This window comes from Delftia tsuruhatensis NBRC 16741 (assembly GCF_001571325.1).
In the GTDB taxonomy this organism is placed as follows: domain Bacteria; phylum Pseudomonadota; class Gammaproteobacteria; order Burkholderiales; family Burkholderiaceae_C; genus Comamonas; species Comamonas tsuruhatensis.
Window position 1 is genome coordinate 1 of record NZ_BCTO01000032.1, and the last position, 54,135, is coordinate 54,135.

Here is a 54,135-nt window from a genome sequence, read left to right on the forward strand (position 1 = left end):
ATATGTCGTTACTGCGACAAGACTTAGATTATGTCATAACTTCTAGGACTGATTTTCGAAGCTGCGCCAAATTGTCTTGCCGCCGCTCGATTTATCCATCTGCACCATCACGTCCTCGTGCGCGGCCAGCTCCTGATCATTGGCGCTCACCACGCGCAGCCTGAAGCTGCGCAGATCGACCTGCGCGACCACCAGGCCGCCCTCGGACTGGGCCGGCTCCTCCACCATCAGCAGGGCCTCCTGGCCTCGCGTGAGGTTGATGTAGACATCGGCCAGCAGTTCCGCATCCAGCAAGGCGCCGTGCAGCGTGCGCCCGGAGTTGTCCACTTCCAGACGGTCGCACAGCGAGTCCAGCGAGTTGCGCTTGCCTGGGAACATTTCCTTGGCCATGACCAGGGTGTCGATGACGCCGCTCACGCACTGCCTGATCGGCGGGCGGTTGGCAAGCTCCAGCTCCTTGTTCAGGAATCCCAGATCGAAAGGCGCGTTGTGAATGATGAGTTCAGCGCCTTGCAGATACTCCCAGATCTCATCGACCTTTTGCTCGAAGCGAGGCTTGTCCCTGAGGAACTCGGTGGTGATGCCGTGCACGCGCAGCGCGTCCGGATGGCTGTCGCGCCCCGCATTGAAGTACAGATGCAGGTTGTTGCCGGTCAGCTTGCGGTTGACCATCTCCACGCACCCCAGCTCGATGAGCCGGTCGCCGTTGTCGGCGGACAGGCCCGTGGTTTCCGTGTCGAGAATGATTTGACGCGACATGTGCTGGGTCCTCAGTGGTTTTCCTTGGCGTGGTTGAGCGAGTACTTGGGAATCTCGATGGTCACGTCCTCGCGCGCCAGGATGGCCTGGCAGGACAGGCGGGACTGCGGCTGCAGGCCCCATGCGCGGTCCAGCAGGTCTTCTTCCTCTTCCTCGGCCTCGTTCAACGAGTTGTAGCCTGCCTTGACCACCACGTGGCAGGTGGTGCATGCACAGCTCATGTCGCAGGCGTGCTCGATCTTGATGTTGTTGTCCAGCAGTGCCTCGCAGATGGAGGTGCCGGCAGGCGCCTCGATTTCGGCACCCTGGGGACAGTATTCGGCGTGGGGAAGTATTTTGATAACGGGCATGGCGGATCTGCGTTCGGATCAGAAATCAGGAAAGGGATTGCACGCTCTTGCCGGCCAGGGCCTGCTGGATGCTGCGGTTCATGCGCTCGGCGGCAAAGGACTCCGTGCCCTTGGCCAGCGCCTGTGTTGCGGCCTCGATGACGGCAGCATCCTCGGAGCCCACGCTGGCGCGCAGGGCGTCGACCAGCGCGTCGATGGCTGCGCGCTGGTCTGCAGCCAGCACATCGCCATCGGCCTGCAGCGCGCTCTCCGTGGCCATGAGCATGCGGTCGGCATCGACACGCGCCTCCACCAGAGCGCGCGCCTGAATGTCCTGCTGGGCCGTGGCAAAGCCGTCCTGCAGCATGCGGGCGACCTCGTCGTCCGAGAGGCCGTACGAGGGCTTGACATGGATATGCGCCTCGACGCCGCTGATCTGCTCCTTGGCACCCACCGACAGCAGGCCGTCGGCATCCACGGTGAAGGTCACGCGGATGCGGGCCGCGCCGGCTGCCATGGGCGGGATGCCGCGCAGTTCGAAACGCGCCAGGCTGCGGCAGTCCGCCACAAGATCGCGCTCACCCTGCACCACATGAATGGCCAGGGCCGTCTGCCCGTCCTTGTAGGTGGTGAAGTCCTGGGCGCGGGCCGTGGGAATGGTCTCGTTGCGCGTGATGATGCGCTCCACCAGACCGCCCATGGTCTCCACACCCAGCGACAGGGGAATCACATCCAGCAGCAGCATGTCGCCGCTGGAACTGTTGCCCGCGAGTTGATTGGCCTGAATGGCAGCGCCCAACGCCACGACTTCATCGGGATTGAGGTTGACGAGAGGATCGCGGCCAAAGAACTGGGCCACTGCCTCGCGCACCTGGGGCATGCGGGTGGAACCACCGACCAGGACCACGCCCTGCACCTCGTCGCGCGTCAGGCCAGCGTCCTTGAGTGCGCGGCGCACCGCCGCCAGCGAGCGCGCCGTCAGATGGGCCGTGCTCGCATCGAAGTCGCCACGCTTGACATCGAAATGCACAGTGCCGGTGGACAGCTCTGCCGTGAACGTGGCGGCCTGAGCATCCGTCAATGCCTGCTTGCAAAGGCGCGCCGCCATGCGCCAGCGGGCCTTGTCCTCGGCGGTCTGCGGAACCACGCCGGTCTGCTGGGCCACCCACTCAGCCAGTGCCGCATCGTAGTCATCGCCACCCAAGGCCGAGTCCCCCCCCGTGGAGACGACCTCGAACACACCCTGGGACAGGCGCAGGACCGAAATATCGAAAGTGCCGCCACCCAGATCGTAGACGGCGTAAACGCCTTCGGAGCCGTTGTCCAGGCCATAGGCAATGGCGGCAGCCGTGGGCTCGTTGATCAGGCGCAGCAGGTTGATGCCGGCGAGCTTGGCCGCATCCTTGGTGGCCTGGCGCTGCGCGTCGTCAAAGTAGGCTGGCACGGTGATGACCGCGCCATGGATGTCGTCGTTGAAGGTGTCCTCGGCGCGAAAGCGCAGCGTGGCCAGGATCTCGGCGCTGACTTCAACGGGGGTCTTCGTGCCATCGATGGTCTCGATCCCGATCACGCCACGACCGGCTTCTTGCTCAGCAAAGCGGTAAGGCAGCTTCTCCGGCGCGTCGATGTCCGCCAGCGTGCGGCCCATGAAGCGCTTGGCCGAGGCGATGGTGTTGCCCGCATCGGTGGACAGCGCCGCCTGCGCGGCGTAGCCGATCTCGCGGCGCCCCTGGGGCAGATAGCGCACGACGGAAGGCAGCAGTACCTGGCCCTGATCATCCGGCAGGCATTCGGCCACGCCATTGCGGACTGCGGCGACCAGCGAATGGGTGGTGCCCAGGTCGATACCCACGGCAATGCGTCGCTGGTGGGGATCGGGGGACTGACCGGGTTCGGAAATCTGCAAAAGCGCCATGGAAATACTCGGGGAAATTGCAGGTCCGGGCCGGCCGGCCTGCCTTGTGAATAAGGGACTCTCGTGGGAGGTTCGGGTCGCGGACTATTGTCCCAGTTGATCGCGGCGACGCTCTATGTCCTGCGCAAATCGCGCAACAAACATGAGGGCTCTGACCTGCTGCACGGCCGCCTGGGCATCGTGCAGTTCATCGAGCTGGCGGCCGCATTCGGCCAGCATGCTCTTTCTGGCCTGCGACACTTCGCCGTCCAGCGCGTCCAAGGCGGCCTCGTCCTGCGCATCGTCCAGCGCCTCGCGCCATTCCATCTGCTGCATCAAAAAGGCGGTGGGCATGGAGGTGTTGTCCTCGGCACGCACGGGTGCACCCAGCAATTCGCAAAGATAGGCTGCTCGCCTGAGCGGCTCTTTCAGCCGTTGATAGGCCTCGTTGATGCGTACCGACCATTGCATGGCCACACGCTGCGCAGCTGCGCCCTGCGAGGCAAAGCGGTCAGGATGGGCCTCGCGCTGCAACTCCTTCCAGCGCGCGTCAATGGTGCTGCGCTCCTGCGCAAATTGGCGCGGCAGCGCAAACAGCTCGAAATCGTCCGATTGCAGGTTCATGTCGATAAAAAGCCGCCAGCACCGAAGCGATGGCGGCCTCTTGAGGGAGTAGAAAAGTCAGGGCCTGCCGGGCACGCCGCCAGGCCACCAGAGCCTGGCCCCCCGGCAAATGCCGGTCAGATGCGAAAGCTCTCGCCGCAGCCGCAGCGATCGCGCTCGTTGGGGTTGTGGAACTTGAAGCCTTCGTTCAAGCCTTCACGCACGAAGTCCAGTTCCGTGCCATCGATATAGGCCAGGCTCTTGGGGTCGACCAGCACCTTGATGCCGTGGTCCTCGAAGATCACATCCTCGGGCAACTGTTCGTCCACATACTCCAGCTTGTAGGCCAGGCCGGAGCAGCCCGTGGTCTTGACCCCAAGGCGCACGCCGATGCCCTTGCCGCGGCGCGACAGGTAGCGGCTCACATGGCGGGCCGCGGACTCGGTCAGCGAGATCGCCATATCAGGCGGCCACCACCGCAGTGCGCTTGGCACGGTAGTCGTCCACTGCGGCCTTGATGGCGTCTTCGGCCAGGATGGAGCAGTGCACCTTGACGGGAGGCAGGGCCAGTTCTTCGGCGATCTGGCTGTTCTTCAGCGCAGCCGCTTCATCCAGCGTCTTTCCCTTGACCCACTCGGTCACCAGCGAAGACGAGGCGATTGCCGAACCACAGCCATAGGTCTTGAAACGGGCATCTTCAATGACGCCGGTTTCAGGGTTGACCTTGATCTGCAGCTTCATCACGTCGCCACAGGCAGGCGCGCCGACCATGCCGGTGCCCACCGATTCGTCGCTCTTGTCGAACGAACCCACGTTGCGGGGGTTTTCGTAGTGGTCTACCACTTTGTCGGAATAAGCCATGATGTCTACCTCTTCAATACTTGATTCGCGTGCCGGTCGACGCTCAGTGCGCCGCCCACTGGATGGTGCTGAGGTCGATGCCGTCCTTGTACATCTCCCACAGCGGGCTGAGTTCGCGCAGCTTGACCACATTGGTGCGGATGGTGCTGATCGCGTAGTCGATTTCTTCCTCGGTCGTGAAACGGCCGATGGTCATGCGCAGGCTGCTGTGCGCCAGCTCGTCACTGCGGCCGAGGGCACGCAGCACATAGCTGGGCTCCAGGCTGGCCGAAGTGCAAGCGGAGCCCGACGACACTGCCAGCCCCTTGATACCCATGATGAGCGACTCGCCTTCGACGAAGTTGAAGCTCATGTTCAGGTTCTGAGGCACACGGTGCTCCATGCTGCCGTTGATGAAGACCTGTTCCAGATCCTTCAAACCGTTGAGCAGGCGCTGCTGCAGCGCATAGGCCTTGGCATTGCTCTCGACCATCTCTTCCTTGGCGATGCGGAAGGCCTCGCCCATACCGACGATCTGGTGCGTGGGCAGCGTACCCGAACGCATGCCACGCTCATGACCACCGCCGTGGATCTGCGCCTCCAGGCGCACACGCGGCTTGCGGCGCACGTACAGGGCACCCACGCCCTTGGGACCGTAGGTCTTGTGCGCGGTCATGCTCATCAGGTCGATCGGCAACTTGGACATGTCGATCTCCACGCGGCCTGTAGCCTGCGCAGCATCCACATGGAACAGGATGCCCTTCTCGCGGCACAGCGCGCCGATGGTGGGAATGTCCTGGATGACGCCGATTTCGTTGTTTACGAAGAGCACGCTGACCAAAATGGTGTCGGGGCGCAGCGCGGCCTTGAAGGCCTCAATGTCGAGCAGACCATCAGGCTGCACGTCCATGTAGGTCACCTCAAAGCCCTGGCGCTCGAGTTCACGCATGGTGTCGAGCACGGCCTTGTGCTCGGTCTTGAGCGTGATCAGATGCTTGCCCTTGCCTTGATAGAAGTGCGCCGCACCCTTGATGGCAAGATTGATGGACTCGGTCGCGCCACTGGTCCACACAATTTCACGGGGATCCGCGCCAATCAGATCCGCCACCTGGCCGCGGGCCTTCTCGATGGCCTCTTCGGCCTCCCAACCCCATGCATGGCTGCGCGATGCAGCGTTGCCGAAGTGCTCACGCAACCATGGGATCATGGCGTCCACCACGCGAGGGTCCACGGGAGTGGTCGCGCCATAGTCGAGATAGATGGGGAAATGCGGGGTCATGTCCATGACTGGCTCTTATCAAAGTTCCGGCTGGCAAAAATCGGGAAGGCGATGAACTCCGGTGAATCCATCCGGGCGGGCAGCACCGCGCCACACAGCCATGCGCAGCGGCGCCCTGCCCTCAGGGTGTCAAAAGTCGATCAGGACTTGGCGAAGGCGTTGCCCAGCGCGAATACCGAATTCGGTGCATTCACGCGGATGGGCTTGACCACGGGAGCCGTGGAAATTGCACGACGCACTACGGGCTTGTCCTCGATCTGGATGCCCTTGGCCAATTGTTCGTCGACGAGCTTTTGCAGCGTCACGGAATCGAGGAACTCGACCATGCGCTGATTCAATGCCGCCCACAGTTCATGCGTCATGCAGCGGCCAGCTTCGCCCAGACAATTTTCCTTGCCGCCGCATTGAGTGGCGTCAATGGGCTCGTCAACGGAAACGATGATGTCGGCCACGGTGATGTCGCCAGCCTTGCGGGCCAGCGTGTAGCCGCCGCCGGGTCCACGGGTGGACTCGACGAGTTCATGGCGGCGCAGCTTGCCGAACAGCTGTTCGAGATACGACAGGGAAATCTGCTGTCGCTGGCTGATGGCAGCCAGCGTAACAGGGCCATTGTTCTGGCGCAGGGCCAGATCGATCATGGCAGTGACCGCAAAACGGCCTTTGGTGGTGAGACGCATTACGAGCTCCTTCAGTCAGGCTTGTACGTTACAGAAACACCCGCTCCAGCGATTTGACCGGAGTTGGGCACAGTCTCCGCCCTTACTCCGTCCTGTTCAAAAGGTTCAGAGCCCTTCTTTTCATCGAAGTTTTTGTTGTTGTTGAGTGTTGACCCTGAGTGTACCACATTCCCCATCAATTTTGTCGGGTAACAAGAGCCAACAGGCTTCAGACAAGGCACCGCCTCAGGAAACCTGCGCGGAAGAGCCTCCGAACAGTTGCTCCTTGAGCAGTGCCAGCTGATCGCGCACCCGCGCCGCCTGTTCGAACTCCAGGCTGCGCGCATGTTCGAGCATCTGCTTCTCCAGACGCTTGATTTCCTTGGCCACATCTTTTTCGGACATGTCCTCGACACGCGCTCTTTCGAGCTGATTGGCCTCCAGACGTTCCGCTTCCTTGCCGCTTTTTTCGCTGTAGACACCATCAATCAGGTCTTTCACCCGCTTGACAATCTGCTTGGGTTCAATGCCGTTTTCCTCGTTGAACGCCATTTGCCTGGCGCGGCGGCGCTCGGTCTCGCCGATGGCCTTCTTCATCGACTCCGTGATCCTGTCCGCGTAGAGGATGGCCTTGCCGTGCAGGTTGCGTGCTGCGCGGCCGATGGTCTGGATGAGACTTCGCTCGGCGCGAAGAAAGCCTTCCTTGTCGGCATCGAGGATGGCGACCAGCGAGACTTCAGGGATGTCCAAGCCCTCTCGCAGCAGGTTGATGCCCACGAGAACGTCGAAGACGCCCAGACGCAGGTCACGAATGATCTCCACGCGCTCCACCGTCTCCACGTCGGAGTGCAGATAGCGCACCTTGACCCCGTTTTCGCTCAGGTAGTCGGTGAGCTGCTCGGCCATGCGCTTGGTGAGCGTGGTGATGAGAACACGCTCCCCGCGCTCGACGCGCAGGCGGATTTCCTGCAGCACGTCATCCACCTGGTTGGTGGCCGGGCGCACTTCGATTTCGGGGTCGATCAGCCCCGTCGGGCGCACAACCTGGTCCACGATCTGACCTGAGTGGGTTTTTTCGTAGTCTGCCGGCGTGGCCGAGACAAAGATGACCTGGCGCATGCGCCGCTCGAATTCCTCGAATTTCAGCGGCCGGTTGTCCAGCGCCGACGGCAGCCGAAAGCCGTACTCCACGAGCGTGGTCTTGCGCGAGCGATCGCCGCTGTACATGGCGTTGAGCTGACCGATCATCTGGTGGCTCTCGTCCAGGAACATGAGCGCGTCGTTGGGCAGGTAGTCGGTCAATGTGCTGGGGGGCTCGCCCGGGGCTGCGCCGGAGAGGTGGCGCGTGTAGTTCTCGATGCCCTTGCAGTGGCCGACCTCGGTGAGCATTTCAAGGTCGAAGCGCGTGCGCTGCTCCAGGCGCTGGGCCTCGACCAGCTTGCCGTCACCCACCAGTTGCTTGAGCCGCTCGGCCAGTTCCAGCTTGATGGTTTCCACGGCGGCCAGCACCTTGTCGCGCGGCGTGACGTAGTGGCTGCTGGGGTAGACAGTGAAGCGCGGAATGCTCTGGCGCACGCGGCCCGTGAGCGGGTCGAACAGTTGCAGGCTTTCAACCTCGTCGTCGAAGAGTTCGATGCGGATGGCCAGCTCGGAATGCTCGGCGGGGAAGACATCGATGGTGTCGCCGCGCACGCGGAACTTGCCGCGGCTGAAGTCCTGGTCGTTGCGCTGGTACTGCATGCGGATCAACTGCGCGATGACGTCGCGCTGGTTGATGCGGTCGCCGGTACGCAGCGTCATGATCATGCGGTGGTAGCTTTCGGGTTCGCCGATGCCGTAGATGGCCGAGACCGTGGCCACGATGACCACGTCGCGCCGCTCCATGAGACTTTTGGTGCACGAAAGCCGCATCTGCTCGATGTGCTCGTTGATGGCGCTGTCCTTTTCGATGAAAAGGTCGCGCTGGGGCACGTAGGCCTCGGGCTGGTAGTAGTCGTAGTAGCTGACGAAGTACTCGACGGAGTTCTTGGGAAAGAACTCGCGGAACTCGCTGTACAGCTGTGCGGCCAGTGTCTTGTTGGGTGCGAAGACGATGGCCGGACGACCCAGGCGGGCGATCACGTTGGCCATGGTGAAGGTCTTGCCCGAGCCCGTCACGCCCAGCAGGGTCTGAAAGGATTCACCGTCCTGGATGCCCTCGACCAGCTTCTCAATGGCGGCGGGCTGGTCGCCAGCCGGTGGATAGGGCTGGAACAGCTCGAAGGGGGAGTCCGCGAAATGCACGAACTGGCCCGAGGCCGCAGGTGCTGGAGAGGAATCAGAGACTTCGTGCATGACGTGGGTTCGCAAAAGTGGGTATCGGCCGGCGAGATCGCTAGAATTCATGGGTTAACCCGAAAGCCTACCGCAGCTTGGGGCTAGCCGCGTTTTTTCCACCTCCCAAGACATCCCAAGGACGCTTCATGTCTCTGTTTACCGCCGTCGAAATGGCCCCCCGCGACCCCATCCTGGGTCTGAACGAGCAGTTCGCTGCCGACACCAACCCCAGCAAGGTGAATCTGGGCGTGGGCGTGTACTTCGACGACAACGGCAAGTTGCCCCTGCTCGAGTGCGTGCAGGCCGCCGAGAAGGCGATGATGGACAAGCCCACGGCCCGCGGCTACCTGCCCATCGACGGCATCGCTGCCTATGATGCCGCAGTCAAGGGCCTGGTGTTCGGCGCCGAGTCCGACGTCGTCAAGTCCGGCCGCGTGTCCACGGTGCAGGCCATCGGCGGCACCGGCGGCCTGAAGATCGGCGCCGACTTCCTCAAGAAGATCAGCCCCGCTGCCAAGGTGCTGATCTCCGACCCGAGCTGGGAAAACCACAAGGCCATCTTCACGAACGCCGGTTTCGAGGTGGGCACCTATGCCTACTACGACGCCGTCAACCGCAAGGTGAACTTCGAAGGCATGCTGGCCGACCTGAACGCAGCGGCCCCTGGCACCATCGTGGTGCTGCACGCCTGCTGCCATAACCCGACCGGCTACGACATCACGGCCGAGCAGTGGGACCAGGTGATTGCCGCCGTCAAGGCCAAGGGCCTGGTGGCCTTCCTTGACATGGCCTACCAGGGCTTTGGCCACGGCATCGCCGAAGACGGCGCCGTGATCGGCAAGTTCGTGGCCGCCGGCCTGAACATCTTCGTCTCGACCTCGTTCTCCAAGAGCTTCAGCCTGTACGGCGAGCGCGTGGGCGCACTGTCGGTGGTCGCCAACGACAAGGAAGAGGCGGCCCGCGTGCTGAGCCAGCTCAAGATCGTGATCCGCACCAACTATTCCAACCCACCCACCCATGGTGGCGCCGTGGTGGCGGCCGTGCTGAACAACCCCGAGCTGCGCGCCCTGTGGGAAAAGGAACTGGGCGAGATGCGCGTGCGCATCAAGGCCATGCGCCAGAAGCTGGTCGATGGCCTGAAGGCTGCCGGCGTCCAGCAGGACATGAGCTTCATCACCACGCAGATCGGCATGTTCAGCTACTCCGGCCTGAGCAAGGACCAGATGGTGCGCCTGCGCACCGAGTTCGGCGTCTACGGCACGGACACGGGCCGCATGTGCGTGGCCGCGCTCAACAGCAAGAATATCGACTACGTCTGCCAGTCGATCGCCAAGGTGGTCTGACCGCCACTCCAGCCACCTGGCCCTGCGCCGGGTGAGAAGGCATGCCGCCAGCGCTCCCTGCCCTGGCGGCATTTTCTTTGTGCGGGCGATTTTTGCATCCTGGCAGTCCGGTATGCGCCAGGGCTGCGCGGGTACCGGTGCGATCATGCGGGCAGCCGAAACATCGAATGAAGAACGAGACGCTCCATTCCCATGCCAGATCACGCCTGCCTCACTCCCTTCACCTCCTCGCCTGCAGACGGGCTGCCCCTGTCCGGCGTACGCATTCTGAGCCTGGCACTGAACCTGCCGGGTCCCGCCGCCCTGATGCGCTGCGCGGCCATGGGCGCGCAGTGCAGCAAGCTGGAGCCGCCCTCTGCGCAGCCAGGGCCTGCCGGCGCGGACCCGATGGCGCTCTACAGCCCGCAGGCCTATTCCGACATGCACCAGGGCATCGCAGTCTGGCAGGCACAGCTCAAGACCGAGGACGGACAGGCCGCGCTGCACAAGGCGCTGGACAGCGCCGACATCCTGCTGACCTCGTTCCGCCCCGCCGCGCTGGCCAAGCTGGGGCTGGACTGGGCGTCGCTGCAGCAGCGCCATCCGCAGCTGTCGCTGGTGCGCATCGTCGGCAGCGCGGGAGCCCTGGCCGATGTGCCGGGCCATGACCTGACCTATCAGGCCGAGGCGGGGCTGGTACAGGGCGGCGCCATGCCACCCAGCCTGTTTGCCGACATGGCCGGTGCGCTGATGGCCAGCGAGGCCGTGCTCAAGGCCTGGCTGCTGCGCCAGCGCAGCGGCCACGGCAACCTGCAGGAAACAGGACTGGCACAGGCCGCGCAATGGCTGGCCCTGCCCTGGCACTGGGGCCTGACCCGGCCCGACGGAGATGTGGGCGGAGCACACGCAGGCTATCGCGTCTATGCCTGCGCCGACGGTTCGGTGGCCGTGGCGGCACTGGAGCCGCATTTCGCGGCACGCCTGTGCGCAGCAGCATCGGTGCCGGGCGATGGCAGCATCGCCTGCATGCGCAACCCGGCCACGCATGCGGCCCTGGAAGCCTTCCTGGCTGCCCTGTCCTGCGCCGAACTGGCAGACCTGGCCGAGCGCCACGACCTGCCCCTGCATCCGCTCGCCGCTCAGCCAGCGGCCTCGCGCCGCTTGTAGGCGAATGCCGAAAGGCAGCATCTGCGCACGGCCTACAAGCCGCCTGGGTCGCGGCTGCCCGCCGAGTATGAACATGCTGCTGCCGACGACCCTCTTTACCGCGATAGCCTGCTCCTCTTAAATCAGAGTTGCGCATACAACCAGACAACCCGAACACATCTGGAAACACCCATAATCGGCTCATCTGGAGGCAGCCCCATGGTTCGAGAACATCCATCGACCGCCCCGCTATCCGGGATGCGTCAGCCACCTAGCCACTCAGCGCCTGGCCTGCAGCGCATCGGCGCCAGCGCCTAAGGCCGCCGCTGGGTCCCCCTTCCGTCCACCGCCTATGCAAAGCCAGCCCCCAGCCCATGTGCCGGTACTGCAGCTGGTGCAGCGCATCTGGCCCCTGGTGCTGGTGGTCGTGGTGCTGGTGGTCATGGCCAGCGGCAGCCTCTACCTTGTGTCTGCGGTGCGCGCCTTCGTGGCCGGAGAAAGCCTGTGGTCCAAGGCACAGAAGGATGCCATCTACGCCCTGAGCCGCTATGTGGACAGCGGCTCGGCGCGCGACCTGGCGCGCTTCGAGCAGGCCATGATCGTTCCTGCAGGCGACTGGCAGGCCCGCATGGCGCTGGACGATGTGCCAGCCAGGGTCAAGGACGCGCGCGCCGGCATTCTGCTGGGAGGCAACCACCCGGACGATGCCGACGCGCTGATCTGGCTGATGCAGACTTTTCGCCATGTCGAACTGCTGGAGGAGCCCTATCGTTACTGGAAGCAGGGCGACCAGTACCTGCAGCAGCTCGACCGGCTGGCGCAGGAGATAGAGCAGCGCCACACCGTGGGAAGCGTGAGCGCCGAGGACGTCATCACCTGGAAGCGCGAGATCGAGCAGATCAACGCCGGCGTCACACCCGCCACCCAGCAGTTCAGCGCCTCGCTGGGCCGCAGCTCCCGGCAGATGGTGATGTGGCTGCAGTGCATTCACCTGATGCTGGGCGTGGCGCTGATCCTGGTGGCGCTCTGGCATACGCGGCGCATGCTGCAGCAGCGCCAGCAGGTGCAAAACGACCTGCTGACCGAAAAGGAAAGGGCCCAGACCACGCTGGCATCGCTGGGCGATGCCGTGATCACCACGGACGCCCAGGGCGTGGTGGACTATGCCAACCCTGCCGCGCTGGGCCTGCTGGGCAGCAGCGAGCAGCAGCTCAAGGGACGGCACCTGGCCAAGGGCCTGCATTTCAACAGCATCGACACCACCCAGACGGCGGAAAGCCTGCTGACCCATCTGCTGTCGGGTCGGCAATTGCGCGAAGAGCACACGCGGTGGCTGCGGCGCCATGACCGCAGCATCGTGCCGGTCAAGCTCATGGGCTCGGCCATCAGCGGCGGCGGGGAGCGCCCGGCAGGTGCGGTGATCGTGCTCAGGGATGTCTCGCGTGAGCAGCAGTATCTGGACCAGCTTTCCTGGCATGCCAGCCATGACGGCCTGACCGGGCTGGAGAACCGCGTGGAATTCGAGCGCCGCCTGCAGCGCCTGCTCAACCAGGGCCAGCACAGGCTGCGGCCCGCAGCCCTGCTGTACATGGATCTGGACCAGTTCAAGCTCATCAACGAGACCTGCGGCCATCCGGCGGGCGATGAAATGCTGTGCGAGGTCAGCCGTCTGCTGCTGCACAACCTGCGCGAGACAGACACCCTGGCACGCCTGGGCGGCGACGAATTCGGCGTTCTTCTGGAGAACTGTCCGCCCGAGCCCGCGCTGCGCATTGCCGAAAAGCTGCGCCAGGCTGCCGAAGCCCTGCACGTGCACTGGGGCAAGCAGGTGCTGCGCACAGGACTGAGCATTGGACTGGTCCACATCGGCGGCGAGGTCCAGTCGGCCCAGGACCTGCTGCGCATGGCCGACATGGCCTGCTACCGCGCCAAGGAGCGCGGCCGCAACCGCATCTATGTCTACCGCAGCGACGACGGCGAATACACCCGCCACGTCAGCGAGATGGAATGGGTCACGCGCATACGCACGGCGCTGGAGCAGGAGCGCTTTTGCCTGTATGCACAAAGCATTGCACCGCTGCAGCCCGATGGCCAGCGCGGCCTGCATTTCGAGGTGCTGCTGCGGTTGCGCGACGAGCAGGGCCAGATCATCTCGCCAGCCGCGTTCATACCCGCGGCAGAGCGCTACGGCATCATGCCCACCGTCGACCGCTGGGTGATCGCCAGAACGCTGGCCACGCTGGCCGAGCATCCGGCCGCGCTGCGCCATATCGACACCTGCGCCATCAATCTGTCAGGCCCCAGCCTCGACGACGACGGGCTGCTGGACTTTGTGCAGGCGCAGCTGAGCACGCACGGCATCGCGCCGCAGCTGCTGTGCTTCGAGATCACCGAGACCAGCGCCATCGCCAGTCTGTCCAGCGCCACCCGGCTGATCCAGGCCCTGCGCACGCTGGGCTGCCGTTTTGCGCTGGACGACTTCGGCGTGGGCATGTCCTCGCTGACCTATCTGAAGCAGTTGCCCGTGGACTATCTGAAGATCGACGGCGGCTTCGTGCGCGACATGCTCCAGGACCCCAGCAACCACGCCATGGTGGAGATGATCAACCGCATAGGCCATATCCTGGGCAAGCGCACGGTGGCCGAGTATGTGGAAAGCCGGGAGATCGCCCAGGCCCTGCAGGCCGTGGGCGTGGACTACGCGCAGGGCTTTGCCCTGGCGCGGCCCGTGCCGCTGGACACGCAGTACTTCGAAAGCGGTGCCCAGGCCGCCCGCCGCGAATGGCAAGGCACGCTGGCGCCGGCAGTCGGCTGAGGCGCGTCAGCGCGGCTTGCGCCCGCCCGGCGCGGCCTTGCGGCCGGCCCCGGCAGCGCCTGCGGAGCCGCCCACGCCAGGGCGCGGTGGCAGGCCCGTGTGCTGGGTCAGCATGCGGCCGGGCTTGGGCTGACTGGAGCGCAAGCGCACGTCGCCTCCGGGGTCGCGGGCCTGTGCCTGCGCCTTGCCCGGCCCCGCACTCTTGCCACCGGCCTTGTTGAGGGCATAGGCCTTGCCCTGCTGGGAGACCACGGCACGCGCGGCCACGCCCGTTCCCTGGGTGCTGTTCTTGCGGCGCGCGCTCTGGTAGCCGCCATCGACCAGGGGCTGGAAGGTGGGGATCAGGTGCTGCTTGCCGTTGCCGATGAGGTCGGCACGGCCCATGGCCTTCAAGGCCTCGCGCAGCAGCGGCCAGTTGTTGGGGTCGTGGTAGCGCAGGAAGGCCTTGTGCAGTCGGCGGCGCTTTTCACCGCGCACGATGTCCACCGACTCCTCGCTTACGTCGCGCATCTGGCGACGCACCTTGGTGAGGGTGTTGCGACCCGAGTGGTACATGGCCGTGGCCGTGGCCATGGGGCTGGGGTAGAAGGTCTGCACCTGGTCGGCGCGAAATCCGTTCTTCTTCAGCCAGATGGCGAGGTTCATCATGTCCTCGTCGCTGGTGCCCGGGTGGGCGGCGATGAAGTAGGGAATCAGGTACTGCTTCTTGCCCGCTTCCTCGCTGAACTGCTCGAACATCTGCTTGAAGCGGTCATAGCTGCCTATGCCCGGCTTCATCATCTTGGTCAGCGGCCCGGATTCGGTGTGCTCGGGCGCGATCTTCAGGTAGCCGCCCACATGGTGCTGCACCAGTTCCTTGACGTACTCGGGCGACTTCACGGCCAAGTCGTAGCGCAGGCCCGAGCCGATCAGGATCTTCTTGATGCCCGGCAGATTGCGCGCGCGGCGGTAGATCTTGACCAGCGGGGCATGGTCGGTGTGCAGGTTCTGGCAGATGCCGGGGAACACGCAGCTGGGCTTGCGGCAGGCGGCCTCGATCTCGGGGCTCTTGCAGCCCAGGCGGTACATGTTGGCCGTGGGGCCGCCCAGGTCGGAGATGGTGCCGGTGAAGCCCTTGACCTTGTCGCGGATGTCCTCGACCTCCTGGATGATGGACTCCTCGGAGCGGCTCTGGATGATGCGGCCTTCATGCTCGGTGATGGAGCAGAAGGTGCAGCCGCCGAAGCAGCCGCGCATGATGTTGACCGAGGTGCGGATCATCTCCCAGGCCGGGATCTTGGTCTCGCCCTCATGGCTGCCGTTGGCGTCGGCATAGCTGGGATGGGGGCTTCGCGCATACGGCAGGCCAAAGACCCAGTCCATCTCGGCCGTGGTCAGCGGGATGGGGGGCGGGTTCAGCCACACATCGCGCGCGGTCACTCCTTCGCCGTGGGCCTGGACCAGGGCGCGGGCGTTGCCGGGATTGGTCTCCAGGTGCAGCACGCGGTTGGCGTGGGCGTAGAGGATGGGATCGGCCTTGACCTGCTCATAGCTGGGCAGGCGCAGCACGGTCTTGTCGCGCGGCGGCTGCTTGCCCTTGCCGCGCAGCGACGGGTTGGGCACGAACTGGATGGTCTGAACAGCGGCGACCGAGGCGCCGTCCGGCTTCGCGTCGGCATCACCCTCTTCCTTGGAGCAGGCCTGGCCCTGGGCCTCGGCCTGCTCGCTGGTGGTCATGTAGGGGTTGATGTGGGGCTCGACCACGCCGGGCTCGTCCACCACGGAGGAATCCAGCTCGAACCAGCCCGCCTCCGACTCACGGCGGAAGAAGGCCGTGCCGCGCACGTCGGTAATGCTTTCCACGGGCTCGCGCGCAGCCAGGCGGTGGGCCACCTCGACCAGGGCGCGTTCGGCGTTGCCGTACAGCAGGATGTCGCACTTGCTGTCCACGACGATGGAGCGGCGCACCTTGTCGCTCCAGTAGTCGTAATGGGCGATGCGGCGCAGGCTGCCCTCGATGCCGCCCAGCACGATGGGCACGTCCTTGTAGGCCTCGCGGCAGCGCTGGCTGTAGACGATGGCCGCCCGGTCCGGGCGCTTGCCGCCCACGTCGCCCGGCGTATAGGCATCGTCGGAGCGGATCTTGCGATCGGCCGTGTAGCGGTTGATCATGGAATCCATGTTGCCCGCCGTCACGCCCCAGAACAGGTTGGGCCGGCCCAGGGCCTTGAAGGCCTCGGCGCTTTGCCAGTCAGGCTGGGCAATGATGCCCACGCGAAAGCCCTGTGCCTCCAGCACCCGGCCGATCACCGACATGCCGAAGCTGGGGTGATCCACATAGGCGTCGCCCGTCACCAGGATCACGTCGCAGCTGTCCCAGCCAAGCTGTTCCATCTCGGCCCGGCTCATCGGCAGGAACGGGGCCGTGCCAAAGCGCTTGGCCCAGTAAGGACGATAGCTGGTCAGCGGTTTGGCGGCGCGATGGAAGAAGGAAACGTCAACGGGGGCGTTCATGATGGGCGGTTCGGCTTCTGGGAGCCTGTGCGGAAGGAACCGGCCAGTGTACGTTTCGGCACTCAACCCTGCTGGTCAAGGGTCTTGCTCCAGCCCCCTGATACGGCCTTCCTGCTGCTGCCAGCCCGACCTCTTTGCGGCCTCCTGCGCCAGCCAGGCCTTGGGCGTGTGCCCGGACCAGCGGCGAAATGCCCGCGCAAACACCTTCGGCGAGTCGTAGCCCGCGTTCTCGGCGATGCGGGCCGATGACAGCCCGCCGGCTTCCATCTGCTGGGCCGCCAGCGCCATGCGGTGCGCCGTCAGATAGCCGATGGGCGTGGCACCCACCAGCTCCTTGAAACGCATGCTGAAGCGGGTGCGCGACATGCCGGCCTCGATGGCCAGCGTCTCCACGCTCCAGGCCCGCTGCGGTTCGCGGTGCATGCACACCAGGGCACGCGCAACACAGGCATCGCCCAGGCCCCGCAGCCAGCCTTCGCCAATGGCAGTCTCGCGCGCCAGGTGCTCGCGCAGGATGTTGACCAGCAGCAGCTCGCCCATGCGCGCGGCCGACAGGCGCCAGCCCGGGCGCCGCGCCAGCGTCTCCAGCGTGAGCGACTCCATGGTGGTGGCCAGGCAGCCGGCCAGCGGCAGGTCGCTTGCCCGGATGTGGATCAGCGGCGGCAGGATGCGGAACACCGAATGACGGCAGTAGGCGGAAAACCACAACAGGGCCGAAAACATGTCCGTGGCCTCGCCGCCGCCGCCATGGCTGAAGACCAGGGGATTTTCGTCCCGCGGTCCTTCGGCGTGGCGGGCGATCATGCGCGAGAACAGCTCGCTGGCAACGTCCATGTCGGACGCCACCACATGCGCGGCGCCCATGGGCAGCATGACCAGATCGCCGGGCTCGACCCGCAGCGCCGGCATGCCCTCCACCTGGATCCAGTAAGGCGCGCCGCGCGCCATGCGGATCATGGCGCCGGTGACGCCCGTGGACTTCAGGCTCCACGGCGCCGTCAGCGCAAAGCGCGCCGTGACGGCGCGCTCCGAGCGGCAAATATCGAGAACTTCACTGAGTACATCCATGGCTCGCGGGACCCTTGTTTTCGGGCCGATGTTAGCCAGTGCCGGCCATGCCACGGCCCGTCGGCGCCCCGACAGCGATAGCGGTTTTCCCTGGAGCGCGACTACGCACTAGAGATCCTGCTGCGCCGCCTGCACCAGCTCCGAGAACACGGACGCGCTGCCCAGCCGTTCGGCCGCCAGCAGCGCCAGCTTGACCAGGAACAGCTCGGACCGCTGCGGGCCCGCCGTGTCGATGGCTGTGGCCAGCTGGTCGTAGACAGTTTCCAGGCCGGCGATATCAAGGGTGTGGGGTGATGTCTGTTCTTGGCTCATGCCGGAACTCCTTGCGTGCAGGTGGCGTTGTCGATGGCCGATTGCAGGCGCCGGGCATCCAGCGCCAGCCAGCGCGCGCAGACATGCTGATCGGGCCGCAGCAGATAGGCGGCACCAGGCGGGTGCCCTGCCGGCACGCCATGGCGTGCACGGCAGCGGCCATCTGCATCGGCCAGGGTCAGATCGGCACCCTGGACCGGCTGCGCGGCCGCCTGGCTGGAGATGGCCACGATGCGCAGGCCCACGCCACGGCCGCGCGCCATCCTGGCAACTTCGCACCACTGGGCAGGCACGGGCGTGCCATCGGTGAAATACAGCAGGTCGAATCCACCGCCCAGGTGGTCCAGCAGATAGTCATCGGGCCCCAGGCGCAGGTTCAGCGGCGGTGCGCCATGGCCAGGGCCGGCTTCAAACAGGTGGTTGTCGTCATCCGCGCTGTTGAGCGGCGAGTGCGCGTATTCGTGCGGCCGGGAGGTGCGCCAGTGGTACAGCGGCCGCACGAATTCCTGGGTGAGCGACAGCGACAGCACGGCATCGCGCAGCAGCCGGAAGCCGCGCGAGGGCGGCGCCATGAAGCGCGTGCTCTTGCCGGCCTCTTCGACAATCTCGCGCGCCGCGCCCACGCGCTCGCCGCTGTAGCTGTCCAGCAGCCTCACCGGCGCCACGCCGCGCGCCACCAGGGCCAGCCGCCAAGCCAGGGCCTGGGCATCCTGAAAACCCGTGTTGGCACCGCGCACGCCGAAGATGGGCAGCATGTGGGCCGCATCGCCCGCGAAGATCACGCGGCCGTGCACATAGTCCGGCAAGGTCAGCGCGCGGGCGGAGTAGACCGAACTCCAGTCCATTTCCCAGGGCGTGCCGCCGAAGCCGATCATCTCCAGCTGCGCGTCGATGCGCGCCTTGAGCGATTCGGGCTGCAGCGCCTGCTGCGCGTCCTCGCCCGCAGGCAGTTGGTAGTCCACGCGCCAGATGCCATGCGGCTCGCGGTGCATGAGGATGGTGTTGCCGGGGTTCCAGACCGGGTCGAAGAAGGCCAGGCGCTCCGTGGGCAGTGGCAGGTCGATGCGGATGTCGGCGATCACGAAGCGGCCCTCGTACGACGCCCCCTCCATCACCAGGCCCATGGCCGTGCGTATGCCGGAGCGGGCGCCATCGGCGGCGACCAGCCAGTCGGCCTCCATCGCATACGGGCCTTGCGGCGTGTCCACTTGCAGCCGCGCCTTTGCGGCGGCGCCGCTGCCGACCTGCTCCACCCGGTCCACGCGGTTGCCCCAGCGCAGCTCGATCAGCGGATGGGCCAGCACCGCATCGACCAGGTATTCCTCCAGGTACTGCTGCTGCAGATTGGTCATGGGATGGAAGCGATCGTCCTCGCTGTGCGGCGCCTCCATGCGGAACACGCGCTGCCCCCGGTAGAACGAGTTGCCACAGCGCCAGGGCAAGGCGTTCGCCATGACCCGCTCGGCCACGCCCACCTGCTGCAGGATCTCCATGGAGCGGCGCGTGAAGACGATGGCGCGGCTGCCTTCGGACACCTGCAGTTCGGACTCCAGCAGCACGCAGCGCTGGCCGTGGCGCGCCAGCTCCAGCGCCGTGGTCAGCCCCACAGGGCCCGTGCCGACGATGACGACAGGATGGCGCTGCACCCCTGGATGCTGCGAAGGCAGCCAGGGCTGGTGCACCCGGTACCGGTAGTAGATGGAATGCCGCGGCTGGGCATGGGGCTGATGCATGGATGTCTCCGTCTTGCGTCTTGCGTCTTTGTGAGGCCGCAGTGTAGGCAGCCCCCGCTCCGGCAATGTCCCCGGATGGGGACAGACAGGACCCTCCAGCCCCCAGGCTCAGGACAGCGCCTCGGGCTCCATCAGCAAGGCAAACAGCTCGCGCTGCCCCTGCACGCCCAGCTTGCCGCAGACGCGCTTGAGATAGGTCCGGGCACTGGCCACCGTGATGCCCAGGCGCTGCGCCAGCCGCTCGGTGTCCAGCCCCTCGACCACGCAGCGCACCACGTCCATATCGCGTTGCGTGAGATGCGCAAAGCGCCGCGCCAGGCGCGCCAGCACCAGGCCCGCCAGATCGTCCTGCAGGGCCTGGCCCGCGTAATGCAGGCGCATGGCCTGCATGACCAGCGGAGCAAAGGCCTCGATGCGTGCAATGGACTGCGGGTCAAAGCCGCCGTGCTCCTCACCCCGGTACAGATTCACCGCCAGCCAGCGTGCGCCGGTCTGCAGGGTCAGCAGCGAAAGCCGCTCCACCAGGCGGGGCAGGTCATAGCAGACACGGCGGTACTCGGGATGGCTCACGTCCGAAGGCTTCTGGCGATGGAGCCAGACGCGCGCTGGCGCCTGGGGATTGCGCTGCTGCCGCGCCAGCTCGGCCTGCATCACGCGCTGCGCGCCGTCCAGTGGATAGAAGCGCTCGCTGTAATCCTGGGAAATCAAAGGCAGTGCGCCTGTGCGTGCCCGGTCCCCGAACCCCACGATGCGCGGCCGAGATCGCCCCTGGAACGAAAAGATCGTGCACTGCGCCAACGGCACATGCCGGCCCAGCAGGTGCAGCAGCTGCCCGGCCACCTCGTCGCTGCTGGCGCTGGAGCGGCCCACCTGCTCCAGCAGCGCCGTCACATCGCCCAGCGGCACAGGCAGGCTGGCATCGCTGGCGCAGGCAGGTGCCAGCAGCCAATGGCTGCGAATGGTGTCATTGCTCATGGGTACGGGAACAGGCTGTGGCAGGAATGCAAAAAGGCCGGTGCATTGCGCAGCCGGCCTGGGTGAAGATGTTGGAATGATAAATCCAGCGCAGCGAGGCCATTGCCTGCTGCGTTCCTGTCGGCGGTCGTTGGAGCCGCTCAGCCTGGCCGGATGGCCCTTGGCTGCACGGCTGCAGCCATCACCATTCGCCTACGTTGCGAATGCGCTGGTCCAGGTCCAGAGGAAGGCCGCCGCCGGCGGCTTCATGGTCCTGGCCTGCCTGCTCCAACGCCATGGGCGGAGGACTGAAATGATCGCGGCCAAAGGTGTGTTCGGTGAGAACGGGATCGCGGGAAGGTGGGGTGTTCATGGTTGCGCCTCCTTGACAGAAAGCTTACTGCGAATCTTTCACGATTTCTGTAGGACAAACCTGGATGCAACCCGCTGAAGCTGAAATGACACAAGGTACGCATGCTCACAAATGTGTAGCGCTTCGTAATAAAGGCGTAATGAATCCATGCGCCAAACACCGAGCCAGGGGCAATCGGGTAAGCTTGCCGCCCTCCATGCCACAGACACTCCGCGCACCCGCGCACAGCGAACTCATCATCAAGAAAAGCCGTTTCATCGGCTGCGTGCAGCCCATGGCCGACCGCGCCAGCGCCCAGGCCGTGGTCGATGCGCTGCGCCGCGAGCACCCGGGCGCCGCCCATGTCTGCTGGGCGCTGCTGGCAGGCGGCCAGTCGGCAGCCGTCGATGACGGCGAGCCCAGCGGCACGGCAGGCCGCCCCATGCTGGACGTGCTGCGCCACCAGGACCTGGAAGGCGTGCTGGCCACCGTGGTGCGCTACTTCGGCGGCGTCAAGCTGGGCGCCGGCGGCCTGGTCCGTGCCTACACCGATGCCGTGGCCCAGGCCTTGCTGACCGCCGAGAAGGTGACGCTGCAGCGCATGCAATTGCTGCGCTGCAGTGTCCCTTATGCGCTCGAAGGCCTGGTGCGGCGCGAGATCGAGGCGGCAGGCGCCGAATTGCTCCAGGTCGAGCATGGATCGCTGGTGCAGTTCGATCTGCGCCTGCCGCAGTCGCAGGCTGAAGGCTTTGTGAGCCGCCTCAACGAGAGCGGTCAAGGACGCGTGGGCTGGCTGGAAGTCCACCCCAGCGAATGAGATGCGCCGGGCTCAAGCAGTTCAACCAGCCACCAGAAACCGCTGCGCCAGCAGCACCCAATAGGCGGCTCCCACGGCGATGTTGTCGTCGTTGAAGTCATAGCCCGGGTTGTGCACCATGCAGGCGCCTTGCTCGCTTCCCTCGCCATTGCCAATCAGCAGATAGCTGCCTGGCACGCGCTGCAGCATGAAGGCAAAGTCTTCGCTGCCCGGCAAGGGTGGCGCCTGCAGCGTGACATGTTCCGGGCCCAGCAGCTCCAGCGCGATCTGGCGCGCGAAGTCCGTCTCCTTGGGCGTGTTGACCAGCACGGCATAGCCGGGTCGCCAGTCGAGTTGCGCCTGCACGCCGAAGCTCTCGGCCTGCGCACTCACCAGGTCGCGAATGCGCTCCTCCAGCAGCCTGCGCACATCGGCATCCAGCGCACGCACGCTCAACTCCAGCACCGCGCTGTGGGCGATCACGTTGTTGGCCTTGCCCGCATGGATGGCGCCCACGGTCACCACCGCCATCTGCAGCGGATCGATGTTGCGCGAGACGATGGTCTGCAAGGCCATGACGATGCTGGCGGCCGCAACGATGGGGTCGGCCGCGCGGTGCGGCATGGCACCATGCCCGCCCACCCCGGTGAGCGTGAGCGTGGCGTAGTCGGAGGACGCCATGGCTGCGCCCTCGCGCAAGGCCAGCCTTCCCTGGGGCAGGCCCGGCATGTTGTGCATGGCAAAGATGGCGTCGCAGGGATGTCGCTCGAAGAGGCCGTCCTCCATCATGCGCAGGGCGCCGCCGCCGCCCTCCTCCGCAGGCTGGAAGATCAGCGTGAGCGTTCCGTCGAAGCCGCCGTGCTCGGCCAGATGCCGGGCCGCTGCCAGCAGCATGGCGGTATGGCCGTCATGGCCGCAGGCATGCATGACGCCGGCATGCGTGCTGGCATGGGCGAATTCATTGGCCTCGGCGATGGGCAGCGCGTCCATGTCGGCGCGCAGACCCAGACGCCGGCTGCCGCTGCCGCGCACCAGCCGCCCCACCACGCCCGTGCCGCCCAGGCCGCGTTCCACCTCGTAGCCCCATTGCTCCAGTTGCTGCGCGACAAGGGCGCTGGTGCGGTGTTCCTCGAAGCCGAGCTCGGGGTGCCTGTGGATGTCGCGGCGCAGCTCGACGAAGGCTGCGGCCGAGCCGCGCAAAGTGTCCAGAAGGGTGTTCATGTGCGGCGTCTCACTGGGGTTGCAGGCGGATGGAGCGGGCAATGCTGCGGTAGCGGGCCGTCTCGGCCTCATAGAACTGCGCCGCTTCGGCCAGCGACATGGGCGCCGCGGCCAGTTGGGTCTGCAGGGCCAGTTGCTCGCGCACGCCCGGGTCCTTGAGCATGGCGCCTATCGCCTGGTGCAGCCTTTGCACCACCTCCTGCGGCGTGTCCTTGCGCACCAGGAAGCTGGTCCAAGTCTTGTAGGCGAAGTTTTTCAGCTCCCGGCCCTCACGCACCGTGGGCACATTCTTGAGCAGCTCCGATCGCTGCTCCCCCAGCTGGCCCAGGATCTTGAGCCGGCCCTGCTCGGCCAGCGCGCCCATGGCAGCGCTGTAGACGAGCACAGCGAAATCGACCTGCCCGCTGCCTATGTCCTGCAGCAGCGGCGCATTGCCCTTGTAGGGCGCATGCATGAGTTGTATGCCGGCGTCCTGCTGCACCTTCTCCAGGATCAGGTGGTAGAGCGAGCCAATGCCGACACTGCCGTACGACAGCGGCCGGCTGGCGCTTTTGCGGGCCAGCGCGATCAGCTCATCCACGTTGCCGGCCTCCAGGTCCTTGCGAGCGACGAAGACCATCACGGCCTCGGCCACGGGATGGACCAGGCGGAAATCCTCGGCCTTGAGCCGCACGGCGGCATTGGCCAGCGGCGACAGGATCACCTCGTTGGGCGAGCCCTGGAAGACGTAGTGCCCGTCAGGCGGAGCGGCCAGCACTTTCTGCGCGGCCATGGCGCCGCTCACGCCGCCCAGGTTCTCCACGATGACCTGCTGGCCCAGTGCCTTGGACAGCGGCACGCTGAAGATGCGGGCAATGGCATCCGAAGGGCCGCCGGCCGGATAGGGAACCATCAGGCTCACGGGCCTGGAGGACGGGCTCTGCGCACAGGCCAGGCCCGCGCTCAGCAGCAGGCCGGCGCCCGTCAGCCAAACGCGCTGGAACAAAAATCTCATCATGTCTCCTTGGTGGATGGCTCCGGCTCGGTCGGCCGGATACGCGGCATCCTAGGAGCCGGGTCATCGAACGTCCAATGCATTGTTGGCTGCATTAGCATGAGTTTCATGCAGACTTCAGGGCGCGAAAAATCATGACGCTGGTGCAGCTCAGGCATCTCATATCGGTGGCGCAGACCGGCTCCTTCAGCCGCTCGGCCGAGGCCATGCATCTGACACAGCCGGCCCTCAGCCGCAGCGTGCGCGCGCTGGAGCAGGAGCTGGGCATACCCTTGTTCGACCGCATCGGCCGCCACAGCGAACTCACAGCCTTCGGCCGCGAGATGCTGGGACGGGCACGCGCCCTGGTGGCTGAAGCCGACGAGCTGCGTGACAGGGGGCGCCAATTGCGCGAGGGTGCGGCCGGCACCGTGCGTGTGGGCCTGGGATCGGGCCCCGGCGCAATATTGATGACGCCGTTCCTGCAGCACATGACCGTGCACCATCCCGGCGTGCGAACCGAGGTGGCGCGCGGCAGCACCGATCTGCTGGTGCACTCGCTACGCGAGCGCCTGCTCGACGCCCTGGTCGTGGACCTGCGCGCGCTGCGGCCCGCACCCGACCTTGCGCTGGACGTCGTGCACGAAATGCGCGCCGCCTTCATGTGCCGCACCGACCATCCACTGGCCCGCCTGCAGCGGGATCTGCGCTTCGAGGATGTGCAGCGCTACCCCGTCGCCTCCACACCATTGAGCGACCAGGTGGCCTGGCTGCTGGTGGAGACCTATGGCGCCACGGCCCACCCGGCGCGGTTCGTCACACTGCAGTGCGAGGAGTTGCCCAGCCTTGTGGACGTTGCGCGCAACAGCGACACCGTGCTGCTGGCCGTGCGCGCCGTCGCCCCGGACCTGGCCGAATTGCCCATGGACCCGCCCATGCGCAGCACCGCCCGCTTCGGGCTGGTCACGCTGCGTCAGCGCAGCGAGGCGCCGACGCTGGCAATCCTGCGAGGCCTGATGGGGAAGTTGATGGCCGACGATGCCCCTGCGCCGGAACAGGCGCCCAGCCATGGCGGAAGGCCGGGCCGCATGGCATTGCCAGACTGATTTGATGCTGGTAATTACTCATCAAATGGCCAAAAAGCAAATCGCAAGCAGGCAAAACAAGCCATGTGAAATTAGACAGTTAGCTTTCAAGCCCTGATCAATGTAGTTCCCTAAAGGAATACCCAAGGCAATAAGCAGCTGTCACCAACTTATTTCCCGCTATCAAAACACTGCCACAAGTATGATAAAAGCCAGCTCCAACTGAACTACCATTTGCATACAGGCTGCTATTTTCCAAATTTATTAGACCATCTTCCGAAAAATAAATATTATTTGCATGCGCCGCAGATGAGGACATTAAAACACCAAATACCACCATAGTGGACAATGATTTTTCATATCGAAATCTCATTTCAACCCCTTTATCTCATCGTTTTTAAATTGATACTGACGAGCAGGAGTCCACAGATTCTGCACACAGCACGCGTTGTTTGTGGACGCCCAGATGATGGCGCGAAAGCTTTCATCGCCCAGTTCGCTGTAGCAAGCCACCATTGCGGTATCGCCTATATTCACCACAGGCGCATTCATACCGCAAACATGCTCATATTCATTTCGCCATCATCTGAAGTGGCATTAGTTCGGTTTTACCTGTATTCGCAGTCATCATTTCCATCAATTTCGACAACTCGCTCGTTCGCGCCATCATCAGGGGCAACATACTATATGAGCCAAAAAAAGCCTGTGCCGCATTGGAGGAGGAAAAATTCTCGAATGAAATGCCGTTCGCTTGCACTGGAGGGGCCCAGAGCCCGCACACAGCGATTGCCAGTGTGGTTGCAAGTCTTGGATATCGCATCTTCATGGTATTTCCTTTATGCACGGTGTGAGACGAGGCTGCGCCTTCATGGCGTGCACAGGTTCTGCACGAAGGCATGCGTGGCCAATTGCGCGACTTCGCTCCTTCCTGTCATGTAGCAGCCATCCTGGCTCAGTGCCGAGGCCGCACTGTTCTCGCCGCCTGCGAGGGTTCCCTGGTCCACGGTGCCGCCCAAGGGGGTCCAGGTGATGGCGTGCGAACTTCCGTCGGCCAGTTCGCTGTGGCCTGCCACCGTTCCGTTGTCACCGATATCCACCACACGTGCATTCATGCCGCCAGGCAGCGGAGGAATATCGCGGATGACACCGGTCTGGCTGTTCCAGTAATAGGGCATGCTGCGCCCGTCTGCCAACTGGTAGTGCCCAATCACCTCGCCGAGGATGTTGAGATCGACGCCGCTGTTTCGCGCGGGCGGGGACGATATGGACAGCACCTGCGGACTGGAGGACGAGTTGAGCCAGACGACGGTGCGTCCACCCTGGGCACCAAAATCGCAGTAGCCCATGATGCGGGTATTGACGACGGTCTTTGCGCGGCAGAAGACGGCATTGAGAGGCAGGTTCAGGGCCGTGGCCATATAGCCGCCCAGGACTGCGGCAGACCAATAGACAGGACGCGGATGCCCGCTGTTGTCGGGACAGTTGCCCACGATGCCCGGCATGTTGCCGCCCACCACGAAATTGTCCACATCGGACGGCACGCAGTTGGTGCTGTTCAGGCCCAGCAGGCCCGCCGGCAGCGCGCGTGCCGTGGTTTCATTGTTGCGCCACATGACAGGGCGGGACGTGTTGCTGCCGCTCAGGCTGACGCCTGCCACATAGCCGCCCTGGTTGTATGCCGTGGGCATGCTGCGCACATCGAGCGTCAGCGGCTGCAGTGTCTGCACCGTGGCCGGCGTGGCCGCATTCCAGAACACGCCCACGGACACCGAATTGCCGTCCAGGCAGCTGCCCACCACCTGGCCGCTGTTGGTGATGGCCGCCGCGTTGCAGTTGCGCCCAGGCGACAGGCGCACAAGGTCTGCCGCACTGCCCGGCGCCAGCGACACGAAGCCTGCGGACGAGCCGTCGCTCTCTGCACAGGCGCCCACGACATGGCCGCTGTTGTTGATGTCCAGGCCCACGCATTGCGGGCCTGCCGACGTGCCCACGTCCTGCATGGGCAGGGCCTGCGCGGCCGGCAGTGCCAGCAACGCAAGGCACGCCGCGGAAAAATTCAAATGCTTTGGCTGAAGGCGCATGAAGGGTTCTCCTGAAAAAGCAAAGAAGTCGTTCATGGAAATCGGGCGCCGAACAGGAAATCCGCATGGGGCTTGGCATATGCGTGCCGGTGCAGACGCTATTTCCGTGATCCGCATCCCGGCCCCACGATAGGCATCGCGGTATGGAGCCGTCCATCCGAGCAGCAATCAAAACAACAAAAACAATCAACAAAATCAAAAGCTTGCAAAAGAATCCCCCATCAATAATTGTCTCATCGGCATCCGGGATTCAGGCCATGCCATAGCGCAGCGCCATATGAATGGGGGCTCTCCATGGCAATCACACACTGCCTGACATCCGACAGCGCATGGCCGAATGGAGCAATTCGCCGCCGCTGGAGTCCGGCAGAACTGCTGGCACTCGAACGCTGGGCCGGCGTCCTGCCCGTGCAGGTGATCTGCCGCCGGCTGGACCGCAGCGAACGCTCCGTTCGCTGCCAGATGCACAGGCGCGGCCTGAGCACCCGGGTCCGCGAAGGCGTCGGGCTGAGGCAGGTCTGCGAGGATCTGCAGCTTTCTGCACGGTCGGTGAGGGCCTTCATCCTCGATGGCCGTCTGCGCCTGCACAGCGCACAGGTGCATGGCGAGATGGTGGCGCAGCTTCATTGGTCCCTGCGCCGCTGGTTGCAAACAGCGCAAAGCCGCTTGTGCCGTATCAGCCATTTGAGGGTTACCGAGACATCCCTCAGGCGCTTTGCGCGGGAAGCGGATTTCGGCGCATCAGGCAGCCGCACGGGCGCGGCATGGCAACACTGGGCATCCGGCTAGCCCCTGCGCGGCACGGGCCGGGCCCTGGATGTCCAGCAGCGGTTTCGGCCCTTCGCCTACGACTGCCGCGAGCGCCAGCATGCAGACTGGCACGCATGTCCCATGGCAGGCGAGGCAGTCATCTCGACCATCTGTCGGCACTTCAGTCAGCACTCCCGTCGGCACACCTTTCGGCACATCCACCGGCAGCGGAGACCTCCACGGGACCTGGTGCCACAGTCAAAGGAATCAGACAGAATGAAAAACCCACCCACCACCGCCCTCGACGTGATCATCGTCGGTGCCGGCTCGGCCGGACTGTCGGCACTGCGCGAGGTGCGCAAGCACACGGAGCATTTCGCCATCGTCAACGACGGGCCCTGGGGAACGACCTGCGCGCGGGTGGGATGCATGCCGTCCAAGTTGCTGATCGAGGCGGCCAACGCCTTCCATGCACGCCATCACTTCGATGCCTTCGGCATACGCGGCGCGAGCGGGCTGCAGCTGGACCTGCCCGCCGTTTTGCGCCGCGTGCGCAAGCTGCGCGACGAGTTCGTGGCAAGCACGATCAAGGCCACGGAGGGCCTGGGCTGGCGGGCCATCGACGGGCGTGCCAGGCTGCTGGCAGCCAATCGGATCGAGGTCAATGGCAAGGTGCTGGCTGCGCGCAAGCTCATCCTCGCTCCGGGCTCCAGCCCCGTGGTGCCGGAGGAATGGAAGCGCTTTGGCAAGCGCATCCTGACCACCGACACCTTGTTCGAACGCAAGACGCTGGGCCCGCGCGTGGCCGTCGTCGGCCTGGGTCCGCTGGGCGTGGAGATTGCACAGGCGCTGGCGCGGCTGGGACTGGAGGTCACCGCACTGGGACGCGGCCCGAAGCTGGCGGGCCTGTCCGACCCGAATGTCACCGGCGCATTGCGGCATCTGCTTGAGAAAGAGATGGTGGTGATCACCGACCATGAAGTGCAGTTGAGCAAGGGCCCGGACAGCAGCATCGTCGTGCGTGCAGGCGACACCCGCATCGTCGTGGACCATGTGGTGGCCGCCATGGGTCGGCGCCCGCAGCTCGAAGGCCTGGGCCTTGAGACGCTGGGACTTGAGCTGGACGAACACGGCCAGCCGCCCGTAAGCCGCGAGACACTGCAGGTCGGCGAGCTGCCGCTGTTCCTCGCGGGCGATGCCAATGGCGACCGCCCCTTGCTGCATGAGGCCGTGGACGAAGGCCATATCGCGGGCACCAACGCCATGGCAGAGAATGTGGCCTGCTTCGAGCGGCGCACGCCGCTGTCCATTGTCTTCAGCTCGCCCAACGCGGCCGTCGTGGGCCAGCCCATGAAGGCGCTGCTGGGCCAGGACTTCGTGGTGGGCCGCGTGGATTTCGCGCACCAGGGGCGTGCACGGGCTGCGCAGCGCAACGCGGGCCTGCTTCATGTCTATGCGGACCCGGCCAGCGGCCGGCTGCTGGGCGCGGAAATGTGCGCACCGGGCGGCGAGCATCTGGCCCATCTGCTGGCCCTGGCCGTGCAGCAGCAACTGACCGTGCAGGAGCTGCTGCGCACGCCCATCTATCACCCCGTGCTGGAAGAGGGCCTGCGCACCGCCTTGCGCGACGCGGTGCGCCAGCTGCCCCAGCAGCCGCCCTCCGACCTGGGCAACTGCGATTCTTTGCCCATGGACGATTGATCGCGCGCGGCCCAGGGCCGCACGCGGATCAATCCTGGGGCGCGCTCTGCGGGGCGCTTACTTCCGACAGCGTCCACCCGCCATTGCCATTGACCGCCAGCGCGTGGGTATGGAAACCCGCCAGCGTGCTGCGGTGGCCCACGCTCACCAGCATGGTCGAGCGCATCTGCTCGCGCAGCAGCGTGTACAGCGCATGCTCCAGGCCCTCGTCCATGGCCGAGGTGGATTCATCGAGAAAGACGATGGCGGGCCGGTTGAACAGCACGCGCGCAAAGGCCAGGCGCTGCTGCTCGCCAATCGACAGGATGCGGGACCAATCCTGGTTGACATCCAGCTTGTCGGCCAGATGGGCCAGGCTGACCTGGCGCAGCGCCTGTTGAAGGCGCTCGTCGTCCTGCGGTGAAGCATCCATCGGATAGGCAATGGCCGTGCGCAGGTCCCCCAGCGGCAGATACGGGCGCTGCGACAGGAACAGCGCCTGGTGGCCGCCCGGGCGGCCCACCGTGCCCTGGGCATGCGGCCACAGGCCGGCAATGGACCGCAGCAAGGTGGTCTTGCCGCTGCCCGAAGGCCCCTTGATCAGCAGCGCCTGGCCGGGAATGAGCTTGAGTTGCAGGCCGCTGAGCAGGTGGTGGCCGTCCGGGCGGCTGACCTGCAGACCCTCGATGTCCAGGGCGCCGGGTTGATCTTTGTGGACGACCTGGGGCAGTTCGCGGGTCTGGGCATTGGCATCCAGAAAGCCGCACAGGCGGTCCAGCGCGGCGCGGTACTGGGCGAAGGTGTCGTAGGAGGTTCGGAAGAAGGACAGCGCATCCTGCACCTGCCCGAAGGCCTGCGAGGTCTGCATCACATCACCGAGCTTGATGGCACCGCTGAAAAAGCGCGGCGCCTGCAGCAAAAAGGGAAAGACCACGGCCACCTGGTTGACGGTGAGGTTGAAGCCGTCGAACTTCAGGCTGCGGTAGACCAGCGCCCAGACATTGGCGATCAACGCCGAAAAGCGCGTCAAAAGCGTGTTGCGCTCGATGGCCGCGCCCTGGTAGAAGGCGATGTTCTCCGCATATTCGCGCACGCGCACCAGGGCGTAGCGGAAGTTGGCGGTCAGCCTCTCGTTCAGGAAGTTCAGCCGGATCAGCGGCTGGCCCAGGCGAAAGGCGATCAGCGTGGCGACGATCACATAGAGGTAGACCGCGAACACCATGGCCCGCGGAACCTCCACGCCCGCCACCGCGATGGGCGCGGACAGCCCCCAGAGAATGCCCGTGAACGCCACCAGCGAGACCACCGCGCTGACGGCACCCAGCGCCAGGGTCAGCGAGTTCGAGACAAAGGTGTTCACATCCAGCTCGATGCGCTGGTCGGGGTTGTCCACCGGCTCGTCCAGGAAGTGGCTGCGATAGTAGGCATCGCCGCGCATCCAGTCGGTGGTCACGCGCTCGTTGAGCCAGACCCGCCAGCGGATGCGAAACGCCTGGTTCACATAGAAATTGAACAGCTCGCGCAGGATGTGGACCGTGGCCAGCACCGCAAAGATACCCAGGAAGCGCCAAAAGCCCTTCTGGTCCAGTTCCTGCAGCGCGCTGTAGAAGCCGTTGTACCAGTAGGAAAACAGCACGTTCATGCGCACCGAGACCAGGGCCAGCACCAGCAGCAGCGTGAACACCAGCAGCGGCCACCAGCTGTTTCTGGGGTGCAGGAACGGGCCGGCCAGCTGCCAGAACTGCCGACCCCAGCGGGTGAATCGAACCACCAGCAGCGCCACGGCCGCGAAAGCCACGACGGTGATCACTGAGGCCGCCGCCAGCCAGACCAGGCTTTCCTGCAGCGCCTTGCTCCAATCCATGTCCATGTCGGAGATCCTCGGGTTGTGTGGGTGGAGAGAATCTACTCCTGTTCAGACAGGCCGGCGGGCAGGCCTGGGCGCATGCCGGCAGCAAGCCATCTGCGCTTGCAATGCCCCCATCGCCGTTGCCGATGGGGCCGCTGCCGACAAGGCCGCTGCGCAGGATTAACATTCCGTGCGTGCCGCCCCGGCGGCAGGCACGAAGACAGGACCGGCCCGCGCGGTTCCCCCACGACAACAGCGATGCCCTCCCGGGGCCCTGCCCGGGCGGCTCAGACACAAGCCAGAACATGCCCGCATCGCCGCCCCAGGCCCACCCGCCACACGACCCCGCCGATGTGCCGGCCCGGCGCCCCGCCCCCGCCAATCTGCGCGATCTGTTCTGGTCCTTCACCTGGCTGGCCCTGCAGGGCTTTGGCGGTGTGCTGGCCGTGGTACAGCGCGAGCTGGTCGAGAAAAAGCGCTGGCTGACCAATGAAGAGTTTGTGGAGGACTGGGCCGTGGCCCAGATCATGCCCGGCCCCAATGTGGTCAACCTGTCCATCACCATTGGCGAGCGCTACTTCGGCTGGCGCGGTGCCGTGGTGGCCGTGTGCGGCATGCTGTGCTTTCCCATGCTGCTGGTGCTGACGCTGACCGTGATCTATTCCCAGCTGGCCGACCACCCCGCCGTGGCCGGCGCGCTGCGCGGCATGGGCGCCGTCGCAGCCGGCCTGGTGGCGGGCATGGGCCTGAAGCTGGCCAGCACGCTGAGCCGCCACCCGCTGGGGCGCTGGTGCAGCGCGGGCCTGGCGCTGGCCTCGTTCATTGCCATGGCGGTGATGCGCATTCCGCTGGCCTGGGTGCTGCTGGTGGTCGGCGGCGCGGGCTGCGTGCTGACCTGGAGAAAGCTCACGCCATGAATGCTGCCCACCAGATTGCACTGAGCCTGCAGCCCGCCGACTGGTTGCAGTTGCTGCTGTATTTCCTGACGCTGTCGCTGATGGCCGTGGGCGGGGCCATTGCCACGGCGCCCGACATGCACCGTTTTCTGGTCGATGGCCATGGCTGGCTCAGCGAGGCGCAATTCAGCTCCTCCATCGCCATTGCCCAGGCGGCGCCCGGGCCCAATGTGCTGTTCATCGCCCTGCTGGGATGGAACCTGGGCCTGAACGCAGGCGGAGGCACGGGCCTGCTGGCCTGGGCCTTTGGAGCACTGGGCGTGACCATCTGCATGGTGGGCATCCTCTTGCCCAGTTCGCTGCTGGCCTGGCAGGCATCGCGCTGGGGCCAGCGCAACAGGAACCGGCGCGGCGTGCGGGCCTTCAAGCAGGGCATGGGCCCTCTGGTCATCGGCCTGCTGCTGGCCACGGGCTGGCTGCTGGGCACGGGCAGCGGCCGCCCCGCCCAGGATTGGCGCCTGTGGCTGCTGACCCTGGTCTGCGCCCTGCTGGTCTGGCGCACGCGCATCCACCTGCTGTGGCTGCTGGGCGCCGGCGCGGCGCTGGGAGCGCTGGGCTGGATCTGAGCGGATGCGCGAGAGGGAGGGGACTGCCCCGGTTGTGCGTCAAAAGGAGCCGCCATGGCGCAAGCCCCTTCCCTCCCCCTGGGCCGCGTCGGGCGGCCTGCCCCTCCGCCTTCAGTCGCCCAGCAGTAGCGGCAGCACCTGTGCCGACGGGCCGCGCAGGCATTGGTGGGCCGCGTCATCCAGCTCGGACGGTGCGGGATTGATCACGGCCACATGTGCGCCCGCCCTGCGTGCGATTCGCGCCAGCCCTGCAGCCGGGTACACGGCGCCCGATGTGCCCACCACCAGCAGCACATCGCAGTGCTGCACCGCCGCCTCGGCGGCCTGCCACACGCCCATGGGCAGGGACTCGCCGAACCAGACCACGCCCGGGCGCACCAGGTTGCCGCAGACGGCGCACTGCGGCGGCTCGCCCGGCTTCACCTGGGCCAGATCGCAGCATGCGCGCGGCCTTTCCAGCCATCGGTCCCGCATCAGCTCACCATGCAGGCACAGCACGCCGGGGCTGCCTGCGCGCTGGTGCAGGCCATCGACGTTCTGCGTGACCAGCGTCATGCGGCCCGGGTGGCGCAAGGCCCATTGCGCCAGCGCATGGTGGCCGGCGTTGGGCTGCACCGCAGCCACGGCTTCGCGCCGGTGCGCATACCACTGCCAGACGCGCTGCGGATGCGCGCGAAAGCCTGCCTCGCTGGCCATGTCCTGCGGGTTGAACTGTGCCCAGTAGCTGTTCTTGTCGTCGCGAAAGGTGGGTACGCCGGATTCGGCGCTGACGCCTGCGCCCGTGAGCACCGCGATATGGGCTGCACGCGCGATGCGGTCGCGCAGCTCGCCCTGGCCGGCCAGTTCAGGCTCGGCGGGGGAAGGCGAGGAAAGGGAATGTTCGTCGGGCATCGGGGCGGCGATGGAAAAAAGGCAGGCCATTGTGAGGCAGTGTCGCCCCGCCACGCATCAAATGCCTTTTTCCACCATCTCCAGCAGGCGCAGCGCCAGCGCACGCCGCTGCTCGGCGGTGGCGTGGCGCAGCGGCCCGTCTATCACCAGCAAGGCCATGCCGTGCACCGCGGACCAGGCCAGGAACTCGGCCTGGGGCCGGCGCTCGGCAGGCAGCACGCCGGCCTCGGCCATGCTGTCCAGCGCATAGCCCAGCAGCTCGAACGAGTTCAGTCCCATGGCCGCTGCACGCGTGGTGTCGGGCGGCAGGTCCACGTCGTACTCGACCGAAGCAAAGGCCGTGCGAAACCAGCCGGTCTCCGTCTGGGCAAAGCCCAGATAGCCGCGCCCCACGGCGGCCAGCAGCGCGCGTGAGCGCTGCAGCACATCGGGCAGGGTGCGCGCCTGGGCCATTTCGGCCTCGATGGCTGCGGCCAGTGCGCCCAGGGCCGCAGCGCGCACGGCATCAAACAGCGCCTGGCGGTTGGCAAAGTGACGATAGGCTGCATTGGGCGCCACGCCCGCGCGGCGCGTGGCCTCGCGCAGCACGATCGCCTGGGGACCGCCTTCACGCGCCAGCGCCAGGCCAGCCTCGACCAGGGCCTGGCGCAGGTCGCCATGGTGATATGACTCACGCCTGACACGTCGCTGCGTCACTGTTTTGCTTCCTTTTTTCTGCGTGGCCACATCACCCGAGAGGGAAGACAGCCCTGCCCCGCCGATTTACAGCTTGACACCGAAGCTGACAGCGCTTGATGTGGACAGCGTCCATTTTAGTCCCTAGCATATGTGAACGGCGTACACACGCCGGGCAGAAATCGATAAAAAGCCGGCATCGAACGGCATAAAACGGTTATCACCGTCACCAAGGAGACAAGCATGGCTTTGCACACCGGCCGCATACAGCCCTGCCTCTGGTTCGACAACCAGGGCGAGCAGGCGGCGCGCTTCTATACCGAAGTCTTTCCCGATTCCCGCATCACGGCCATTGCGCGCTACGGCGAAGCAGGCCACGACATCCACGACATCCACGGCAGGCCGGCGGGCAGCGTGATGACGGTGCAATTCGAGCTGGAAGGCCAGCCCTTTCTGGCGCTCAACGGCGGCCCCATGTTCCGCTTCAACGAGGCCGTCTCGCTGATGGTCAGTTGCGATACACAGGACGAGATAGACCACTACTGGGGCGCCCTGTCCGAGGGCGGCGACCCGGCGGCGCGTCAATGCGGCTGGCTCAAGGACCGCCATGGCCTGTCGTGGCAAATCGTTCCGTCCCAGATGGCCAGCTGGATGGGAGGCCCCGACATGGCCGCCGCCCAGCGCGTGATGCAGGCCCTGCTGGGCATGCAAAAGCTGGACATCGCCGCTCTTGAGCGCGCGCATGACGGCGGCTGAAGCCTCCTGGCCCCCTCCTCCCGTCGTCCCGTCCTCCCGTTCCTCCACTCCCCTCGCCACCGTCCCTCCCAGGAGCGTTCCATGCAATTCATCCCCTATCTGAACTTCAACGGCAACTGCGCCGAGGCCTTCGCCTTCTACGCCAGGCTGTTCGGCGGCACCATCGTGCACCAGAGCACCTTTGGCGAGACGCCGGGCATGGAGCAGATGCCCGAGGCCGACAAGCGCCTGATCATGCATGCCCACCTGCAGGTCAAGGACCAGGCGCTGATGGCCTCGGACGCCACCGACAACTGCGGTGGCGGCGGCTACCAGCAAGCCCAGGGCATGTGGATCTCGATCGGCGTGGACGACGCCACCGAAGGCGGCCGCATCTTCAACGCGCTGGCCGAAGGCGGCAAGGTGACCATGCCCTTCCAGGCCACGTTCTGGTCGCCGGGCTTTGGCATGGTGACGGACCGCTTCAACACACCCTGGATGGTCAACGTCAAGGGCGAGGCCTGAACAAGGCCGGCCGACACATTGCCTCAGTCACCCAAGAAGGAGTCCTCATGAACGCCAATCCCGTCGTCTGGTTCGAGATCCATGTGCAGGACATGGCGCGTGCGCGCCGGTTCTATGAAACCGTCTTCCAGGGCAAGCTGGAGCACCTGCCCGCGCCCGATGGCTCCGACAGCCAGGAGATGCTGTCCTTTCCGATGGACATGACAGGCCCCGGCGCGGGCGGAATGCTGGTGCGGATGGACGGCGCACCTTCCGGCGGCGGCGGCACGCTGGTCTATTTCGGCTGCGAGGACTGCGCCATAGAACAGGGCCGCGTCGAGGCCGCAGGCGGGCACATCGAGCAGGCCAAATTCTCCATCGGCCCCCACGGCCACTGCGCCGTCGTGGTGGACACCGAGGGCAACCGCATCGGCCTGCACTCCATGCAATGAGGAGCACCATGACAGCACAAGACCTTCCCGAACACGCCAACGACCTGGTGCTCACGCGCCTGTTCGACATCCCCGCCGACAGGCTCTACCGCTGCTGGACCGAGCCGGCGCTGATCCAGCAATGGTTTGCACCCAGCCCCTGGAGCGTGGCCCGGGTGGACAACGATGTGCGGCCCGGCGGCCACAGCCTCATCGTCATGCGCAGCCCCGAAGGCCAGGAGATGCCCGGCAGCGGTGTCTACCTGGAAGTCATTCCCAACCGGCGCCTGGTCTTCACCGACGCCTTCACCCAAGGCTGGGTGCCAGCCGACAAGCCCTTCATGACGGGCATCGTCACCTTCGACCCCGAAGGCAGCCAGACCCGCTATACCGCCCGGGTGCGCCATTGGAATGCCGCCGACCGCGCCCAGCACGAGGCCATGGGCTTTCACAGCGGCTGGGGCCAGTGCGCAGACCAGTTGGCGGAACTCGCAGCCCGGCTCTGACGCCGGTTTTCACCAGGAGAGCACCATGCACTACATCGACGGATTCGTACTGCCCGTTCCCCGGGCCAACCTGCAGGCCTACCGCGAGGTGGCCGAGGCCGCAGGCAAGGTCTGGATGGAATACGGCGCGCTGCAGTACTGGGAATGCGCGGGCGACGACGTGCCCATGGGCAAGCTGACCTCGTTTCCCCAGGCCGTGCAGCTCAAGGAAGGCGAGATCGTGTTCTTTTCATGGATCGTCTATGCCTCGCGCGCGGAGCGCGACCGCATCAATGCCGCCGTCATGAAGGACCCGCGCATTGCCTCCATGGACCCGGCCACCATGCCCTTCGACGCCAAGCGCATGTTCTGGGGCGGCTTCGATAGCGTGGTGGAGCTGGGCGCCGGCGGCGCGCCAGCCTAGATCTGGTCGGCCGGGGCGGCGGATACGGCAGGCGTGGTGCCCAGGCCGCGCTGGCGCAGCGCCTCGTACAGGCACACGCCGCTGGCCACGGACACATTGAGGCTGGAGACGGCGCCCATCATGGGAATGCCGATCAGCTCGTCGCAGGTCTTGCGCGTGAGCTGGCGCATGCCGTCGCCTTCTGCGCCCAGCACCAGGGCCGTGGGGCCCTTGAGGTCCACCTCATACAGGGTCTTGGGCGCATCGTCGCTGGTGCCGATGATCCAGATGTCGCGCTCCTTGAGCTCATTGAGCGTGCGCGCCAGATTGGTGACCATGAAATAGGGCACGGTCTCGGCCGCGCCGCTGGCCACCTTGGCCACGGTGGCGTTCACGCCCACCGCATGGTCCTTGGGCGCAATCACCGCATGGGCGCCTGCGCCATCGGCCACGCGCAGGCAGGCGCCGAGGTTGTGCGGATCGGTCACGCCGTCCAGCACCAGCAGCAGCGGGTTGCTGACGCCATCGGCCTCCAGCTGCTCCAGCAGTTCATCCAGCGAATGCACCTGGGCCACCGCCTCCACGCGCGCGGCCACGCCCTGGTGGCCGTGGCTGCCGGCGAGCTTGGCCAGGCGTTCGCCGTCTGCCTCGATCAGCCGGACGCCGGCCGACTTGGCGCGGTCGAGGAACTGGCGCATGCGCGCATCACGGCGCGTGGCCTCGTAGTAGACCTCGATGATGGATTGGGGCGCGGTCTTCATGCGCACGCCGACGGCGTGGAAGCCGAAGAGAACTTTGGGGGACGACATGGGGCGCGATTATCCCGCCAATTGGGCGCAGCCCCGGCACCCGCCGGACGAAGCCCGTCTGCACGCAACGGCTCCTGTGGTTTTTACGTAGCCGCTACACTGCGCGGGTTGGCCGCTTTCCAGCGGGCCCCTCTCATTGCGGCATGCACCGAAGCCACGGGCATGCCGCTTTGCATTTTTCATCGCCCTGTTTTTCCATTTCTTTCTCAACCATCATGCTCAAAGCCTTTCTTGCCTGGCTTGCCCGCACCAGCCTGGTGGGCCAGATCGCCATCAGTCTGGTCGCCGGCGGCCTGTTGGCCTGGCTCTGGCCCGAGGCCGCCCAGTCCGTATCCCTGCTGGGGACGCTGTTCATCTCCGCCCTCAAGGCCGTTGCCCCTGTCCTGGTGCTGCTGCTGGTGGTCTCGGCCACCAGCAACCACCGGCCCGGCCACGCCACGCAGATACGGCCCATCCTGTGGCTGTATGTGCTGGGCACCTTTGCCGCGGCCGTGGTGGCCGTGGTGGCCAGCATGGCCTTCCCGTCCACCATCCAGTTCAAGGACGCCGCCCCCGCCCAGGGCGCGCCTGGGCGCATTGGTGAAGTGCTGATGGCCCTGGTGCAAAGCGCCTTCGACAACCCGGTACGCGCGCTGATGAATGCCAACTACATCGGCATCCTTGCCTGGGCAGTGGCCATGGGCCTCGCCCTGCGCCACGCCTCTGAGACCACGCGCGCCGTGATGCATGACCTGGGCCAGGCCATCACCCGCGTGATCCAGGGCGTGATCCGCCTGGCGCCGCTGGGCATCTTCGGCCTGGTGGCGGGCACCTTTGCCCAGTCGGGCCTGGAAAAGCTGCTGGACTATGCCCACCTGCTGGCCGTGCTGCTGGGCTGCATGCTCTTCGTGGCCCTGGTGGTCAATCCGTTCATCGTCTGGACGCAGACGCGCCGCAATCCCTATCCCCTGGTGCTGACCTGCCTGCGCGAGAGCGCGGTCACGGCCTTCTTCACGCGCAGCTCGGCCGCCAACATCCCGGTGAACCTGGCGCTGGCCAAGCGCCTGGGCCTGGATGAGGACACCTACAGCGTCTCCATCCCGCTGGGCGCCACCATCAACATGGCCGGCGCCGCCGTCACCATCAGCGTGCTCTCGCTGGCTGCGGCCCATACCCTGGGCATCCAGGTCGATCTGCTGACCGCCATCTTGCTGTGCGTGGTGTCCGCGGTGTGCGCCTGCGGCGCCTCGGGCGTGGCCGGTGGCTCGCTGCTGCTGATTCCGCTGGCCTGCAGCCTGTTCGGCATCTCCAACGATCTGGCCATGCAGGTGGTGGGCGTGGGCTTTGTGATCGGCGTGATCCAGGACTCGGCCGAAACCGCACTCAACTCCTCCACGGACGTGATCTTCACGGCCGCGGCCTGCGAGGCGGCCGGGCGGCGCGAAGCTGTCGCCGCCTGAGGTCCTGCCACTGGTTGCAGCCGCTTGACCCGGCGGCCGATCAGGCCGCCAGCGCCTGCCCCTCTTCGATGCTGGCGACGCGGCCGGCCTCGATGGTCACGCGCCGCTCGCAGCGCGCGGCGATGGCTCGGTCATGCGTGACCATGACCAACGTGGTGCCGCGCTCACGGTTGAGCGCGAACATCAGCTCCATGATGGTTTCGCCGGTCGCAAAGTCCAGGCTGCCCGTGGGCTCGTCGGCCAGCAGCACGGCGGGCTCGACCACGAAGGCGCGGGCCAGCGCCACGCGCTGCTGCTCGCCGCCCGACAGCAGCTTGGGATAGTGGCCCAGGCGCTGGCCCAGCCCCACGCGCTCCAGCATTTCGGTGGCGCGGCGGCGGGCGTCGCGGCTGCCGGCCAGCTCCAGCGGCAGCATCACGTTCTCCAGCGCCGTCAGATTGCCCAGCAGCTGGAAGCTCTGGAAGACAAAGCCCAGCTTCTGCGCACGCACGGCAGCGCGCGCATCCTCGTCCAGCGCAAACATGTCCTGGCCCTGCAGCCGCACCGTGCCGCGCGTGGGCGTATCCAGGCCTGCGAGTATGGACAGCAGCGTGCTCTTGCCCGAGCCCGAGGCACCGACAATGGCCACGGTTTCCCTTGCCGCGAAGCGCAGATCGATATCCCTCAGAATATCCAGTGTTCCGGTCGAATCGCTGACCGACTTGAAGACATGCTCGACTTCGATCAGGGGCTGGGCAGTGCTTTGTGACATGGAGGATGGGAAGACGATGCAAGACAAGCTGCGCGCAATGCGCCGACGCCGCCACTTTATCTCGGCCGGCTTGGCCTTCGGTCTGCTGGGTACTTGGACGGCCATGCCCGCCCGGGCTGCAGACGCCGGCCCGTTGCTGGTACTGGGCGATTCGCTGAGTGCCGAGTACGGTCTGGCCCGCGGAACGGGCTGGGTGGCGCTGCTGCAAAAGCGCCTGCAGGAGAGCCAGAAAAATGTGCCGCTGGTCAACGCCAGCGTGAGCGGCGAGACCACCTCGGGCGGCCGCTCGCGCCTGCCGGCCCTGCTCAAGCAGCACAAGCCGTCGGTGGTGGTGATCGAATTGGGAGGCAACGATGCGCTGCGCGGCCTGCCGCTGCAAAGCACGCAGGGCAATCTGGACGCCATGGTACGCGCGGCCCGTGATGCCGGGGCCAAGGTGCTGCTGGTGGGCATGCAGGTGCCTCCCAACTACGGCAGCGGCTATACGCGCCAGTTCGAGCAGTTGTTCTCCAAGGTGGCGCAGGAGCAGAAGGTACCGCTCGTGCCCTTCCTGCTGGCCGGTATAGGCGATGCGGCCGACTCGGCCCAGTGGTTCCAGGCTGACCGCATCCACCCCACGGCCAAGGCCCAGCCGCGCATGCTGGACAATGTCTGGCCACAGCTCAGCAAACTGCTGCCCTGAGCACAGGGCAGCCAGGCTGTCAGCTGCTGCGGCCTTCCTCGCCGGAATGAGCCGCTGCGGGGGATGCCTGGTCTTCACCCGCCATACCGCCGCCCTCATGGTCGTCGGGTTTTCTTTCGGCCTTGGCCTTCTCCTTTTCAAGCTTCTTCTGCTTCTTGGCCAGTTCGCGCTGGCGTTTTTCATAGGCGTAGTTGGGTGTCGCCACAGGTGGACTCCTCTGTTGTTGCAAGCCCCACTGTAGCCGCAAGACGGGGCCCGGCCGTAAAACCTCAGGATAGGGGGGACGCAGGGTCGGCAGATTCACCCACGCTGCAGCGGTAAGCATGCCAACTGGCGCAGCCCAGCAAAGGCCCCACCAGCAGCAGGCCCACGCCGTGCCACCACAGCGCAGCAGCCACCAGCACGGTGATGATCGCGGCCCATTGCAGCATGACGGCCAGGTTGAGGCCGACCACGCGCATGCTGGTGATGCAGGCCGTCAGCGCATCGCTGCCCCGGTCCAGCATGGCCGGCAGCGCCACCACCATGCTGGCGAACACCAGGGCCGCGAAGGCGCCGCCGACCAGCATGTAGATCGCCAGGAACTCCCAATTCTCCGGCCGTGCCACGGCCTGCAGCATGCCGGCCGTGGTGGGCATGCCGGTATCGAAGAACACGGCAAACACCACCATGGAGGCGCGCGCCCAGAGCATTTCCAGCACCAGCAGCACCATGACCAGCATGCCCATGCTGCCCATTTGCGTGTCCCAGCAGGTCAGCGAGCTGCCAAGCTCCGGCGGCAATCCCCGCTCCAGCCTGCGGCTGGTGTCGTACAGGCCCATGGCCAGGAAGGGGCCGATGAGCAGACAGCCGCTGGCCATGGCCATGCTGTATTCAGGGCTGGCACGGAACACCCAGCCGATGAGCAGGGCCATGGCCCAGAAGCACAGGCCATAGAACAGCGCAACGCCCGGCGCCCGCCGCAGATCGCGCCAGCCCAGCGCCAGCCAGCGCCAGGGATCGGCCATGCGCAGCGGTTGCACCTGCAGCGCGCCAGCCGGGTGGTCGGAAGCTTTCTCGGGAGCGGGGGATGCCTGCATGCCTGGACCTCCTGGATCAGCGAGCCCCAAGTTAGCGCAGCCATGGCCGCGCTGCCATGGCGGAAACTACCGAGGGCCCCCGCCCAGACCGCGCAGGCCCGCACCCCGGTCCGCCCTCAGGCCTGCACCAGCTTGCCCGGCTGGCCGGGCAGCACCTTCCAGGCCGCGTCCCGCACGGTCTGGTACTGGCGGCTGAACACCGTATCCACATAGATCCATTCGGCCTGGCAGGCCTGGGGGGTTGCCGTGACGATCATGTAGCCGCGGCGGGAGGTATCGCAGTACTTGAGCGTGTTGATGAACTGCAGCAGCGCGCCACGCAACTGGGCCGGATCCTGGCCGGGCAGGTAGTCCTCGAAGCCGGGCGAGCTGACGGACGAGGTGGCGAACTCCACGCCCACGCCCTGCCCGCTGCGGTCGCGCAGCTCGCTGGCCCAGGCGTTGTGGGTGTCACCGGCCAGCACGACCAGGTTCTTGCCCAGGCTGCGCGCCGTGGCCAGCACGGTCTCGCGAGCCACGGCGTAGCCGTCCCAGGCATCGAGGTTGTAGGGAATGCTGGGCTGGGCCAGGATGGCCTTTTCCGCCGCCGTCAGGCTGGCCGGGTTGGCCTGGGCCTTGGCCAGCAGCGCCGCGTAGGCCGGCAGCGAGACACCGCTGCCGGGGCTGAGGATGTCCATCAGCAAGGGCGCCGGCAGCTCCATGCGCCCCATCAGCACCTGCTGGCCCAGCACCTGCCAGGTGGCCTGCGAGGCCGCCATCTGCTGGCCAAGCCACTGGGTCTGCGTGGCGCCCATGAGCTGGCGCGCAGGATTGGCCATGTCGGAGGTGAAGCGTGCCGCGTCCAGGCCCTGGGCGGTGAAGTAGTCGGCGTAGTCCAGTTGTTTGTCGCGGCCGATGACGCGCGTGTCCAGCATGTGCAGCGCCAGCAGGTCGCCGAAGGCGAAGCTGCGGTAGATGATCTCGGGCTGCGCGTTGCGCGTGGGCATCCACTCGTGATAGGCCTTGAGCGCGGCCACCTTGCGCAGCTCGAAGTCGCCTTCGGTGGCCGGCTGGTGGTTCTCGGCGCCGTGCATCCAGGTGTCATTGGAGACTTCGTGGTCGTCCCAGACCGCAATCATGGGCGCTGCCGCATGCAGGGCCTGCAGGTCGGCATCGCTCTTGTACTGGGCATGGCGCTGGCGGTAGTCGGCCAGGCTGACGATTTCGTTGGCCGGCAGGCTCTGGCGCTGCATGGCTTCGGCCTTGCCGTTGGCATAGCCGCCGCGCGCATATTCGTAGATGTAGTCGCCCAGATGCACGGTGGCGTCCAGGTCGCCCTGGCGTGCCGCATGCGCGTAGACATTGAAGTAGCCGGCCGGGTAGTTGGCGCAGGAAAACACGGCCAGCTTGACCTGCTGCACGGCGCCCACGGGCAGGGTTCGCGTGCGGCCCGTGGCGCTGGTCATGCCCTGGCAGCGAAAGCGGTAGTGGTAGCGCGTGGCGGGCCTGAGGCCCGTGGCATCGGCCTTGAAGGTGAAATCCTGGGTGGCGCGCGCCATGGCCTTGCCCGAAGTCACGAGGGTCTTGAAGTCGGCGTCCGATGCCACTTCCCACTCCACCTCGATGTCGCTGGAATGGCCCTGCGGCGGCGTCACGCGGGTCCAGAGGATGACGCGGTCACTCAACGGGTCGCCGCTGGCCACGCCGTGGCGGAACTCGACGGGAATGCGGCTGTCGCCATCCGACCCGCCGCAGCCGGCCAGTGGCAGCGCCAGGGCCGAGGCGCCCATGCCGCGCACGAAATGGCGGCGGCTGGCCACGAGGCCGGATTCGCGGGAGCCGGCTTTCGCCTGCTGCAGGATGTTGGTGATGCTCTCTTTGTGCTTCATGCTGGACCGGGGCCCGAAGGCCTCCGTGGGGTGGTATGAAGCCAGCGAGCATCGGCGGCGCAGGTGACAGGCAGATGTCACCTGCGCCTGGCGCTCAACTATGCAAACGCGGCGGCCAGGGCCTGCTCCAGGTCGGCACGCAGGTCCTGCACCGCCTCCAGGCCGATGGCAAAGCGCACCACGGTGCCGCTGCGCAGCTGGGGCGTGGGGCAGCTGCGCATGGACGACAGCTCATAGGGCACGACCAGGCTGATGGGACCGCCCCAGCTGTAGCCGATCTTGAACAGGCGCAGGCTGTCGCAGAAACGGTCCACGGCCTGCTGGCCGTGGCGCGGATCGATGACCACGCTGAACAGGCCGGCGGCCACGCCCTCGCCGCCTGCGGCTGCGCCACACAGCGCCTTCCAGTTCTCGTGGCCCGGAGCGCCTTCCAGCGCCGGGTGCAGCACCTGGGCCACGGCCGGCTGCTGCTGCAGCCAGCGCGCCAGCTCGCGCGCGGCGCGGTCCTGGGCGTGGTAGCGCAGCGCGATGCTGGGCAGGGAGCGCAGCACGGCCTCGGTGTCGTTGCCGCCCACGCCCAGGCCCAGGCGCATGTGCGCCAGCTTGATGCGCATGTGCAGCGCCTGGTCGCGCGTGATGATGCTGCCCATGAGCACGTCGCCACCGCCGCTGGGGTACTTGGTCAGCGCATGCACGGTGGCATCCACGCCCAGGCTGTGCGTTCCATCGGCCAGCAGATCGAAGGGGTTGAAGGCCAGGCCCGCGCCCCAGGTGTTGTCCAGCACGGTGGTGATGCCCCGCTCGCGGCACAGGCTCACCATGGCGATGAGGTCGGGGAACTCCATGGTCACCGAGCCCGGCGCCTCCAGCCAGACCAGCCGCGTCTTGGGCGTGATTTTGGCTTCGAGGTCGGCAACATCCATGGCGTCATAGCACTGGTGGCGCACGCCGAAATGGGCCAGCTCGCCCTCGCTCAGGGTCTTGTTGGGGCCGTAGGCGTTGTCGGGCAGCAGCATCTCGTCGCCGGTGCGCAGCAGGGCCAGGGAGGTGGTCGCAATCGCAGCCAGGCCGCTGGGTACCAGCAGGCACTGCAGGCCGCCTTCCAGCGCGCTCAGGCGCTCTTCCAGCAAGAAGGTGGTGGGCGTGCCGTGCAGGCCGTAGGTATAGCTGCTCTTGTCCAGCCACTGGCGGCGGCGCATGGCCGCCACGTTCTCGAAGATCACCGTCGAGGCCTTGTGCACGGGCGGCTGCGGCGCAACAAAGCCCTCGGGCGGCTGGTAGGGATGGTGGATGAGATGGGTGCTGATCTGCAGGTCGGGTGTGCTCATGCAGCGCATCTTATGCGCTGGGCTGCAGCGTTCAGGCATAAAAAAACCAGGCGGGGAATCCGCCTGGTTTTCACAAGGGCAACGGAGCCGGTGGCTGCGATCAGCTGGCCTTGATCTCCAGCATGTTGCTGACGTTGTTCACGCCCTTGACGGACTTGGCAATGTCGCCTGCGCGCATCTTGAGTGCTTCGCTGGGGACCGAGCCGGTCAGCGTCACGGCGCCTGCCTTGGTGTCCACGTCGATCTTGAGGGCGGAGATATCGGGCTCCTTGATCAGGTCGGCCTTGATCTGGGCGGTGATGCCGGCATCGTCGAGTGCGGCGCCTGCTTGGCTCATGGCGTTGTTGGTGGCCGCTTCGGCCTTGGCAGCACCTTCCTCGATCTTGGTGCCGGCGCTGCTCATGGCGTTGTCGATCTTCTGGCCGGCGCTTTGCGCGGCCTGCTGGGACTGCTGAACCGCAGAGTCGAGCTTCTGGCCCGCAGTGTCTTCGGTCTTGCCGCAGGCGGCAAGGCCGAAGGCCAGGGCAGACACGGCGAGGATCTGGCAGCAGCGTTGGGTGATGAAAGTCATGCGGTTACTCCTTGAATAGTTGTGAGTCGGTCAACACAGGCCTCGACTTTATTGAGGGCCCTGGGACAAACCCATACGACGCCGACGCAAGCGCCTGTAGGACAAGCCCGAACATCCCGGCACCATCCAGTTAGCATGACAATAGCGGCCATGCATTCCCTGGCGCGCTGGTTTCCCTTCCTGGCATGGCCCAAACCTTCGGCAGCCGTGCTGCGCGGGGAGTTCTGGGCAGGTCTCACCGTTGGTCTGATGCTTCTGCCCCAGGGCGTGGCCTATGCCGCCCTTGCGGGCATGCCGCTGATCACGGGCATTTACGCATCCATCGTTCCGGCCCTGGTGGCCGTGCTGTTCAGCGGCTCGCCCCGTCTGGGCGTGGGACCCACGGCCCTGAGCGCGCTGCTGATCGGCGCCTCGCTCACGGGCCTGGCCGAGCCCGGCTCCGCGCACTGGGTGGCGCTGGCCGCATGGATGGCGATTCTGTCGGGCCTGGTGCAGTGGTCGCTGGGGCTGATGCGCGCCGGCTGGCTGCTCAACCTGGTGACCTCGCCCGTGCTCACGGGCTTCACGCAGGCTGCGGCGCTGCTGATCCTGGCCTCGCAGCTGCCCACGCTGCTGGGCCTGCGCTCGACCTGGGGTGCCGTCTGGAACACGCCGTCGCTGCAGCTTTTCGACTGGCAGTCCATCGTCTACGGCATGGCCAGCATTGCCTTGCTCGTGCTCGCCAAGCGCTGGCGTGCGGCCTTTCCCTCGGCCATCTTCATCATCGCGCTGACCGGCGTGATCAGTTGGGCCACGGACTTTGCCGACGACGGCGGCGCCGTGGTCGGCCATCTGCCCGCGGGCCTGCCCAGCTTCCAGCTGCCGGGGCTGCTGAGCTGGGACGAGTTCGGCGCCCTGGTGATGCCGGTGCTGGTGATCTCGCTGGTGAGCTTTCTGGAGACGGCCTCCAGCGCCCAGGTGGAGCACCAGCAGGCCGGCACGCGCTGGAACGAGAACCAGGACCTGGTCGCCCAGGGCCTGTCCAAGATCAGTGCGGGCCTGTTCGGCAGCTTTGCCACCAGCGCCTCGTTCTCGCGCTCGGCCGTGAACCTGCTGGCCGGCGCCAAGACGGGATGGTCCAACGTGTTCTCCATCCTGCTGGTGGTCATCGTGGTGATGTGGTTCATCCCGGCGCTGTACCACGTGCCCAAGGCGGCGCTGGCGGCCATCGTGATCACGGCCGTGGTCAACCTCGTCAAGCCGCGTGTGCTGCTGCAGCTGTTCAAGGTGTCGCGCGTGGAGGGCAGCATTGCCCTGGCCACGCTGCTGCTGACCATCGTCACGGCGCCGCGCATGTACTGGGGCGTGTTCGCGGGCATCGTGCTGAGCCTGGGCTACTTCCTCTACCAGCGCCTGCACCCGCGCATCATCGAGGTGGGCCAGCATCCTGATGGCAGCCTGCGCGACCGCAACCTCTGGCAGCTGCCTCCGCTGGCGCCAGGCCTGCTGGCCCTGCGCATGGATGCCGAGCTGGACTTCGGCTCGGCCTCGGCCCTGGAGCGACGCATCGGCGACGAATGGGCGCTGCGCCCCGAGACGCACCACCTGTGCCTGCTGGCCCAGCCCATCAACCGCATCGACGTGACGGGCGTGGAGACCTTCGTGCGCCTGCAACTGCTGGTGGCCAAGCGCAGCGGCGTGCTGCACGTGGTGGGCCTGAAGTTGCCGGCCGAGCAGGTGCTGCTGCGCGCCGGCGCCCTGCACCGCGGGCCGCACCTGCGGCTGTACCGCACCGATGCGGAATTCCTCGCCGCGCTGGCCCTGCCGCCCTTCATATCTCGGCCGGGATCAACATCTGTTACCAGCGATGGTGCAAAAGTCGACGCCGGCGCGGCGACAATTGAGCCTACACACTGATACACTTCACCGGCTTTTGATTCAGCCCTCTGTGACTGCCCCCGCCTCCCACCAATCCGTATACCTGCGCGACCTGCGCCTGGCCACAGCCCACGCGCTGGTTACCCACGCTGGCGGGGCGGTCCATTTGCCCACGGATTCGCCGACGCGATACCTGCAGGCGCTGATCGACGAACTGTGTTCGCTGTCGCTGCGCGACCCGCTCACGGGGCTGGCCAATCGCCGCCATTTCCGCACCATTGCCGAGCGCGAGATCGACCGCGTGGCGCGCTCGGGCGAAGCGGCGCTGATGCTGATGCTGGACATCGACCATTTCAAGCAGATCAACGACCAGCACGGCCACATCGTCGGCGACCGGGTTCTGCAGTCGGTGGCCCGAACCCTGACCAGTTGCGTGCGCCCCATGGACACGCTGGCCCGCTACGGAGGCGAGGAGTTCGCCATCGTGCTGCCGGCCTGCCCTGCGACGTTCGGCCTGTCCGTGGCCGAGCGCATACGCAGCGCCATCGAGCGCATGCCGGTGGTCATCTCACCCACGTTGACACTGCAGATCACCATCAGCATCGGCGGCGCCTATGCGCTGCAGTGGATACGCAGCACCACGACCTTGTGGACCGAGCGTGCCGACAAACAGTTGTACCTGGCCAAGTCTGCCGGCCGCAACCGCGTGCACATTGAAGAACAACCAGACAGTACGGTAAGCGCGGAGGAAAAAAGCCTGCTTTTCGGACCTTTGTATGCCCCCTCCCCGTTTGACAATGGGCTGAATCCAGATATTGCAACCGATGTGGACCCCGAAGATGGACTCCGCTGATAGCCCGGTGGTAAGCGACAACGCCATTCCCCACCCCTCCCTGCCCGCTGCCGTTTCGATGAGCGATGCCGTGCGCGCCAAGCCGCGCGGACACATCATCGCCGTGACCAGCGGCAAGGGCGGCGTGGGCAAGACCTTCGTTTCGGCCAACCTGGCCGCAGCGCTGACACGCCATGGCCTCAAGGTCCTGGTGCTCGATGCCGACCTGGGCCTGGCCAACCTGGACGTGGTGCTCAACCTCTACCCCAAGGTCACGCTGCACGATGTGTTCACCGGCCGTTCCACGCTGGAGGAAGCCATCCTGCCCGCCCCCGGCGGCTACTCGGTGCTGCTGGCCGGCTCGGGGATGATCGAGTACTCGCGGCTCACGCCCGAGATCCGCCAGCAGTTCACGCACACCATCGAGACGCTGGCTCCTCGCTACGACATCGTGCTGCTGGACACGGGCGCGGGCATCTCCGACGTGGTGCTGTTCTCGGTGTCCATGGCCACCGAAGTGCTGGTCATCGCCACGCCCGAGCCCACCTCGCTGACCGATGCCTATGCAGCCATCAAGGTGCTTGCCATTCAGCAAAAGCGCCAGCAGATCCGCCTGGCCATCAACCAGGCCGCGCGTCCCGGCGATGGCCGCGCCATCACGGGTCAGCTCCAGCAGGTGCTCAACCGCTTTGTCAGCACGGCCTCCGGCGAGCCATTGCGGCTCACGCACCTGGGCGACATTCCCTCCGACCCGGCCGTGCGCGAGGCCGTGATGCGACGCCAGTTGCTGCTGCAATCCATGCCCGGTGCACCGGCTTCGCTGGCCGTGGCCCAGCTGGCCAATAAAATCAAGGCCCTGCTGGTGTCGGGCGGCTGATCGGGCCGCCCCTCGCCGGCGACCCGATCCAACCTGCGGCCCTTGCCGCCCCCGCCTGCCTGCCTGTGCCCGATATCCTCAATATTTCCTGCTACAAGTTCACGCCGCTGCCCGACGCAGCGGCGCTGCGCGACACCCTGGCCGAACGCGCCCAGGCCCTGGCGCTCAAGGGCACCATCCTGCTGGCCGAGGAAGGCATCAACTTCTTCCTGGCAGGCCCCGCCCAGGCGGTGCACAGCTTCGTCGATCAGTTGCGCAGCGATGAGCGCTTTGCCGACCTGACCCCCAAGGAAAGCTGGTCCGACACCGTTCCTTTCCGCAAGATGCTGGTCAAGGTCAAGCGCGAGATCATCCGCATGGACCACCCCACCATCCGCCCGGCAGAGGGTCGCGCGCCTTCTGTCAGCCCCGCCACGCTGCGCCGCTGGCTGCAGCAGGGCCACGATGACGAGGGCCGCGAGGTGGTGACGCTGGATACGCGCAACGACTTCGAGGTCGATGCCGGCGCCTTCAAGGGCACCATCGACTGGCGCATCACCAAGTTCACCGAATTCCCGCCCGCGCTGCGTGCCCACAAGGCCGAACTGGCCGGCAAGACCGTGGTCAGCTACTGCACGGGCGGCATACGCTGCGAGAAGGCCGCCATCCTCATGCAGGACGAAGGCCTGGACCATGTCTATCAGCTCGAGGGCGGCATCCTCAAGTACTTCGAGGAGACCGACGGCGCCTTCTATGACGGCGGCTGCTTCGTCTTCGACGAGCGCCGCGCCGTGGGTGCGGACCTGTCGGCCGCACCCCAGCTGGAGCATCCGCAGGCCCAGGAGACTCCGTCTGCATAGGCCGATCCCCCAGCCCTGACCTGAAGCCAGGGGCATGCACGCCACGCTTGCGGCGTGCACCACCAATGCGGCCGTACCGGCTGCAGCATCGGCTGCCGTTCAACCCAGGGCACGCACCGAGTTGCTGAGCGAGCGGGCGCAGGCCAGCAGCCCTGGGCCCAGGCGGGCCTGCGCCTCCTCCACCGTCCATCGGCTGGTCGGCGCGACGATGTGCACGGCGGCCACGGGACGGCCATGGCTGCCGATGACGGGCGCGCCCAGCGTCATGTCGCCCAGAAAGAGTTCCTCCCGGTTGACGGCATAGCCGCGCTGACGCGCCTGGGCCAGCTCATCGAGGATGGCGGCCTCGTCCGTGATGGTGAAACGTGTGTGCGCGGTTCGCTCGCTCTGGCGCAGCAGGGCCAGGGCTTCTTCATCGGGCAGTGCGCTCAGCCAGGCACGCCCCGAGGCAGTGCAGTACATGGGGATGCGGCTTCCAATGGGCATGTGCACCGGCACAAACTGGGCGCTGATGAAGCGTGCCACGTAGACCATCTCCAGCCCGTCGGGCTCGGTCAGGCAGGTGGTCTCGGTCGTGATCTTGGTCAGTTCCGAAAGATACGGATTGGCCAGGTCGATCACCGGGTTGGCCGCCAGGTAGTTGTAGCCCACGCGCATGACGCGCGGCGCGAGCTGGTAGCGCCGGGTTTGCGGATGCTTGCGGACATAGCCCAACTGCTCCAGCGTGAACACCATGCGTTGCGCCGAGCTTTTGTTGATGCCCGCAGCGGCGGCCACATCGGCCAGCGTCATGCTCCGGTGCTGCGCGCTGAAGGCGCAGAGCACGGCCAGGCCCTTCTCCAGCGACTGGTTGAACAGGGGGTTGGTGTCGTCATCCATCGGTGACGAAGCGGGTTGAGACGGTGCTTGCATGGCGGCAAGTATAGGCATCCACATCAAAAGAATCGCATATCGATTTTTTTGAATTGCTTAGTGGTTTTCTCTTATTTCTTGAAGATTCATCCACATTGATCATTGGCACGGTTCCGAGAATTCTTCGCTGCAGGCGAGGGGCAGCCCCCAAGGTGACCTGTCCCTGCTCTTTCCTTCCGTTGTTCACGCCAAGGAGTCAGGCAATGCCAGGTTTTGTCCGCCGCGTCCTCCACCTCGCCTTGGGCCTGTGTGCCGCCGGCGCCGTCGCGCAGGCTGCGGCGCAAGGCGGCAGCGCCCCGGCCAGCTACAACGTGGGCGCCACGCCCACAGGCATTCCGTTCACCTTTCTGGACGTCAAGAGCAACAGCATCCAGGGCATGATGGTCGACACCATGCAGGCCGTGGCCAAGGCCGGAGGTTTCCAGGCCCATGTGCAGCAGACCAGCTTTGCGGCGCTGATCCCCTCGCTCACATCCAGCAAGATCGACATCATCTCGGCGGCCATGCTCAAGACCGCCGCACGCCAGCAGGTGGTCGATTTCAGCGATGCGGTCTACTCCTACGGCGAGGGCCTGATCGTCAAGGCCGACGATGCCAAGGCCTATGTGTCATTGGACGACCTCAAGGGCGAGGTCGTCGGTGCCCAGGTGGGCACGGTGTTCTACGACCTGCTGCAGAAAAAGGGCATCTTCAGGGAAGTGCGCAGCTACGACTCGGTAGCCGACATGACGCGCGACCTGGCGCTTGGCCGCATCAAGGCAGGGCTGGGCGACCAGCCCATCATTGCCTACCAGATACGCCAGCACAGCTTCCAGGGCGTGAAGCTGGCCGAAAGCTACAAGCCCTCCAACGTGGGGGATGTGTGCCTGGTGGTGCGCAAGGGTGACACCGAAACCCTGGCCCGCCTGAACAAGGCCATCGCCACCATCAAGGCAGACGGCACCCTGGCCCAGATCGTCAAGAAGTGGGGCATCTGAGGACATCGGACGCCCGTCGGATCGCCTCGCGCATCACCCCCCTTTGCCGCGCAATGCACGGCAATGACACCTTCTAGGAAAGTACGCCATGCAAGCATTTGTGCAGCACGCGCGAGAGTTCCTGCCCATCCTGCTGCAAGGAGCGGTGGTCACGGTGCAGGTCACCGCGCTGTCGTTCCTGTTGTCCAGCGCGATCGGACTGGTGCTGGCGCTGGGCAAGCTCTCACCCGTGCGCGCCGTCTCGTGGGCCGCGTCGACCGTGGTCAATGTGATACGGGGCCTGCCCATCATCGTGCAGCTGTTCTACATCTACTTCGTGCTGCCCGAGGTCGGCATCCAGCTCACCGCCTTCCAGGCCGGGGTGATCGGCCTGGGCATTGCCTATTCGGCCTATCAGGCAGAAAACTTCCGCGCCGGCATCGAGGCGGTGGACCCAGGCCAGCGGGAAGCCGCATTGGCCATGGGCATGCGACCGGCCCTGCTCATGCGCCGCGTGGTGCTGCCGCAGGCATTCCGCATAGCGCTGCCGCCCTACGGCAACACCCTGGTGATGATGCTCAAGGACTCGTCCCTGGTCTCCACCATCACCGTGGCCGAGATGACGCGCCAGGGCCAGCTGATCGCAGCGTCCACCTTCCAGAACATGACGGTCTACACCCTGGTCGCCCTGCTCTACCTGGCCATGAGCCTGCCGCTGGTATGGGGGCTCAGGCGTCTGGAGAAGCGCTTTGGAGCGGGAAGGAAGTCGCCATGATCGAGATCGATCACCTGGAAAAGGCCTACGGCGAGCATCGCGTGCTGCGGGGCGTCAACCTGCGCGTGGCACGTGGAGAAGTGGTGTGTCTGATCGGCCCTTCGGGATCAGGCAAGTCCACGGTGCTGCGCTGCATCAACGGCCTGGAGTCGTACCAGGGCGGCGAGGTGCGCGCCTTCGGTGAGCGCGTGGACACACGCGCGCCGTTCATCCACGCGCTGCGCAGCCGCATGGGCATGGTCTTCCAGCGCTTCAACCTCTTCCCGCACCGCACCGTGGTGCAGAACGTGATGGAAGGCCCCATCCATGTGAAGGGCCAGGCGCCCGGCCAGGCCCATGCCGAGGCATTGGAGCTGCTGCGCAAGGTAGGTCTGGCAGACAAGGCACAGGCTTGGCCCGCACAGCTTTCGGGCGGGCAGCAGCAGCGGGTGGCCATTGCCCGCGCCCTGGCCATGAAGCCAGAGGCCATGCTGTTCGACGAACCCACTTCGGCCCTGGACCCCGAGCTGGTAGGCGACGTGCTGGGCGTGATGCGCCAGCTGGCCGAAGAAGGCATGACGATGATCGTGGTCACGCACGAGATGGCCTTTGCTCGCGAGGTGGCCGACCGCGTGTGCTTTCTGCACGGCGGCACCATCGTGGAGGCAGGCCCTTCGGCCCAGGTGCTGGGCGCACCGCGCCATGCACGCACGCAGGACTTCCTGCGGCGCGTGCTGCACCAGCACTGTGCGCCATCAGAAGGTGCGGCATGACGATGGCAGCTACCGCCTCCATCGCATCGTCTTCGTCGGTACGCCCCGTGCTGTCGCACCCGTCAGCGCCATCGCTGTGGGCGGCCACTGCACCCGCCGCACCGCCCACGCCACCGCTGGCAGCAGCGCTGACCACCACCGACGTGCTGGTGATCGGCGCGGGATATACCGGCCTGTCGGCAGCACTGCACCTGGCCGAAAGCGGCGCCAGCGTGTGCGTGCTTGACGCCCATGCTCCCGGCTGGGGCGCGTCGGGCCGCAACGGCGGCCAGGTGAACCCCACCCTCAAGTACGACCCCGACGAACTGCAGCGCATCCACGGTGCCGCTCTTGGCGAGCGGCTGATCGACGCCGTCTCCCGCTCGGCCGACCTTGTGTACGGGTTGATCGAACGCCACGGCATCGACTGTGCGCCCGTGCGCGCCGGCTGGCTGCAGGTCGGATACACCCAGCAGGCGGTGGACGGCATGCATGCGCGCGCCCGGCAGTGGGAGCGGCGCGGCGTGCGCGTGGAACTGCTGGACCGCACTGCCACGGCAGCACGCACCGGCACGCCCGCGTTTGCCGGCGGCTGGCTGGACGGCCGCGCCGGCGCCATACAGCCCCTGGCCTACGTGCGCGGACTGGTGCGCGCCGCACAGACCCTGGGCGCGCAGGTCCACAGCGGATCGCCCGTGCTGGCACTGGAGCGACAGGGCACGGACCATTGGGCCGCCACCACGGCCCAGGGTCAACGCATACTGGCCAGGCAGGTGCTGCTGGCCACCAATGGCTATACCGATGGCCTGTGGCCTGGCCTGGCGCGCACGGTACTGGCAGCCAACAGCTTCATCGTGGCCACGCAGCCCCTGGGCAA

At 66.0% G+C, this 54,135-nt stretch carries 55 protein-coding genes (1 of these 55 only partly in view); 24 read left to right on the top strand and 31 right to left on the bottom strand.

Annotated features, from left to right (window positions below; genetic code table 11):
• Nucleotides 1-42 precede the first annotated feature (42 nt).
• The 9 genes from dnaQ to uvrB form a co-directional block, all read right to left on the bottom strand.
• Entirely contained in the window at nucleotides 43-759 is a 717-nt protein-coding gene (gene dnaQ, locus DTS01S_RS16070) for a DNA polymerase III subunit epsilon (RefSeq protein ID WP_017403941.1), read from the bottom strand.
• Between the two features lie 11 nt (nucleotides 760-770).
• Nucleotides 771-1,109: an ISC system 2Fe-2S type ferredoxin gene (fdx, locus tag DTS01S_RS16075; protein WP_013802212.1), complete on the bottom strand. Its 339-nt coding sequence runs from the start codon at nucleotides 1,107-1,109 to the stop codon at nucleotides 771-773.
• Between the two features lie 25 nt (nucleotides 1,110-1,134).
• Complete coding sequence (gene hscA / locus DTS01S_RS16080; RefSeq protein ID WP_016451691.1) at nucleotides 1,135-3,003, bottom strand: Fe-S protein assembly chaperone HscA; 1,869 nt, start codon at nucleotides 3,001-3,003, stop codon at nucleotides 1,135-1,137.
• Between the two features lie 84 nt (nucleotides 3,004-3,087).
• The gene (hscB, locus tag DTS01S_RS16085) at nucleotides 3,088-3,606 is read right to left on the bottom strand and encodes a Fe-S protein assembly co-chaperone HscB (protein WP_016447121.1); all 519 of its coding nucleotides are present in this window, start codon (nucleotides 3,604-3,606) and stop codon (nucleotides 3,088-3,090) included.
• A gap of 116 nt (nucleotides 3,607-3,722) precedes the next feature.
• On the bottom strand, nucleotides 3,723-4,046 hold the full coding sequence (gene iscA / locus DTS01S_RS16090; protein ID WP_016447122.1) for an iron-sulfur cluster assembly protein IscA: 324 nt from the start codon (nucleotides 4,044-4,046) through the stop codon (nucleotides 3,723-3,725).
• Nucleotide 4,047: 1 nt separating this feature from the next.
• Nucleotides 4,048-4,446: a Fe-S cluster assembly scaffold IscU gene (iscU, locus tag DTS01S_RS16095; RefSeq protein ID WP_016447123.1), complete on the bottom strand. Its 399-nt coding sequence runs from the start codon at nucleotides 4,444-4,446 to the stop codon at nucleotides 4,048-4,050.
• A gap of 43 nt (nucleotides 4,447-4,489) precedes the next feature.
• Nucleotides 4,490-5,710, bottom strand: a complete 1,221-nt coding sequence (locus DTS01S_RS16100) for an IscS subfamily cysteine desulfurase (protein ID WP_017403940.1) — start codon at nucleotides 5,708-5,710, stop codon at nucleotides 4,490-4,492.
• 134 nt (nucleotides 5,711-5,844) lie between these two features.
• Nucleotides 5,845-6,381, bottom strand: coding sequence for a Fe-S cluster assembly transcriptional regulator IscR (gene iscR / locus DTS01S_RS16105; RefSeq protein WP_012205825.1), 537 nt, complete (start codon nucleotides 6,379-6,381; stop codon nucleotides 5,845-5,847).
• Nucleotides 6,382-6,606: 225 nt separating this feature from the next.
• The gene (uvrB, locus tag DTS01S_RS16110) at nucleotides 6,607-8,694 is read right to left on the bottom strand and encodes an excinuclease ABC subunit UvrB (protein WP_017403939.1); all 2,088 of its coding nucleotides are present in this window, start codon (nucleotides 8,692-8,694) and stop codon (nucleotides 6,607-6,609) included.
• A gap of 128 nt (nucleotides 8,695-8,822) precedes the next feature.
• On the opposite strand from uvrB, the gene DTS01S_RS16115 reads away from it, so the two are divergent.
• From DTS01S_RS16115 to DTS01S_RS16125, 3 genes are all read left to right on the top strand, one after another.
• Nucleotides 8,823-10,019 (top strand): amino acid aminotransferase, encoded by a 1,197-nt coding sequence (locus tag DTS01S_RS16115; RefSeq protein WP_016447126.1) that lies wholly within the window; start codon nucleotides 8,823-8,825, stop codon nucleotides 10,017-10,019.
• Between the two features lie 192 nt (nucleotides 10,020-10,211).
• Nucleotides 10,212-11,165: a CoA transferase gene (locus DTS01S_RS16120; RefSeq protein ID WP_017403937.1), complete on the top strand. Its 954-nt coding sequence runs from the start codon at nucleotides 10,212-10,214 to the stop codon at nucleotides 11,163-11,165.
• A gap of 331 nt (nucleotides 11,166-11,496) precedes the next feature.
• Entirely contained in the window at nucleotides 11,497-13,959 is a 2,463-nt protein-coding gene (locus DTS01S_RS16125; protein WP_017403936.1) for an EAL domain-containing protein, read from the top strand.
• A 6-nt stretch (nucleotides 13,960-13,965) separates the two neighbouring features.
• Here DTS01S_RS16125 and DTS01S_RS16130 read toward each other — a convergent pair whose 3' ends face one another.
• The 6 genes from DTS01S_RS16130 to DTS01S_RS30900 all read right to left on the bottom strand — a co-directional run bounded on the left by DTS01S_RS16130 (nucleotide 13,966) and on the right by DTS01S_RS30900 (nucleotide 20,892).
• Nucleotides 13,966-16,452 carry a YgiQ family radical SAM protein gene (locus DTS01S_RS16130; protein WP_017403935.1) on the bottom strand — a complete coding sequence of 829 codons (2,487 nt, stop codon included), beginning with the start codon at nucleotides 16,450-16,452 and terminating at the stop codon, nucleotides 13,966-13,968.
• A gap of 75 nt (nucleotides 16,453-16,527) precedes the next feature.
• Complete coding sequence (locus DTS01S_RS16135; RefSeq protein WP_017403934.1) at nucleotides 16,528-17,520, bottom strand: AraC family transcriptional regulator; 993 nt, start codon at nucleotides 17,518-17,520, stop codon at nucleotides 16,528-16,530.
• A 108-nt stretch (nucleotides 17,521-17,628) separates the two neighbouring features.
• On the bottom strand, nucleotides 17,629-17,832 hold the full coding sequence (locus DTS01S_RS16140) for a hypothetical protein (RefSeq protein WP_016447131.1): 204 nt from the start codon (nucleotides 17,830-17,832) through the stop codon (nucleotides 17,629-17,631).
• Nucleotides 17,829-19,565: an FAD-dependent monooxygenase gene (locus tag DTS01S_RS16145; protein ID WP_017403933.1), complete on the bottom strand. Its 1,737-nt coding sequence runs from the start codon at nucleotides 19,563-19,565 to the stop codon at nucleotides 17,829-17,831. The genes DTS01S_RS16140 and DTS01S_RS16145 overlap by 4 nt, the downstream gene beginning before the upstream one ends.
• A 108-nt stretch (nucleotides 19,566-19,673) precedes the next feature.
• Complete coding sequence (locus DTS01S_RS16150) at nucleotides 19,674-20,540, bottom strand: helix-turn-helix transcriptional regulator (RefSeq protein ID WP_017403932.1); 867 nt, start codon at nucleotides 20,538-20,540, stop codon at nucleotides 19,674-19,676.
• A 181-nt stretch (nucleotides 20,541-20,721) separates the two neighbouring features.
• Nucleotides 20,722-20,892, bottom strand: a complete 171-nt coding sequence (locus DTS01S_RS30900) for a hypothetical protein (RefSeq protein WP_016447134.1) — start codon at nucleotides 20,890-20,892, stop codon at nucleotides 20,722-20,724.
• A 196-nt stretch (nucleotides 20,893-21,088) separates the two neighbouring features.
• On the opposite strand from DTS01S_RS30900, the gene DTS01S_RS16155 reads away from it, so the two are divergent.
• On the top strand, nucleotides 21,089-21,688 hold the full coding sequence (locus DTS01S_RS16155) for an IMPACT family protein (protein ID WP_017403930.1): 600 nt from the start codon (nucleotides 21,089-21,091) through the stop codon (nucleotides 21,686-21,688).
• Nucleotides 21,689-21,709: 21 nt separating this feature from the next.
• Here the strand turns inward: DTS01S_RS16155 and DTS01S_RS16160 are convergent, their stop codons facing one another.
• Both DTS01S_RS16160 and DTS01S_RS16165 read right to left on the bottom strand, forming a co-directional pair.
• Complete coding sequence (locus tag DTS01S_RS16160) at nucleotides 21,710-22,888, bottom strand: M20 aminoacylase family protein (RefSeq protein ID WP_017403929.1); 1,179 nt, start codon at nucleotides 22,886-22,888, stop codon at nucleotides 21,710-21,712.
• A gap of 10 nt (nucleotides 22,889-22,898) precedes the next feature.
• Complete coding sequence (locus DTS01S_RS16165) at nucleotides 22,899-23,882, bottom strand: tripartite tricarboxylate transporter substrate binding protein (protein WP_013802199.1); 984 nt, start codon at nucleotides 23,880-23,882, stop codon at nucleotides 22,899-22,901.
• A gap of 134 nt (nucleotides 23,883-24,016) precedes the next feature.
• Between DTS01S_RS16165 and DTS01S_RS16170 the strand changes: the two genes are divergently transcribed.
• Entirely contained in the window at nucleotides 24,017-24,967 is a 951-nt protein-coding gene (locus DTS01S_RS16170; RefSeq protein ID WP_046239846.1) for a LysR family transcriptional regulator, read from the top strand.
• A 348-nt stretch (nucleotides 24,968-25,315) separates the two neighbouring features.
• Here DTS01S_RS16170 and DTS01S_RS30500 read toward each other — a convergent pair whose 3' ends face one another.
• From DTS01S_RS30500 to DTS01S_RS16175, 3 genes are read right to left on the bottom strand one after another with little or no spacing between them, the layout of a single operon-like run.
• Nucleotides 25,316-25,498, bottom strand: coding sequence for a hypothetical protein (locus DTS01S_RS30500; RefSeq protein ID WP_128422701.1), 183 nt, complete (start codon nucleotides 25,496-25,498; stop codon nucleotides 25,316-25,318).
• A gap of 19 nt (nucleotides 25,499-25,517) precedes the next feature.
• Nucleotides 25,518-25,772 carry a hypothetical protein gene (locus DTS01S_RS30505; RefSeq protein WP_139223834.1) on the bottom strand — a complete coding sequence of 85 codons (255 nt, stop codon included), beginning with the start codon at nucleotides 25,770-25,772 and terminating at the stop codon, nucleotides 25,518-25,520.
• 40 nt (nucleotides 25,773-25,812) lie between these two features.
• Complete coding sequence (locus DTS01S_RS16175; RefSeq protein WP_061288111.1) at nucleotides 25,813-27,027, bottom strand: hypothetical protein; 1,215 nt, start codon at nucleotides 27,025-27,027, stop codon at nucleotides 25,813-25,815.
• A 294-nt stretch (nucleotides 27,028-27,321) separates the two neighbouring features.
• Here DTS01S_RS16175 and DTS01S_RS16180 point away from each other — a divergent pair, with 294 nt between their 5' ends.
• Both DTS01S_RS16180 and DTS01S_RS16185 read left to right on the top strand, forming a co-directional pair.
• Nucleotides 27,322-27,816 (top strand): hypothetical protein, encoded by a 495-nt coding sequence (locus tag DTS01S_RS16180; RefSeq protein ID WP_061288113.1) that lies wholly within the window; start codon nucleotides 27,322-27,324, stop codon nucleotides 27,814-27,816.
• 237 nt (nucleotides 27,817-28,053) lie between these two features.
• Nucleotides 28,054-29,478 carry a dihydrolipoyl dehydrogenase gene (locus DTS01S_RS16185; protein WP_061288115.1) on the top strand — a complete coding sequence of 475 codons (1,425 nt, stop codon included), beginning with the start codon at nucleotides 28,054-28,056 and terminating at the stop codon, nucleotides 29,476-29,478.
• A 28-nt stretch (nucleotides 29,479-29,506) separates the two neighbouring features.
• Here the strand turns inward: DTS01S_RS16185 and DTS01S_RS16190 are convergent, their stop codons facing one another.
• The gene (locus DTS01S_RS16190) at nucleotides 29,507-31,327 is read right to left on the bottom strand and encodes an ABC transporter ATP-binding protein/permease (protein WP_061288116.1); all 1,821 of its coding nucleotides are present in this window, start codon (nucleotides 31,325-31,327) and stop codon (nucleotides 29,507-29,509) included.
• Nucleotides 31,328-31,611: 284 nt separating this feature from the next.
• Here DTS01S_RS16190 and DTS01S_RS16195 point away from each other — a divergent pair, with 284 nt between their 5' ends.
• Together DTS01S_RS16195 and DTS01S_RS16200 are read left to right on the top strand one after the other, a co-directional pair.
• A complete protein-coding gene (locus tag DTS01S_RS16195) occupies nucleotides 31,612-32,223 on the top strand; it encodes a chromate transporter (protein WP_017403921.1) in 612 nt (203 codons plus the stop codon).
• The gene (locus DTS01S_RS16200) at nucleotides 32,220-32,828 is read left to right on the top strand and encodes a chromate transporter (protein WP_017403920.1); all 609 of its coding nucleotides are present in this window, start codon (nucleotides 32,220-32,222) and stop codon (nucleotides 32,826-32,828) included. Before DTS01S_RS16195 ends, DTS01S_RS16200 begins: the two co-directional genes overlap by 4 nt.
• 111 nt (nucleotides 32,829-32,939) lie before the next feature.
• Here the strand turns inward: DTS01S_RS16200 and DTS01S_RS16205 are convergent, their stop codons facing one another.
• Both DTS01S_RS16205 and DTS01S_RS16210 read right to left on the bottom strand, forming a co-directional pair.
• On the bottom strand, nucleotides 32,940-33,719 hold the full coding sequence (locus DTS01S_RS16205; RefSeq protein ID WP_026062008.1) for an SIR2 family NAD-dependent protein deacylase: 780 nt from the start codon (nucleotides 33,717-33,719) through the stop codon (nucleotides 32,940-32,942).
• Between the two features lie 57 nt (nucleotides 33,720-33,776).
• Nucleotides 33,777-34,415, bottom strand: coding sequence for a TetR/AcrR family transcriptional regulator (locus DTS01S_RS16210; protein WP_061288118.1), 639 nt, complete (start codon nucleotides 34,413-34,415; stop codon nucleotides 33,777-33,779).
• 222 nt (nucleotides 34,416-34,637) lie between these two features.
• On the opposite strand from DTS01S_RS16210, the gene DTS01S_RS16215 reads away from it, so the two are divergent.
• The 5 genes from DTS01S_RS16215 to DTS01S_RS16235 all read left to right on the top strand — a co-directional run bounded on the left by DTS01S_RS16215 (nucleotide 34,638) and on the right by DTS01S_RS16235 (nucleotide 36,973).
• A complete protein-coding gene (locus DTS01S_RS16215; protein WP_017403917.1) occupies nucleotides 34,638-35,150 on the top strand; it encodes a VOC family protein in 513 nt (170 codons plus the stop codon).
• Nucleotides 35,151-35,231: 81 nt separating this feature from the next.
• A complete protein-coding gene (locus DTS01S_RS16220) occupies nucleotides 35,232-35,654 on the top strand; it encodes a VOC family protein (RefSeq protein WP_017403916.1) in 423 nt (140 codons plus the stop codon).
• Nucleotides 35,655-35,701: 47 nt separating this feature from the next.
• A complete protein-coding gene (locus DTS01S_RS16225) occupies nucleotides 35,702-36,085 on the top strand; it encodes a VOC family protein (protein ID WP_017403915.1) in 384 nt (127 codons plus the stop codon).
• Between the two features lie 8 nt (nucleotides 36,086-36,093).
• Nucleotides 36,094-36,570, top strand: a complete 477-nt coding sequence (locus tag DTS01S_RS16230) for an SRPBCC family protein (protein WP_017403914.1) — start codon at nucleotides 36,094-36,096, stop codon at nucleotides 36,568-36,570.
• A gap of 25 nt (nucleotides 36,571-36,595) precedes the next feature.
• Nucleotides 36,596-36,973 carry a DUF1428 domain-containing protein gene (locus tag DTS01S_RS16235; protein WP_017403913.1) on the top strand — a complete coding sequence of 126 codons (378 nt, stop codon included), beginning with the start codon at nucleotides 36,596-36,598 and terminating at the stop codon, nucleotides 36,971-36,973.
• Here DTS01S_RS16235 and rlmB read toward each other — a convergent pair.
• Entirely contained in the window at nucleotides 36,970-37,761 is a 792-nt protein-coding gene (gene rlmB / locus DTS01S_RS16240; RefSeq protein WP_016447151.1) for a 23S rRNA (guanosine(2251)-2'-O)-methyltransferase RlmB, read from the bottom strand. The two genes, DTS01S_RS16235 and rlmB, sit on opposite strands and share 4 nt — an antisense overlap.
• 215 nt (nucleotides 37,762-37,976) lie before the next feature.
• Here rlmB and sstT point away from each other — a divergent pair, with 215 nt between their 5' ends.
• Nucleotides 37,977-39,200: a serine/threonine transporter SstT gene (sstT, locus tag DTS01S_RS16245; RefSeq protein WP_016447152.1), complete on the top strand. Its 1,224-nt coding sequence runs from the start codon at nucleotides 37,977-37,979 to the stop codon at nucleotides 39,198-39,200.
• A 40-nt stretch (nucleotides 39,201-39,240) separates the two neighbouring features.
• On the opposite strand, the gene DTS01S_RS16250 is transcribed toward sstT, so the two are convergent.
• Nucleotides 39,241-39,951, bottom strand: a complete 711-nt coding sequence (locus tag DTS01S_RS16250) for an ABC transporter ATP-binding protein (protein WP_017403911.1) — start codon at nucleotides 39,949-39,951, stop codon at nucleotides 39,241-39,243.
• Nucleotides 39,952-39,967: 16 nt separating this feature from the next.
• On the opposite strand from DTS01S_RS16250, the gene DTS01S_RS16255 reads away from it, so the two are divergent.
• A complete protein-coding gene (locus DTS01S_RS16255; RefSeq protein ID WP_016447154.1) occupies nucleotides 39,968-40,633 on the top strand; it encodes an arylesterase in 666 nt (221 codons plus the stop codon).
• Nucleotides 40,634-40,652: 19 nt separating this feature from the next.
• On the opposite strand, the gene DTS01S_RS16260 is transcribed toward DTS01S_RS16255, so the two are convergent.
• From DTS01S_RS16260 to DTS01S_RS16280, 5 genes are all read right to left on the bottom strand, one after another.
• Entirely contained in the window at nucleotides 40,653-40,838 is a 186-nt protein-coding gene (locus tag DTS01S_RS16260; RefSeq protein WP_016447155.1) for a hypothetical protein, read from the bottom strand.
• 64 nt (nucleotides 40,839-40,902) lie between these two features.
• Nucleotides 40,903-41,712 (bottom strand): DUF2189 domain-containing protein, encoded by an 810-nt coding sequence (locus tag DTS01S_RS16265; protein ID WP_016447156.1) that lies wholly within the window; start codon nucleotides 41,710-41,712, stop codon nucleotides 40,903-40,905.
• 116 nt (nucleotides 41,713-41,828) lie between these two features.
• Nucleotides 41,829-43,580, bottom strand: a complete 1,752-nt coding sequence (locus DTS01S_RS16270; protein ID WP_016447157.1) for an alkaline phosphatase D family protein — start codon at nucleotides 43,578-43,580, stop codon at nucleotides 41,829-41,831.
• Between the two features lie 98 nt (nucleotides 43,581-43,678).
• Entirely contained in the window at nucleotides 43,679-44,908 is a 1,230-nt protein-coding gene (locus DTS01S_RS16275) for a PLP-dependent transferase (protein WP_016447158.1), read from the bottom strand.
• 100 nt (nucleotides 44,909-45,008) lie between these two features.
• Nucleotides 45,009-45,479 (bottom strand): BON domain-containing protein, encoded by a 471-nt coding sequence (locus DTS01S_RS16280; RefSeq protein ID WP_016447159.1) that lies wholly within the window; start codon nucleotides 45,477-45,479, stop codon nucleotides 45,009-45,011.
• A gap of 150 nt (nucleotides 45,480-45,629) precedes the next feature.
• Between DTS01S_RS16280 and DTS01S_RS16285 the strand changes: the two genes are divergently transcribed.
• The 4 genes from DTS01S_RS16285 (at nucleotide 45,630) to DTS01S_RS16300 (ending at nucleotide 49,884) form a co-directional block, all read left to right on the top strand.
• Nucleotides 45,630-47,375 (top strand): SulP family inorganic anion transporter, encoded by a 1,746-nt coding sequence (locus tag DTS01S_RS16285; protein ID WP_016447160.1) that lies wholly within the window; start codon nucleotides 45,630-45,632, stop codon nucleotides 47,373-47,375.
• A gap of 31 nt (nucleotides 47,376-47,406) precedes the next feature.
• Complete coding sequence (locus DTS01S_RS16290) at nucleotides 47,407-48,189, top strand: GGDEF domain-containing protein (protein ID WP_017403908.1); 783 nt, start codon at nucleotides 47,407-47,409, stop codon at nucleotides 48,187-48,189.
• Nucleotides 48,176-49,045 (top strand): MinD/ParA family protein, encoded by an 870-nt coding sequence (locus DTS01S_RS16295; protein ID WP_016447162.1) that lies wholly within the window; start codon nucleotides 48,176-48,178, stop codon nucleotides 49,043-49,045. Before DTS01S_RS16290 ends, DTS01S_RS16295 begins: the two co-directional genes overlap by 14 nt.
• Before the next feature lie 65 nt (nucleotides 49,046-49,110).
• Complete coding sequence (locus DTS01S_RS16300; protein ID WP_016447163.1) at nucleotides 49,111-49,884, top strand: sulfurtransferase; 774 nt, start codon at nucleotides 49,111-49,113, stop codon at nucleotides 49,882-49,884.
• Between the two features lie 99 nt (nucleotides 49,885-49,983).
• Here DTS01S_RS16300 and DTS01S_RS16305 read toward each other — a convergent pair whose 3' ends face one another.
• Nucleotides 49,984-50,763, bottom strand: coding sequence for an IclR family transcriptional regulator (locus DTS01S_RS16305; protein ID WP_016447164.1), 780 nt, complete (start codon nucleotides 50,761-50,763; stop codon nucleotides 49,984-49,986).
• Nucleotides 50,764-50,999: 236 nt separating this feature from the next.
• Between DTS01S_RS16305 and DTS01S_RS16310 the strand changes: the two genes are divergently transcribed.
• From DTS01S_RS16310 to DTS01S_RS16325, 4 genes are all read left to right on the top strand, one after another.
• Entirely contained in the window at nucleotides 51,000-51,773 is a 774-nt protein-coding gene (locus DTS01S_RS16310; RefSeq protein ID WP_026062005.1) for an ABC transporter substrate-binding protein, read from the top strand.
• 88 nt (nucleotides 51,774-51,861) lie between these two features.
• Nucleotides 51,862-52,527: an ectoine/hydroxyectoine ABC transporter permease subunit EhuD gene (gene ehuD, locus DTS01S_RS16315; protein WP_016451664.1), complete on the top strand. Its 666-nt coding sequence runs from the start codon at nucleotides 51,862-51,864 to the stop codon at nucleotides 52,525-52,527.
• On the top strand, nucleotides 52,524-53,279 hold the full coding sequence (locus DTS01S_RS16320; RefSeq protein WP_017403905.1) for an amino acid ABC transporter ATP-binding protein: 756 nt from the start codon (nucleotides 52,524-52,526) through the stop codon (nucleotides 53,277-53,279). The genes ehuD and DTS01S_RS16320 overlap by 4 nt, the downstream gene beginning before the upstream one ends.
• Nucleotides 53,280-53,281: 2 nt before the next feature.
• Nucleotides 53,282-54,135: the 5' portion of an NAD(P)/FAD-dependent oxidoreductase gene (locus tag DTS01S_RS16325; protein ID WP_370671618.1), read on the top strand. The gene runs 481 nt beyond the window's last position; 854 of the gene's 1,335 nt are visible here — the first part of the coding sequence; the start codon lies at nucleotides 53,282-53,284; the stop codon falls past the right edge of the window.

Excerpts from the sequence above, each read along its gene's own strand:
- dnaQ (WP_017403941.1), bottom strand. The coding sequence starts at position 759 with ATGTCGCGTCAAATCATTCTCGACACGGAAACCACGGGCCTGTCCGCC.
- fdx (WP_013802212.1), bottom strand. The coding sequence starts at position 1,109 with ATGCCCGTTATCAAAATACTTCCCCACGCCGAATACTGTCCCCAGGGT.
- hscA (WP_016451691.1), bottom strand. The coding sequence starts at position 3,003 with ATGGCGCTTTTGCAGATTTCCGAACCCGGTCAGTCCCCCGATCCCCAC.
- hscB (WP_016447121.1), bottom strand. The coding sequence starts at position 3,606 with ATGAACCTGCAATCGGACGATTTCGAGCTGTTTGCGCTGCCGCGCCAA.
- iscA (WP_016447122.1), bottom strand. The coding sequence starts at position 4,046 with ATGGCGATCTCGCTGACCGAGTCCGCGGCCCGCCATGTGAGCCGCTAC.
- iscU (WP_016447123.1), bottom strand. The coding sequence starts at position 4,446 with ATGGCTTATTCCGACAAAGTGGTAGACCACTACGAAAACCCCCGCAAC.
- DTS01S_RS16100 (WP_017403940.1), bottom strand. The coding sequence starts at position 5,710 with ATGGACATGACCCCGCATTTCCCCATCTATCTCGACTATGGCGCGACC.
- iscR (WP_012205825.1), bottom strand. The coding sequence starts at position 6,381 with ATGCGTCTCACCACCAAAGGCCGTTTTGCGGTCACTGCCATGATCGAT.
- uvrB (WP_017403939.1), bottom strand. The coding sequence starts at position 8,694 with ATGCACGAAGTCTCTGATTCCTCTCCAGCACCTGCGGCCTCGGGCCAG.
- DTS01S_RS16115 (WP_016447126.1), top strand. The coding sequence starts at position 8,823 with ATGTCTCTGTTTACCGCCGTCGAAATGGCCCCCCGCGACCCCATCCTG.
- DTS01S_RS16120 (WP_017403937.1), top strand. The coding sequence starts at position 10,212 with ATGCCAGATCACGCCTGCCTCACTCCCTTCACCTCCTCGCCTGCAGAC.
- DTS01S_RS16125 (WP_017403936.1), top strand. The coding sequence starts at position 11,497 with ATGCAAAGCCAGCCCCCAGCCCATGTGCCGGTACTGCAGCTGGTGCAG.
- DTS01S_RS16130 (WP_017403935.1), bottom strand. The coding sequence starts at position 16,452 with ATGAACGCCCCCGTTGACGTTTCCTTCTTCCATCGCGCCGCCAAACCG.
- DTS01S_RS16135 (WP_017403934.1), bottom strand. The coding sequence starts at position 17,520 with ATGGATGTACTCAGTGAAGTTCTCGATATTTGCCGCTCGGAGCGCGCC.
- DTS01S_RS16140 (WP_016447131.1), bottom strand. The coding sequence starts at position 17,832 with ATGAGCCAAGAACAGACATCACCCCACACCCTTGATATCGCCGGCCTG.
- DTS01S_RS16145 (WP_017403933.1), bottom strand. The coding sequence starts at position 19,565 with ATGCATCAGCCCCATGCCCAGCCGCGGCATTCCATCTACTACCGGTAC.
- DTS01S_RS16150 (WP_017403932.1), bottom strand. The coding sequence starts at position 20,540 with ATGAGCAATGACACCATTCGCAGCCATTGGCTGCTGGCACCTGCCTGC.
- DTS01S_RS30900 (WP_016447134.1), bottom strand. The coding sequence starts at position 20,892 with ATGAACACCCCACCTTCCCGCGATCCCGTTCTCACCGAACACACCTTT.
- DTS01S_RS16155 (WP_017403930.1), top strand. The coding sequence starts at position 21,089 with ATGCCACAGACACTCCGCGCACCCGCGCACAGCGAACTCATCATCAAG.
- DTS01S_RS16160 (WP_017403929.1), bottom strand. The coding sequence starts at position 22,888 with ATGAACACCCTTCTGGACACTTTGCGCGGCTCGGCCGCAGCCTTCGTC.
- DTS01S_RS16165 (WP_013802199.1), bottom strand. The coding sequence starts at position 23,882 with ATGAGATTTTTGTTCCAGCGCGTTTGGCTGACGGGCGCCGGCCTGCTG.
- DTS01S_RS16170 (WP_046239846.1), top strand. The coding sequence starts at position 24,017 with ATGACGCTGGTGCAGCTCAGGCATCTCATATCGGTGGCGCAGACCGGC.
- DTS01S_RS30500 (WP_128422701.1), bottom strand. The coding sequence starts at position 25,498 with ATGAATGCGCCTGTGGTGAATATAGGCGATACCGCAATGGTGGCTTGC.
- DTS01S_RS30505 (WP_139223834.1), bottom strand. The coding sequence starts at position 25,772 with ATGAAGATGCGATATCCAAGACTTGCAACCACACTGGCAATCGCTGTG.
- DTS01S_RS16175 (WP_061288111.1), bottom strand. The coding sequence starts at position 27,027 with ATGCGCCTTCAGCCAAAGCATTTGAATTTTTCCGCGGCGTGCCTTGCG.
- DTS01S_RS16180 (WP_061288113.1), top strand. The coding sequence starts at position 27,322 with ATGGCAATCACACACTGCCTGACATCCGACAGCGCATGGCCGAATGGA.
- DTS01S_RS16185 (WP_061288115.1), top strand. The coding sequence starts at position 28,054 with ATGAAAAACCCACCCACCACCGCCCTCGACGTGATCATCGTCGGTGCC.
- DTS01S_RS16190 (WP_061288116.1), bottom strand. The coding sequence starts at position 31,327 with ATGGACATGGATTGGAGCAAGGCGCTGCAGGAAAGCCTGGTCTGGCTG.
- DTS01S_RS16195 (WP_017403921.1), top strand. The coding sequence starts at position 31,612 with ATGCCCGCATCGCCGCCCCAGGCCCACCCGCCACACGACCCCGCCGAT.
- DTS01S_RS16200 (WP_017403920.1), top strand. The coding sequence starts at position 32,220 with ATGAATGCTGCCCACCAGATTGCACTGAGCCTGCAGCCCGCCGACTGG.
- DTS01S_RS16205 (WP_026062008.1), bottom strand. The coding sequence starts at position 33,719 with ATGCCCGACGAACATTCCCTTTCCTCGCCTTCCCCCGCCGAGCCTGAA.
- DTS01S_RS16215 (WP_017403917.1), top strand. The coding sequence starts at position 34,638 with ATGGCTTTGCACACCGGCCGCATACAGCCCTGCCTCTGGTTCGACAAC.
- DTS01S_RS16220 (WP_017403916.1), top strand. The coding sequence starts at position 35,232 with ATGCAATTCATCCCCTATCTGAACTTCAACGGCAACTGCGCCGAGGCC.
- DTS01S_RS16225 (WP_017403915.1), top strand. The coding sequence starts at position 35,702 with ATGAACGCCAATCCCGTCGTCTGGTTCGAGATCCATGTGCAGGACATG.
- DTS01S_RS16230 (WP_017403914.1), top strand. The coding sequence starts at position 36,094 with ATGACAGCACAAGACCTTCCCGAACACGCCAACGACCTGGTGCTCACG.
- DTS01S_RS16235 (WP_017403913.1), top strand. The coding sequence starts at position 36,596 with ATGCACTACATCGACGGATTCGTACTGCCCGTTCCCCGGGCCAACCTG.
- rlmB (WP_016447151.1), bottom strand. The coding sequence starts at position 37,761 with ATGTCGTCCCCCAAAGTTCTCTTCGGCTTCCACGCCGTCGGCGTGCGC.
- sstT (WP_016447152.1), top strand. The coding sequence starts at position 37,977 with ATGCTCAAAGCCTTTCTTGCCTGGCTTGCCCGCACCAGCCTGGTGGGC.
- DTS01S_RS16250 (WP_017403911.1), bottom strand. The coding sequence starts at position 39,951 with ATGTCACAAAGCACTGCCCAGCCCCTGATCGAAGTCGAGCATGTCTTC.
- DTS01S_RS16255 (WP_016447154.1), top strand. The coding sequence starts at position 39,968 with ATGCAAGACAAGCTGCGCGCAATGCGCCGACGCCGCCACTTTATCTCG.
- DTS01S_RS16265 (WP_016447156.1), bottom strand. The coding sequence starts at position 41,712 with ATGCAGGCATCCCCCGCTCCCGAGAAAGCTTCCGACCACCCGGCTGGC.
- DTS01S_RS16270 (WP_016447157.1), bottom strand. The coding sequence starts at position 43,580 with ATGAAGCACAAAGAGAGCATCACCAACATCCTGCAGCAGGCGAAAGCC.
- DTS01S_RS16275 (WP_016447158.1), bottom strand. The coding sequence starts at position 44,908 with ATGAGCACACCCGACCTGCAGATCAGCACCCATCTCATCCACCATCCC.
- DTS01S_RS16280 (WP_016447159.1), bottom strand. The coding sequence starts at position 45,479 with ATGACTTTCATCACCCAACGCTGCTGCCAGATCCTCGCCGTGTCTGCC.
- DTS01S_RS16285 (WP_016447160.1), top strand. The coding sequence starts at position 45,630 with ATGCATTCCCTGGCGCGCTGGTTTCCCTTCCTGGCATGGCCCAAACCT.
- DTS01S_RS16295 (WP_016447162.1), top strand. The coding sequence starts at position 48,176 with ATGGACTCCGCTGATAGCCCGGTGGTAAGCGACAACGCCATTCCCCAC.
- DTS01S_RS16305 (WP_016447164.1), bottom strand. The coding sequence starts at position 50,763 with ATGGATGACGACACCAACCCCCTGTTCAACCAGTCGCTGGAGAAGGGC.
- DTS01S_RS16310 (WP_026062005.1), top strand. The coding sequence starts at position 51,000 with ATGCCAGGTTTTGTCCGCCGCGTCCTCCACCTCGCCTTGGGCCTGTGT.
- ehuD (WP_016451664.1), top strand. The coding sequence starts at position 51,862 with ATGCAAGCATTTGTGCAGCACGCGCGAGAGTTCCTGCCCATCCTGCTG.
- DTS01S_RS16320 (WP_017403905.1), top strand. The coding sequence starts at position 52,524 with ATGATCGAGATCGATCACCTGGAAAAGGCCTACGGCGAGCATCGCGTG.